Here is a 57,671-nt window from a genome sequence, read left to right on the forward strand (position 1 = left end):
CCCCAGCGACCTCGCCAGCTACGTCATGCACGCGACATCCCAGGCCGCCGAGCACGACACGCCCCACTAATTCATCGACAGGCCCATGTCGCCCTCTTAGTGGGCGGTTCGTGAGTCTTTGAGTGGTTCTGGTGTCGCCTGATGGTGTGGCGGCAGGGCGGAATCTGCCGGTCCACGGGTGCTGATCTGGTGATGTGACCGGGTGAGTGAACGCAAGCTGTACCCGAGTGACTTGTCGGACGGGCAGTGGTCGTTGATCGAGCCGGTGATCACCGCGTGGAAGGACCGGCATCGCTCGGTCAGCGGCCATCAGGGCGCCTACGACATGCGGGAGATCGTGAACGCGATCCTCTACCAGGGGCGGACCGGCTGCCAGTGGGCTTATCTCCCGCACGACCTGCCGCCCAAGAGCGCGACCTACTACTACTTCGCCGCATGGCGGGACGACGGCACTGATCATGTCATCCATGAACTCCTGCGCTGCCAGGTCCGGGAGCGCGCCCGCCGATTAGAGGACCCGACCCTGGTGGTGCTGGACACCCAGAGTGTCCACGTGGCCGCCGGGGTCCCTGCCGCCACGACCGGTCACGATCCGGCCAAGCGGGTGCCCGGCCGCAAGCGGGGTCTTGCCGTGGACGTCCTCGGCCTGGTCATCGCGGTCGTCGTCCTCGCTGCGAACACCCACGACAACGCCGCGGGCATCGCCTTGCTGGACCAGGTCGCCGAGCACGCCGGCGGAAGCGTCCGCAAAGCCCTGGTCGACCAGGGCTTCAAGAACCAGGTCGTCATGCACGGCGCCAGCCTGGGGATTGACGTCGAGATCGTCACACGCGACCCACAGGTCAAGGGGTTCGTGCCGCAGCCGAAGCGGTGGAGGGTCGAGCAGACCTACGGGATCCTGATACTGCACCGGCGCCTGGTCCGTGACTACGAGCACCGCCCTTCCTCCTCCGCCTCGCGCGTCTACTGGGCGATGACCCACGTCATGACCCGACGCCTCACCGGCGCGAACGCCCCCACCTGGCGCGAGGCACAGGCGGCGGCAGCGTGAACCTCCGACCCCTGCTCGATGCCCTGGACCTCCAGGAAGAAGCCGCCCGGGCCCTGGCCGACGACCTCCGCGCACAGATCCACGACCTGCAGACCCGGCTGCGGGAAGCCGAGACACACCTGGAGCACCTCGCGATCACCCGCACGACCGTCACCGGCCTCACCGACCGGCTCCCGGCCGGCCCGCCGGAGCTGCCCGAGCACCCGGACTACCCCCGTATCCTGGCCGCCTTCCACCAGACGACCGGACCGCTACGGGCCAAGGACGTCTGCGAAGCCCTCGGCCATGAACTGCTGCCGAAGAACGTCGAAGGCACCCGCGCCAAACTGAAACGCCTGGTCAAACTCGGGATCCTCACCGAGGCCGACACCGGCAACTTCGCGAGAAAGCCGTAGCCGACGCAACCCCCCACCAGCGACCTTGCTCCAACCTCAGCCGGAAACAGACATCACCTCACGAACCGCCCACTTAGAGGCCGGGTACCAGTTCCACCGAGCCTGCCGAGAAGTGAAAGCACAGATTGCCGAACACGGTTTCGGGGCGCGGCTCGGTTTCGCTGCCGTGGTGGTATTCGAGCACGGCGCTCGTCAGGTACTCGCGGGTCCGGTGCCAGTCCAGCAGCTCCTCCTTGGCCACCGACGTGGCCCACCCGGGGAGGTCCGGACCGGTCTGGACCGAGTAGAGCAGGACGTCTAGGGCGTCGTACCACTCGGCGAGCTGAGCACGATGATGCCGTACCAGCTTGTCGACGCCCCCGGCCCCATCCTTGGCCGCCACCGCGCGTAGATCCTCGCCTTGGAGGCAGGATTCGCGTGCCTTATACCTTCTGTTCACATATCTGGCGTACTGCAGCCGAGACTCCGGCGGAATCCGCGCACCCTCGCGACTTCCCCAACCGGCCTGGAAGTAGTCCGCGTGCCAGGTCGGCACGTCCGACCGCGGCATCAGCCGCACTTCGGCATCTCCGTCGGTCACCGTATGGACTGCGTTGCCGACCCGACACCACGAGGCGTCATCGGCGAAGCACTCACGCAGCGTTTCCCTCAGTTCATCCAAGTCACCGCCAAACCCGCGTACCAGCGCGACCGACGCACTGGCGACAGGCAGATCGGCGAATGAAACGCCCAGGGCGGTGATGTCGAGTCGGTCCTCGGGCACTTGGATCTCCACCATCGTCATGACCGGAGCGTCGCGCACCCCAGGATGGTCGGATCGGCGACACACTTACAGGTCACCCGTCCGCACCGGGTAGGGCTCGCTCACGTCTGCCGGGATCGAGGGAGGGCGGGCCTGTCGGCTATTCGGCGCCGACCTCGTAGGGGCCGAATGTCCGCCGACGCCCCGACCGGAATAGTCGGGAGCGCCGATGTCTTGTAACTGGTCGTCAGCGGCCCGCTGCGTCCTTGGCGTGGGCCTTGTCGAGGTGAAGGTCGACGAGGGCCGGAGAGTCGGAGATGACGTCCGGTTTCTCGACCGCTTCGTACGCTTCATGTCGGTGGCCTTTGGTTAGCTGATGCCCATGATCGGACACGCATTTCCCCTGCCGAGCACCGCCCCCCAGGCGGGTCAGCAGTCTTCGCTGTGCGAGGTGCTGATGTGGATAGCCGGCGACACCTTCCACTGGCTGCACAACGGCCATCACCGCTACCCCCCTGCGGCCGGTGAGGAGAGCTTCACCGACATGAACATCCGGCACTTGCGTCAGTTCGTCGGCGACCGGGTCAAGGTGTTTCAGTTCACCAAGGACCAGGAGCGTCAGAACGGTGCCGACTGGGAGATGTGGATCCATAACCGCACTCATGGGGTCGGTCTGCGGATCCAGGCCAAGAAGGCGTCGAAGCAGAGCCGGTACCCCTTCAGCTACACAGTCGGGAAACAGAACGTGTACCAGTGCGACCTGCTCGTCCAGCACGCGCTGGCCGTCGGGTGCGTGCCCGTCTACTTGCTGTACAACCACTGGGATTGGGGCGGCGGGGGCGAGGAGGAAGCGGCTCGGGCAGGGCTTCTATGCGGTCACGTCGCCGCTGACGGGTCACACCATGGATGCACGCTGCTGTCGGCGTATCGCGTGCAGAGCGAGGTCGGCAGGAAGACAGGCGGGCGCAATGTGCGTCACAAAGTTCTGTGGGCGGAATCGCTGCCTTGGAACAGGGTGCTGTGCGACCGTCGTGGTGCCGCCAACGCATCGCCCTCCCGTTCCGGCAGCGAGATCGTGAGTGACGTATTCGCCGCCGTCAAAGGGTTGACGCTCGTGGGCATGGACTGTTCACCGGCATACTCGGCGGGATCAACTCCCGGACACGGCGCCAGAGAGAACGTTGCCCACGCCCAAACCCCGGACGTGGATCGTGACGATGACGCTCCCGCCATCTTGCGTGGTGGTCCTCACCGGTTGCCGCCCCATGTGCTCCGGCTCCTCGAAGCCCATGAGGCGGAACCGCCGGCCCCGCCGGTGCCCACTGTGGCGACCGTGTTGGTGGACGTCAGCGACGACCGAGCGCAGACGCCCCCCAACTGGTTCGAGAGCTGTGTCCGCTACCGGTAGCGGTACTAAGAGCAGCACGAGCAGGCTCACGCAGCTGGATTACTCCGTCGGACCTTGCACTCGGGGGACAGGGTCGGAGGCACGACTTGGTGCAGATCAGTAGCCGTTGCGCCGACCGCGTCGCCAGGCCCAGATTCCGCCAACGGCCGCTATGCCAAGGGCCTGGAACGCAGTGCCCATGCCGCCAGGGGCGCCAGCGACCTTCGACGCAGCGAGGATTCCGGTGACTATGAGGGCGTACGGCAGGAGGAAGATGATGAGGCGGCCGTTACGTATGGGATTCATGCGTCAAGTATGCGCATTTGTCCGCTAGTTGGCCAGGACAATCCTCTGTGCCCGCCGATTGATGGCCTGAACTGCCGAGTCGCCGTTTGGGATGGCGATGTCCTGAAGGAGCTTGACGATATGCGGGACGGAGGCCTTCGCGTCCTCGGGCTGAAGCCGACACCAGCAGCTCAGTGCGTTGCCGACGGCGCGGACGGTGGAGCCATGCTGTGGCCCGACGTGGAGGTGCCACGAGCGAGCCATGAAGATCCAAATCTGCAGGCCGTATCGGTAGTCCTGGGCAAGCCAGGCGATGTCACCGCGTACGAGGCCGACTGCCAGGGTGTAAAGGTGGCTAGGGCCGTACTGGGTGGACAACTCGGCGAGTAGCTGATCGGCATCGTGGGCGGCTTCCCTGAAGCGGTCCTGGTTGGCGGTTGCGCATGCGGCAGCGAGCCGTCCGCGGTAGGGCTCAGGCAGTGGCTCATACGGCCGGTCCGCTGGTATGGGATCCGCGGTGTGCGGCGATGGGGGAGGTGTCGGCCTGACGGTCGGCTGAGGCAGGTTTGGGTTGTTGAGGGCCTGCGCCTCGCCGTTCAAGGGATGGCTCGTGCCGTCGGTGTTGACCTGGATCGATGTCGTGTACTGGGCCTGCTCGTCTTGGATCACTGCGCGGAGCGGCATTTCCAGCGCGGCAGCCTCCAACTGGAGGTGGGCTAGGACGGCTTCGTTGAGGGTGACGCCGGGGGGTGGGGTGAAGTACTCCTCGTCTATGAAACAGATCCCATCAGAGGTGATCCGAACCTGCACTGCATCGGGAGGTATTGCGTTCACTGCTGGCCCACCTTGTCCGAGAGAAGCGGGATGGTGCTGATTCCGCCGGCGCTCGGGAAGCTCGGCTCGGCCCATCCGCGGTACCGCAGCCGCCAAGCGCCGTTCGTGAGCTCTTTCCGCGGAACGATCGCGATCTTGCCTTGGCGCGGGTAGTCGTCCCCGACGTCGTTGCTGGCGACCTGATCGTTGCCCAGGTAAAGGGCGACGTGCCCCGCTGACTCGCCGGTGTCGTAGAAGAGCAAGGCTCCTGGGGGTGGTGACATGTTGCCGGGGTGAGCGAGCCCTGCGTCCACGAGCCGGTTCCAGTGAACGTTGGCGGTTGCGGATCCGGAGGAGCCCCAGCCGTAGGCCCGAGCCACGAAGTTGTCGCACATCCGGTACCAGCCTGTCTCGCCCGCCTCATTTCGGGCGCTGGCAATCGCCTGAGCAACTGTCCGCGGATTCTTGACCTTGAACTTGGCGTTGGGGTCCTTGCCGCCGGAGGCGGCAGGGTCCTCGCAGCCCGTGCTGATCGACGTCACGGCGTGGGTTCCCCAGGTCTTGGCCACGAGCGAGCCGGCTGCTGACTCCCATTTGGCGTACTCATTCCGGTACTTCTCTTCAGGCCGTTGGACGCTCGCGGCAACCTTGGGCAGGGGCTTCTTCTGCCAGTTGTCTATCTTGACGAGTTGGTCGTAGAACTTCCCGGCCGCGTACACGGGATCGGTGAGTTCATTGACGGTGCCCCAGCCCTGTGAGTGCCGCTGCTGGAAGAGTCCAACGCTGTCCAGGTGGCCGTGATGCAGGTTGTCGAGCGTGCTCTCCTGCATAGCAACCGCCACGGCGATGACCGCCGCCCGAGGCGAAAGGTGTCGCGTGCGGGCGACGTTGGTGATGGTGCCTGCGTTGCGTACCTGCCGAGCGCTCCACTTCGCGCTCTCCTGCGTGCCTTCTGGGTTTAGCGGCACGGTCACCTGGGTTTCGCTGGCTTCCTGCGTGCCGTCGAACTTGGGGGCTTCCCCTCCCGTGCCAGCTCCGCTCTCCCCGTCTCCAACTGGCTGGAGGCCTGTCTGGCAGGTGTTGGCGTTGGCTTCGGTCGTGGCACCACTGACCGCGAGAACACAGAGCGAGAGCACCGAGGCACCTGCCGCGGCGATGCCCACGGCCGTCTTCGCTAGCCCATTCATCCGACCCTCGGTAATAAACATGTGTTGACGGCAATGAGGTCAGTGAACAGCACTCGCGAAGTAAGAGCCACCCGCGTTGAGGTTCTGTGAGGTCACCTAGGGGCAAACGTGTCGCGGATGTCGCAACGCCGGGTCGCAGTCATCCGCTAGCCCTTGAGGGGTTTAAGGGGCCCCCCTCGAACGTGATCCCGTGCTGTGTGGAACATGCCGAAAGCTCAACTGGCCTGCAAGGTAACGGAATCTTTAGGGCTACTGGGGCGAGCCCGGGATGGATCCGTCGTCCGAACATGACGTCCGGTTCGGGGTGTCGCTCAGGGTGCACTCCTGGCGCTGGGCGGTCGTCTCTCAATCTGTAAACGCTTGTTGTCAACTTTGTGTGTATGTACCTTCCACGTCACGGCCCGGGTTCGGGCCTGCCTCCGAAACGAGGGTGGAAGGGAGTCGGGGGATGCCCGTTTCGCAACACCTGGTGGATCTTGCTGCGAGTGGTGACATCGGCACCCTCGTGAACGGGCTGTCCCCGGACTGGGGTCCATTCGGGCAGCTGGGGACAACTGGACGGACAGTGATCCAAGCCCTGATGGCCGGCGTCGTGCTCGTGCTGCTGGGCCGCGCGATCCTCGGCGCCGTGCATCTGAAGGTCGGCGAAGGTCAGCACGACGTGGCCCAGGTCAGTAAGGGCAAAAAGGAGATCGCCGGCAGCCTCGTCGGGGCCTTCGTTGTCGCCTCGATAGGGACAATCTTCACGATCGTGTATGGGATGGGCATCTGATGGCCCGCCAGAGCGCCCCCGGCAGGGGTACGCGAGTCCTGGTCGACGAGACCCCGACGGTCCCTAAGAGCGGCAAGCCCTGGTGGCGCGGGATGGCCGTCACCGGAGCGATCTTCCTCGCGCTGGTCATCCTCGCCGTGTTTATGAGGCTGTCCGGCGGAGGCAGCGGATCGACGTCCGACGGCTCGCCTGATAGCCAGAGCCAGACCGCACCAGCGGAGAGGGACACCACCGGCGGGGACACCAAGAGCACAGCGAAGAAGCTCGTCAACGGTGTCCCGGTCGGCTACACCCACAACCAGGCCGGCGCCGTTCAGGCAGCAGTGAACTACCAGGTCGCACGATCGTCTGCCGCCTACTTCACCGATGACAAGGCCCGGCACGCGACTCTCGCCGCGATGATGACCAGCCAGGCGCTGGACCGGCAGATCCGCAACGACGACACCGGGATGCAGCAGGTCCTCACATCCCTGGGCGTCACCAGCGGCAGCGAGGACGAACTGGTCGCACGCGGTGCGGCGATGGGCACCCGGGTCACCACGTACACCGATCAGGTGGCCACCGTCGAGGTGTGGATGACCGGCCTCATCGGCGTCACGGACAGCAACGCTCCGATGCCCGTCTCCGCGTCGTGGACCACGTACACGCTGACGCTGCAGTGGCAGTCCGGTGACTGGAAGCTGTCCGCGATCACGTCTGTCAACGGTCCGACCCCCTTGGACGCCGGAAGCGACAGCCCCACCAGCGTCGACGAGTTCCGCACGGCAGATCGGGAGTTCAATGCGCCCCCGTATGTCGGCTGAGGCCCAGCAGCGGGTGCGGACCCGGCTCGTCTGGATCACCGGATTGACCGCCACGCTGAGCATCATGCTCGCCCCGGGCCAGGCCCAGGCGAACGACTTCTCCGACTGGTCCTGCAAGAACATCCCGTTCGCGGACAAGGTCTGCAACGTCGTCGAGAAGACGAACCAGGCGATCGACTTCGCGAGCGACCCCATGGGGTACATCGCCCAGTTCTTCAACAACGCCGTGACCAGCATCTTCACCCAGATGATGAAGGCTTTGGGCTCGACCACGCGGATCGACTGGCAAGACCCCGGGTTCCTCAGGACCTACACCATGGCCTTCGCCGCCTCCACGGTGCTGACCGTGATCCTGTGGCTGGTCGCCGTGGCCAAGAGGGCGATTCAGGGGGTGCAGCCGCTCCAGGCGCTCGGGGAGTCGATCGGTTTCCTCCTCATGTCGGTGCTGGTCTCCGCCTTCGCGCCGCTGGCGGTCGCCTACACCGTGCGGGTCTTCGACGAGGCCGCGGAGACGATGCTCAAGCCGGTGGCGGGAGACGCCGCCGACATGGTCGTCACCGTCACGACGGCAATGCTCGCGCTGATGCAGATCCCCGGCGGCGCGATCATCGTGATCTTCTTCTCCCTCGCGCTGCTGTCGGCCGTGGCCGGCGTGTGGCTGGAGCTCATCGTCCGCAACGCGCTGATCCTGTCGGGATTGGTCTTCGGACCGACCGTGTTCAGCGGACTGGTCGACCGTGACCTGTGGGGGCACACCAAACGCTGGTGCGGCGTGATGGCCGCGATCATCGCCTCGAAGTACGTCACCTTCACCGTCCTCGCGCTCGCCACGGGCACGCTCGCCTCCGACTCCCCGAATCCCAGCCTGGCGCAGTCCTTCGCCACGGTCTTCACCGCGCTCGCGCTGCTGTTCCTCGCCCTCTACATGCCCTTCCAGCTCTCGAAGTTCTTGCCTGCTTTCGGGGACGAGGTGCGCGACATGTACGCGGCCCGCGACGACCTCAAGGGCCGGGCCAAGAACGTCGGCAGCCAGGTGGGCGACTCCTACGGAGAACTCAAGTCGCGCATGGGCGGTGGTGGTGGTGACGGCGGCGGATCCGGCGGTGACGGCGACGGCGGGGAGGCCGAGGCTGCGGACGGCGATGCCCTGAGCGGTGGAGGCGGCGAGGAGGCCGCCGAGGCGGGGGCGGCCGAGGGCGCAGCTGCTGCGACCGGTGTGGGTGCGGCGGCCGTTGCCGCGAAGGAGGGGGTCGACGAGACCAAGGACGAGGCCGAAGCCGCAGTGGAGCGCGGTGTCGACGGGGCAACCGCCGGTCTCGACTCCGATGGTTCCTCGGGTGCTTCGTCGGCGGGCGGCGACTCCGACAGCGGGGGCGGTCACACCTCCGGCGGGGCTCCCGGAAGCGCTCCCGATGCCGCAGCCCTGGACAGCGTGACGGCCGGTGGGGGGCCGGTGGATGAGGAAGGCCCGCAGTCCTGGCCGCCGGAGCCCCCGGACGAGCCGGAACCGCCGCCGCCGGACGAGGAGATGCGCTGATGCCCGTCCCGTCGCACGCCCAGGAGTAGTTGTGGCTCGTACCTTCACCTATCCGCGGCCGAGGCCGCGAGGCCTGCTCGGCCGCAAGCTCGAAGCCGATGAGCAGCTCGTCTTGGGAGCGGGCTTCGTCGGCGGACTCCTCGCTGCCGGGATCCTCGGCGGCATCCTGCTGAAGATCGTCGGCTTCGTGCTGATCGCGGGAACCTGTGCCTGGGCCACTCTGGCGCCGCACAAGGGGCGCACCTACGTCCGGTGGTTCGAGATCAACCGGACTTACAAGAAGCTGCTGCGCGACGGCTCGCTGTTGTACAGGTCCAGGGCGCCGTACGCCGGCCGGTACGCGGACGGCCGCCGCGTCCCCATCGACGTCCCGGTCGGCGTTCCCCGGAACATGCAGTGGATCACAGCCCGCACCGCGTTCGGCGAGATCGCGATCGTGCTGCAGCCGGACGAGCTGATGTTCACGGCCGCCGTCGAGGTCGAGGGCCAGCGCGACTTCGGCAGCCTCGACACCGCGGACAAGGAGGCCCTGATCCGGGCCTATGAGCACCTGCTGAAGACCACGGCCGACAGCGGCGGGCGGATCCGCCGCCTTCAGTGGATCAGCCGGGTCATTCCCACCGACCCCAACGCCCACGCCCGGGACGCCGCCGAGCGCCGGGACAAGAACAGCCCGACGGCGCTGCAGCAGTCCTACGACGAGCTGATCCGGCGCGTCGCCGTCACCGCGGAAGACCGCCGGCTGCTGCTCGTGGTGGGCATCCCCTACACCCCCGACCTGGTCGCCGAGGCCCGCCGCTACAACACCCTCCACGAGGGCTACGCGATCACGCTCGGGCAGGAGATCGAGAGCTTCATCCGGACGCTGGGACGCGGACAACTGCGCCACGTCCGCAACCTCGACGAAGCCGGTCTCGCCTCCTACCTGCACCACTCCTACGACCCCAGTCACTGGATCGACGACACCGCCGGGATGGACCGGGTCACCTGCTGGCCCGCCGTCCTCGATGCCCGCAACAAGAAGTACATGGCCTCCCGCAGTTGGGAGACCGCCGAGGACAACTGGTACTCGATGACCGCCTGGGTGAAGGAACTTCCCGTCCTCCCGGTCGGCATCAACTTCCTCGCACCCGTCCTGCTCTACGTCCAGGACATCATCCTGTCGGTGTCCGTGGTCATGGACCTCGTCAGCACGGACCAGGCGATCACCGAGGCGATGGCGGACGCCACGAACGAGCTGGGCCAGGCGGACAAGAAGGCCGGTCGCATCGAGGACCCGCGGGAGCAGAAGGCCCAGAGCGCCTCGATACGCACCATGCGGGATATCGCCGACGGCGCGGCGGGCACGCGGCTCACGGCCTGGATCACCGTCACCTCGCCCACCCTCGACGCCCTGCGCCGGGACGCCGACACGGTCCGCGCCGGCGCCACCCGCGCCGGACTGCGCATGGAGTGGTGCGACGCCGAGCACCACCGGGCCTTCGCCAACACCCTGCCCTTCACCGCCGGACTGCTGAAGGAAGGGCGGTAGCGATGCTGGAGATGCTGCGGCGCCAGACGCAGACCCGGCGACGGGCCGTCCGCTCGACCACCAGCCACGCCTGCGGTCTCTACCCGGCGGTCGGCGCAGCCAGCATGGACCCCCGCGGCGTGATCATCGGCCGGGAGGCCTACAGCGGCAAGGCCTACATCTACGACCCCTTCGTCCTCTACAACCCGCAGGCCCGTGTCCGGCTCGCCAGCGGACACGCACTGATCCTGGGAAAGAGCGGATACGGCAAGTCCGCGCTGGAGAAGACCTACGTCCTGCGCCAACTGCGCTTCAAGGACAGGAACTTCGCGATCCTGGACGCGCAGGGCGAGGACGGCGCGGGCGAATGGGACGGCATCGCACAGCAGTTGGGCATCACGCCGATCCGGCTCGTCTACGGCGCGGGGGACGGCGGCGAAGGGGTGCGGATCAACCCGCTCGATCCGCGGATCCCGGCCGAGCACCAGTTCAAGGTCCTCGTGTCCATGATGGAGATCCTCACCGGCACGCTCACCTCGCAGACCAAGTTCGCCCTGGCCGAGGCCCACAAAACGGCGACCGCCGCCGCCCGCAAGCAGCAGCGCGTGGCGATCCTCTCCGACGTCCTGGACGCACTCACCGCCCCGCAGCCGACCCTCCTCGGGCAACAGCCGGTCACACCCGAGGAGTTGACGGAGTGGGGCCAGCCGGCAGCCCTGGCCCTGGACTCGCTGTGCAACCCCAGCCGGGACCTGGCGGGCATGTTCGACGGCCCGACCACCGAAGGGATCGATCTCGACGCCCGGTTGATCATCTTCGATCTCACGAAGCTGCCCCGCGAGGGCGAGGCCATGCCCCTGCTGATGGCGGTCATCGGGCCCTGGCTGAGGTTCGGATGGATCAAGCCGGACGACCGGATCAAAAGGACTCTGATCGTCGAGGAGGCCTGGCACATCCTCTCCCACCGGCCGGTCGCGCGGCTCTTTGAGGAGCTGGTCCGCTACGGCCGACGCCTGGGACTGTCCTTCTGGGCGGTACTGCACCACCTCGGGGATCTGCTGCTGGAGCAGGCCCCGGAAGCGGCGGCCATCCTGAAATTGACGGCAACCCGGGTTCTGTACCACATGGACCGGGACGAGGCCGAGACCACCGCCGACTACCTGGGACTTCCCGACTGGGCGCGCAAAGCGCTGGCGGACGGGTCCAACGTGTGCGCGCCCGGACGGGCCATCTGGCAGGTGGGCTCGCGAATCAACCTTGTGGAACATATACGGACAAGGTTGGAGATTCGTCTCACGGACACCAACCGCCGGATGTCCGAGGGCCCGCGCGAGTCCGCAGACCGCCACGGCCACGCCTCGGCCCCGATTATCCCCCTCCACAAGGGGGCCGCGGCATGATGCCGAAAGCCGCCACCCCGAAGACCGCGGCACGCCTGCGCCTCGGGCGCGACACAGTGTGGATCATCCCGCTGATCGCGGCGTTTGTGCTCACCGCACTGCTGTGGCTGACCGCGCTGATGTCCGGAGCCCTGGCTCACGGACGGCCCGCGTCCATCACCTGGGACTCGGCGGGCAAGGCGGTCACCGCGGTCTTCCGGCACCCCGGTGACCCCTCGGCGGCCTGGCCGCGGGACGCAGGTGTGGCCGGTCCCTTCGTGTTCTGGCCCACCTTCCTCGTGCTGCTCGCCGCAGCCGTGTGGGGCACGTGGAAGACGTACTGGTGGTGGAAGCACCGGGGTGCCGACGGCGCCGATGGGATGGCCACCCGGGCCCAGTTGGAGAAGGCCATGGGCGAGCCGCAGGCCCTGTCCCGCGCCGGATCCCTGCGTCCCGCACTCGCCGAACAGAACCCCAAGGCCATCACCATCCGCGACGTCGCCGTCTACATCGGAAGCGCCGACCCCACGGACATCCCTCTGTGGATCACGATCGAGGAATCGATGATCCTGGTCGCCCCGCCGCGCGAGGGGAAGACCTCCCAGATCATCCTCCCGGAGATCCTCGAATTCCGTGGAACGGTCCTCGCCACCAGCAGCAAGACCGACGTCCTCTACAACACGGCACTTCTGCGGCAAGAACACGGTCCCGTCTGGGTTCTGGACCCCACGGGACTGTCCGGCTGGCCGAATCAGCTGCGCTGGCCCTTGACCGCAGGATGCGAGGAGTACCAGGTCGCGCGAAAGCGGGCCGAGACCCTCGCGGCAACCACCAAAAGTGAAGAAGGGACAAAGAATGGCGGTTATTTCGCGCTCAACGCGAAAACCCTTATTACCTGCTGGCTGCATGCCGCAGCCCTGCACAAGCGTCCGGTTCTCGACGTGCTGGCCTGGGCGACGGACCCGGACAACCGCGAGGCGGTCGACCTGCTGGCGGCGAAGGGCAAGCACCTCCTCGCCGCCGCGCTGGCCGGTCAGCACGCGGCGGCCGAGGAGGAACGTTCCGCCACCTGGAGGACCGCGGAGCAGAGTTTCATCGCGCTCTATGACGAGAAGGTCGCGGAGATCTTCGCTCCCCAGGGGGACGTGGAGGTCTTCGACATCGAGACCTACCTGCGGCGGTCCGGAACCCTGTTCCTGATCGGTGAGGACGAAGAGGGAAGCGCCTTGGCCCCGCTGAACGCGGCTTTCGCCAAAGCGATGTTCGACACTGCCAAGAGGGTTGCCGCCCGCAGTCCCAACGGCCGTCTGCCGATTCCGCTGGGCTGTTTCCTGGACGAGCTGGCCAACGTCGCGCCATTGCCGGAAATACCGAGCCTGATGAGCGTCAGCGGGTCGCAGAACATTTTCATCATGGCCGTGCTGCAGGGCTATGCCCAGGCCGAGGAGCGCTGGGGCGCCCTGGGGGTCCGGAAAATGTTCGCCAGCGGCACTGTGAAGGTTTTCCTGGGCGGTATCTCGGATCCCGAGGAGCTGAAGTCCTACAGCTCTCTCGCGGGTGAATTCGACGAGGACGTGGAGACCGTCTCCGACGACGGGGACCGGGTCTCGGTGTCCACGTCGGTCCGTCGTCGAGCGGTCGTTGAGCCGGCCACGATCCGGATGATCCCGGAACGCGGCGGGATGGTGTTCCACCGCCGCACCCCCGCCACCCTCGTGACGTTCGTCCGGGCCCACGAGGGGCCGCGGGCGGCGGAGATCAAGGATGCCACGCGCCGGGCGCACGAGATGGTCGAGGACCGCGTCCGCCTGGAGAAGGCGGGCGGCCATGGCTAGCGGCTTCGAGGACATCTTCGCCGAACTCACCAACATCAACGCAGAGCAGGTCCTGCTCAGCGAGCGCGTCAAGTTGCTGGAGGAGCAGCTGTCGGCCACCGGTACGTCCGGCGACGGGGACGCGGACGGCGAGCGGGAGCGCCCGGCCGGCGAGCCGGTGCGGTGGCACGAACTTGCCGCCGAGCAACATGCCGTGCTCTGGCCGCAGTTCGTGTCCTGGGTGATCTGGGCGGCCGACCGCTACGAGATGACCACCGATCAATTGCCGCGCCAGTGCTGGTGGAAACACGGCGCGGTCGTCGAGGAACTCACCGCCTTGTGGACGTCCCACGAGTCGGCGTACGCGAGCGGGGAGGACGGCGGCTCGGCGCCCTACCTGTGGCAGGACGCCCTCGCCCGTGCCCTGGAGCGCTTGGGCCGGTTCTGGCTCGGCTCCTGCCGCAACGGCCAGCACAAGGCCCGCCACCGCGATGCCGTCTGGAGCGGAGATGCCGAATACCTGGCCGTCCTCCTGGCCGCCGGAAACCGCGAGACCGACGGCAATCCCCTCGGGCCGAGCCACGTGGAGCCGCCGGAAGACGACGAGGACGGCAGTGCATGACGACACCACACGGGAGCCCATCATGATCATGAACAGGTACGGGCGCACGGCCTTCACCTACTGGCGAGAGCATCTGCCGCACCGGTACGGGACGCTGCCGGATCCCCTGGCCTACTTCACCCAACTCGGGATCGCGGTCGAGCGGCAGGCCGGGGAACTGCGCGACGCGATGGTCCTCGCCGGAACGCCCGCCGACGGCGAGACGGAAGAACAGCGGTCCCACCGGATCGCCTGTGTCGGGGACGAAGCCGACCGGGTCGTTCTCCACGAGTTGACACGCCCACCCGCCGCGTTCCCGGACGGCACCATCCCCGTCCGCGGCATCGCCGTGCCGTCGTCCCCCTCCTAGCCACCGGCCCGCCAGCCGCACGCGCCCCGCGGCTCTGGGCCCCCATCCACGCATCTGCCTTTCGCACCCTGGGAGCAGGCGTTGAGTACACCGCAGCCGCCCGCCGACGACCATCCGACCAACAACGCCGACGGCTTTCTGCCCGGCCTGGACTTCGACGCCCAGGCGCTTCGGGGGCCGGGCCGAGCCCCAGCACGCCCGGATGATCCGTTGGCGGGAGAGGATGAGACGGGGCGCCCCGCCCCGTCCACCAGGTCCAACAGTGCTGAGCAGGCAGGAGAGTTCGACCATGAACCGGTACGGCGAGCAGGCGATGACGCACTGGAAGGAGCACAAGCCCCAGGCGTTCGGGGAGCTGGAGAACCCGGAGGAGTTCTTCACAGCACTCGGGGAGGAGATCTCGACGGAGATCGAGACGCGAGCCCGGGAACTGGCGGGTCAGGAGCCGGACGGGGAGGGATACCTGCAGCGCCTGCAGCGCCTGAACACCTCCCGTTTGACGGCGGAGGGCGAAGTGCTGCGGGAGAGGGTGCTCCTGGACGTGGAGCCGGATCAGGAGTAGCACAGCCTGGGCCGCGTACGGAGCGGGAGCGGGTCGCGGCGAACATCGCGGCCGTGCACGTCGTTCTCCGCCTGCGGGCGGAGAACCGGCTGGCCAACGAGGCCGAGCGGCAGGTGCTCCAGCAGTGGACGGGCTGGGGCGCCACACCGTACCTGTTCGACGAACGGAAGAAGTTCGCCGCCACCTTCGCGGCCGAACGCGCCCATCTGCGGGACATCTTGTCGGAGGACGAATACGCCAAGGCCCGCTCCTCGACCCTGAACGCCCACTACACCGATCCGGCCTACGCCCGCGTCGTCTGGCAGGCCCTGCAGCAGTTGGGCGTACCGGCCGGAGGGCAACTGCGGGTGCTGGAACCCGGCGTGGGCGCCGGGCGCTTCCTTGCCGATGCCCCTGCCGACGCCGAGATCGTCGGCGTCGAGGTCGACCCCATCACCGCGGCCGTCGCACAGGCCCTCTATCCGAACGCGCAGATCCTCACCGAGTCCTTCGCCGACACCCGGCCGCCGGAAGAGGACTTCGATGTCGCGGTCGGCAACGTGCCGTTCGGCAAGTACAAGCTCCGCGACCCCAAGTACAACCCCGGCCGGCGCCACTCGATCCACAACCACTTCATCCTCAAGAGCCTTGAGTACACCCGGCCTGGCGGCATCGTCGTCCTGATCACCTCTCGCTACACCCTCGACGGCACTGACGAGGCGCGCGAAGCCCGCGAACAGATGGCCGCAGTCGCTGACCTCCTCGGCGCCGTCCGGCTACCCAGCAACTCCCACCAGGATGCTGCCGGCACAAACGTGGTGATGGATCTCCTCATCTTCCGGCGCCGCGGAGAAGGCGAGAGGTCCGCCGGAGCCGACTGGCTGACGGTTGAGCCGACGGTCCTGCCAGGAGCACGAAGAGGCGTCGCCCCGCAGCCCATCGAGATCAACAACTACTTCGTCCAGCACCCAGAGATGGTGCTCGGCACACCGAAGGCCGACATCGTCCGATACGGCCCCAAGCTTGTTGTTGAGGGTAATCCGCAAGCCGAAGCCGCACTCCGCACAGCCCTGGACCAAGTCGCGCAGCAGGCCCAAGACGCGGGCCGTACGTTCACCGAGCGCATGGTCTTCCACGGGACGCTGGAGAAATACGACGGGCTGCTGGAGCTCGGTCCCGAAGGTACCTTCACCGAGATCCGCAACGGCCGCCCCGTCCCGCACGTACCCGCCAAGACACAGGTCCGGGAACTGCGCGAGCTGATCGGCCTGCGCGACATCGCGGTGGCCCTGCTGGATGAGGAGTCGGAGAACCACCTCACCACCCCCCGCATGACGCAGCTGAGGGCCGAACTCAACCGCCGCTACGACGCGTACGTGACCCGGTTCGGTCCGATCAACCGCTTCAAGGTCAACAACCGCCCCTCCGCCGACGGGACACCCGCCGAGGAAGCGAGCGAGCGCCGGACCTACCCGCGCATGGGCGGGTTCCGCAATGATCCCTTCGCCCCGTACGTCTTCGCACTGGAGAACTTCGACGAGGACACGCAGACCGCGAAGAAGGCCGACCTGTTCGCCAAGCGGGTCGTCGCCCCGCCCGAGCCGCTGAAGCGCGCGGACAGCCCCGAGGACGCCGCGCTGATCTGCTGGGACCAGCACAACGAGATCCGCCTCGACACGGTGGCCGCCCTGCTCGGCCTGGACAGCGAACAGGCGGCACGCGAGGCGCTGGGCACCCTCGTGTACGACGATCCGGACGGCGGGCTGGTCCGCCGCATGGAGTACCTGTCGGGCAACGTCCGCCGCAAGCTCGCGGCAGCCGAGCAGGCCGCGGCCAAGGACCCCAAGTACGCCGTCAACGTCGAAGCGTTGAGCGAGGTCATCCCCAGGGACCTGCAGCCCGCCGAGATCGAAAGCCGGCTCGGCGCCGCCTGGGTCTCCGCCAAGTACGTGCAGCAGTTCCTGCGCGAGATCCTCGAAGACGACGACGTCAAGGTCAGCAATCTCGGCGCCCGCTGGAGCGTCAAGGGCGGCGACACCGCCAGTCTGCTGGCCCGCACCGTCTGGGGCACCCAGGCCCGCTCGGCTCAGGCCCTGGCCAGCAACCTGCTCAACAACCAGGAAATCCTGGTCACCAAGAAGCTGCCCCCCGACGGTCCGACGGTGACCGATACGAAGGCGACGGCGTTCGCCCTGGCCAAGTCCAGGCAGCTGGACGACCGCTTCCGGATGTGGCTCTGGGAGGACCCGGACCGGGCCGAAACCCTGCTGCGCTACTACAACCACCGCTACAACGCGATCGTCCCCCCGAACTACACCGGCGTGCAGATCACCGCCCCCGGCCTGTCCAAGGCCTACACCCTGCATCCCCACCAGAAGGCCGCCGTCGCCCGGATCCGCGCCACCAAGACCGGCGTCGGGCTCTACCACGGCACCGGCGCGGGCAAGACCCTCGAAATGATCGTCGGCGGGATGGAGCTGACCCGCCTCGGCCTGGCCAAGAAGCCGGTCTACGCCGTCCCTAAGGGTGTCCTGGGCCAGTTCCAGCGCGAGTTCCTCCAGGCCTACCCCCGGGCCCGGATCCTGGTCGCGGACTCCTCCGACCTGACCGGGGAGCGCCGTCACCAGTTCGTCGCCCGCTGGTCGACCGGCAACTGGGACGCGGTCATCATCAGCCACACTGCGTTTAAAAAGATCCCGATGTCCAAAGCGGCCCGCCTGGACTACATCAGCCAGGAGGTCAAGCGCCTGGAGGCGCACCTCGACAACGCGGACGGCGGCGACAAGTTCACCGTCAAGGACATCGAGAACCAGATCGCCACCTTGAAGGGGCGCATCGAGGACGAGATCAAGACGCCGGGCGACTCCGGGGTGGAGTTCGAGCGGACCGGCTCCACCTACATCTTCTACGACGAAGCCCACACCCTGAAGAACCTGAGGGTGATCTCCTCCATCCGCGAACTGGCCCTCGAAGGCAACCAGATCACCGCGGACATGGACATGAAGCTGTCCTACCTGCGCAAGAACTACGGCGGCCGGGTCGTGACCCAGGCTACCGCCACGCCGGTGGACAACTCCCCGATGGAGATCCTGACCGCCATCAAGTACCTCGCCCCCGACCTGCTGCGCGACGAGTGGGGCATCGAGGAGGACGACCAGTTCGTCTCCACGTTCATCCAGCCTGTCAACCGGGTCGAGATGAGCCCGGACGGCAACTCCTTCTCCACCCGCGCCCGCTACGCCCGGTACGTCAACCAGACCGAACTCAAGCGCGTGCTGTTCAGCATCGCCGACGTCAAACTCAAGAAAGATCTTCAGCTCGGCGAACCGGCCATCATCGGCGGGGAGATGCGGATCCTGGAAGCCGAGGCCTCCCCGGAACTGCGCACGGTTATGCAGTCGCTCGGCACCCGCATGATGGGCATCCGCCTCGGCCAGCCCGACATGAAGTTCAACCGCAAGGGCAAGCTGGTCGAGGACAACACCCTGTGGATCTCCACCGACGGGCGTCTGGCCTCGCTCGACGTGCGCCTGGTCAACAGGAGCACCACCGAAGCCCAGAAGGTCGACGTCGCCGCCGACGAGCTGTTCCGGCTGTGGCAACTGCACAAGGACGACGTCTTCTACGACGAGGACGGCAACGAGGAACCCAACCGCGGCAGCCTGCAACTCGCCTTCTGCGACCTCGGCGTGCCCGGCCCCGACAAGGAGTTCGTCTTCTACGAGGCGCTGCGGGAGGCGCTGACCGCCCGCGGCATGCCGGGCAGCCTCATCCGCTTCGACCAGGAGGCGAAGAACCCGCAGCAGAAGGCCCGACTCGACAAGGACGCCCGTGAAGGACGGGTCGCGGTGCTGGTCGGCAGCCGGTCCGGCCTGGGCACGGGCCGTAACCTGCAAAAGCGCGTCATCCACGTGATGCAGATCGACCCGACGTGGAAGGCCACCCCGATCATCCAGAGCCTGGGGCGGGGCAAGCGTCAGGGCAACCAGCACAAGGCGATCCACCACACGGCGATCGTCACCAAGAAGTCCTACGACCCGTTCCTGTGGCAGAAGGTCGCCACCAAGCAGGCTTTCGCCGAGGCCATCCTCGACGTCAACGACACCTCGCGCATCCTGGAGGCCTCCGAGGACGGCGACGACGGCCGTATCCCCGCCGGCGTCATGTTCGCCGTCGCCGCGGACAAGCCCGAACTCGAACAGCTGGAGCGCGTCGAGGGCCGCCTGGCCAAGCTGCGCCTGGACCAGCAGATGTGGCACGACGAGCAGTTCGCCTACCAGGTCACCGGCGAGCAGGGGCGCCGACGCGTCCAGGACCTGAAGGCCCGCGTGCAGGAGGCCGCCGCCGCCATGGAGCGGCGCACCGACACCCGCGGCGATGCCTTCACCATGACAGTCGAGGGCCGCACCTTCGACGAGCGCCGCGAGGCCGGCGAGGCCCTGGCCCAGCGGCTGGAACGCCTCGCCCGCGCCTCGGTCGCCACCGGCATGCAGAAGGACGCCGTCGTCGGCGAGCTGGGCGGGTTCCCGGTCGTCGCCGTCACCCAGCGCGCCTTCGACGGCATGTACGTGCAGCTGTACTTCCGGGATGCCCCCGTCGACGATGTCCGGCTGACCGCGAGCGGGCTGGCCAACCAGGACCGCGTCGGGCTGATCCGCCGCCTGGAGAACACGCTGGACAGCCTGGAATCCGTCCGCACCAAGGCACAGGAGCACATCGCCCGCATCGAGACGAACATCGAGCGGGCCAAAGAACTGGTCGGCAAGCCCTTCCCGCAGCAGGCCGAACTCGACAAGGTCACGGCCGAGCACCGCAAGCTGACCAAGGCACTCGGCGTGCACGGGGCTGTGGAGGCGAACGAACCAGAAGCCCACGACACCGAGGTCACCGAGCCCGGCGCCGACCTCGTCGACGCAGCGGTCCACGACGCCATGGTCCTGGCGGGCGGCACGACCGACGGCTGGGTGGAGGTCGATCCGGCCACCATCACCACCGCCGACCTGAGCGATACCACCCGCGGACTCCTGGACGCACTGGCCGACGGAGCGGGCACCGGGAACGGCCCCGCTGCCGTGCCCGCCAGCTCCGGTACCGGAATGCCCGACGGCCCCTCCTCCAGGAAAGTCCGAGGACCTGACCTCGTTGCCTCGGGGGCGCCGTACGCCGACGAAGCCGCTGCTGTGACGGGCGAGGAGGCTGTCCTGGCGGCTTTCGCCGCCTGGCAGGACATCAACGTCGTCGACGGGATGAGCGGCCGTGGCCAGCAGTTGGCCCGCCAGATGGAGGAAGCGGGGCTCGCGCTGGCCGAGGTCCTGGAGCAGGAGCGCGCGAGCGCCCCTGAGGGGTCTGCAACCGGGGACGACCCGTGGGCCCTGGGCCTGTGCCGTGATCTTGCGCGCACCAGTGAGGAGTTCCTCTCCTTCCTTGACTCGCCCAGCTTCAAGCCCAACGAAGCCGGGCGCGCGATGCGGGACCACGCCGAGCAAGTGGCGAGGACCGCCATCGAGCACACCCGTCGGGCCGCGCCACTGGCAGACCGGCGGCGCCCCGCACCGCCGACACCGGCACGTCCCTCCTCTGCACGCCTGTCGGCGCCCGCCGCACCGGCGCACGGTGCGAGCGGACCGTTCGACCCGGACCGCTGGTACCAGCACACGATGCTCGGCGGGACGCTCAGCGACTCACGCGGCACGTTCCTCAACGACATCGTGGAGCAGCTCGGCCACGACGGGTCGGACGTCACCATCGAACCGGACCCCACGGGCACGGTGGTGATCACTGGCCCCATCGGGTCAGTGACGGTCACACCGCTCACCGAGGCGGTCCCTGCCAGCGTCGCCCACGCGTACAAGGACGCCATCGAGCAACTTCTTCACGAGGCCCAGCGTGCTCTGCGCACCAGCGGTCACCAGGCCGGTGACCTGTTCGACGACTGGCTGAGCGCCCAACTCGACGGTCCGGCCCAGACCTTGAGGGCCGCCCTGACAGACGATGATGAAACTGCCTTCCGGCAGGCGATGCGGGTGCGCTTCTATGAGACCTCCCCGTGGGCTCACCCGGACACGGCCGACGGCCCTCAGCCTGGCTCCCGATCACAGCACGAAGCTGCGGCCGACGGGGCCGATGCCCCACAGCACCCCCGCGAACGCGCACCGGAACAGACTTCCGGTGGCGCAGTATCCGCGCCCGCGGCCGAGCCGGCCCAGGAGTCACCTGCCGGAGGAGACGACCTTCCAACCAGCGTGCATCCGGCAGACGCCACCCGCCGAGCACAGGAAACTCCCGACTCGGAGCAGGTCCCGGCGGCGACACCCCATGCCACCACCGAGCAACCCTTGCGCGTTCCGAACACGCCCTACACCGACCGGTCCGAGTACTGGAGCGCCGAGCATGCGGCACTGGCCGCCTACCGCCGCTGGGCGGCGGACCATGCCCGGCGCCTGGCCACGGGAGAGCGGGAGGACTCCCTGACCACGGCGGCCGAAACCGCGATCGCCGCCAGCCGGACGGGCCGGATGGCCCGCCTGCTCGGTATGGACTCCGCACCCGAGTGGACGCACCTCCAGCACTTCGCCAACCAATGCCGTGCCGTGGTCGAACAGTGGGAGCGCGAAGACGGCCGGAGCACGGAAGGGAACTGGGAGGTCTTCACCGGCCTGCGCGATCACGCATCGCGGTATCGCAGCACCGTGGAGGGCCCCAGCGGCGACGCCTACCGACGATGGGCGGGCTCTCCGGAACCCCTCACGCTCGACGAAGACGCCGTGGATTTCATCCCCGGCATCCTCCCGTGGGACCAGTACACCGTCACCGGGCCCCAAGGCCTGCTCGCCGGTCCGGTCAGCGGCCGTGACCTCGCGGCAGGCCTGGCTCAACTTACCGCCGAAGGCAGCGGAGTTGAAGAGACCCAGGACGGGCTCGTGGTCTCCGGCCCCGACGGAGTCCAGTTCTCCGTTCGGCTGGCCGCGGCACAGCCGAGCACTCCCGTGCCGCCGTCCACCGCTACAACCACACCGGAACCGCACTCAGCGACGGGTGCGGCCCCCTCACCGGAGCCGGGTCCGGCCACCGATCCCGAGGTGGAGGTGACCGGATCCGCAGTCTCCACCCCGCTGGTGACCTCGGCGGGCGCGACGGGCGATGGCTTCGGCTCGGCACTGCCTCAGGTGGCGAACCTCGCGATCGTCCTCGGCGGCTATGCGGACGCGGCGGAACTGGTGGCTGGACGCCACTACGTGTCCTTGGCCACCGAGCAGCTCCGGCAGATCCTCGCACGGCACGACAGCACAGACCCGACACCAGCACACCAGGAGGCCGCCGCGGCTGCCTCGGCGGTCATCGAGGGCGAACCGCACACGCCCGCAGACGTGTTCAGCCTCTACGACCACCTTGCCGAGACAGCGGTACAGCTCGCCGACGACACCCGCCACGATGTGCGCACGGCCGCCCAGAAGGCCAACCAGTACGCGGAACGCCACCTGGCCCGCATGCACGCACGCCGAGCCGACCTCGCCGACCTGCTCATGGACGCAGCCGACCTCGACGACGACCACACCGCCGTCCTCGACCACGATGACCCACTCTGGCTGACAGCTCCCTGGTACCAGGACCGCGCCGAGGTCAGCCGCGCACTGACCTTCATCTTCGACGACTTCCCGAAGTGGCCGCACGCCTATGACGACCAGGGCGGCGAGCACTCGGACCAGCTGCGCGGCGCCATGCTCATGCTGCACCGTGGACACGACACGGTCGCCTCAGCCCTGACCGACTGGATGCAGGTCACCTCCTACGCCCTGGGTGCCGCGCAGGAGGCCGAGGCCGCCGGGGACGGGGTCAGCCGGTACGCGCTGCGTGACCTGGCCCGCCGGACCTTCCAGCACCACCAGCGCCTCGCAGCCCACGAGTTGGGCATGGAGGAGACCCCGTACGAGGGCGCCGACGACTTCGTCGACGGCGCCAACAAGGCGGAATCCGCGTGGAACTGGTGGATGGCGAGCGAAACCGCCAAGACGCTCCTCGACAGCACGACGGCCGAACTGCGCGAGGCGCAACTCTCCGCCGCGCGCGAGGCCCTGAACGCGGCCCAAGACGCACGGTATGCCGCCGACTTCGCCACGGCCGACGACGAGACTCTGGACGAAGTCAACCGGCACGTGACGGCGATGGCGCACGCCGCGTACGACCTGGTGCTGAGCCTGGACACCAGCGACTACCGCCACCCCGACGACGCCAAGCGGCTGGACGACGTCGTCCGCTACTCGTACGAACACGCGGTCGCCTGCCGGGCTTCCACCGCCCGCCCGGATACCGTCACTGCCGTGCAGACCGGCGTGGCCCAGCGCCGACAGCGGCTCGAAGCCGAACACGGCCCCGCCCCCGAACCGCAGCAGACCGCTCCCGCCACCGGGGCCGCCCTGGACATCGAGCACCACTACCGGGGCACCGTGGTCCGCGGCACCACCAACGAGGACGCCGACGCGCCCGTACGTGCTGCTCTGGACCGGCACAAGTTCAAGTGGAGCCCCAACAAGAAGTTCTGGTACCTGCGGCGGAACATGAGCCGGCCCACCCGGGACCTCCACGTACGGAATCTGACCGCCGAGCTGACCCGCATGGGCCGCCCCTACCGGATGGTCGAGGAGCCCCGGCAGGAGACGGCTGCCGAGATCCTGATCCCCGTTGGCGAACCGTACGCGTCGAAGGCGGAAGCCCAGCAGGACTTCTGGGAGATGTACGGCGCACTGTCGGGGCTGAAGGACACCCCGGCGGGCCGACGCCTGATCGGACGGGGACTCACCGACCAGGGCGTGCCGACCCGACCGGACGGCCAGGCGGTCTGGCTGGCCATGGAGGAACTGTGCGACGGACCAGTTGGCCGGGTGCGCGATCCGTTCACCCACCCGGCCGCCACTGTGGTCGAGCGCTGCACCACACTCGCCCGCGCCGTCCTGCTCCTCGCCCAGAACTTGAAGGAGGAGCGCTACCGGGCGCCCGTGGTGATGGCCCACTTCCGCACGATGACGCAGTACGCCGTGCAGCTGGCCTCGCGTATCACCGCAACCGCCCAGCAGGGGGTCGACTGGCAGGAGGTCTTCGGGACTCCCGCCCTCCCAGCGGCACAGACCGCAGACGAACTCCCGGAACCGGTAGGACCGGAGCCTGCCCCGGAAGCCGGCGGCCCCCGTCATCGCGACGCGCTTGAGGACGGGCAAAACCTCCCGCCGACCGGCGAGGAAGGCGCCGCCACGGACTCCGGAGACGCGGTCGCGCAGCGGAAGGAGGAGGTGCCACAGCGGCGTTTCGAGATCACCGTGGCGGCCAGGAGCGCCGCGGGACACCTGCTGGTCAACGTCGCCCTCCCCGCAGACCGCACCGGAGCTGCCCAAGAGGTTCCCGACCTGCGCAGCGCCGACATACCCGGGCTGGCCCTGCCCGCCCACACCGCGCTGCCCCTCCTGGTCCGGCCAGCGAAGCTCTCCGACTCACTCGTGTCCGACGAGGAAGTCGAGGCCTGGCTCGACGAGCATTTGCCCGACAGCCCGGTAGCACCGGCATGGAACTCTCCCGCCGTACGAGCGGTGATCCAGCGGACGGTCCGCGACGTGCTGCGCGACTCCATGGCCCCCGCCGCCGAGGACGTCGCGGCCTGGCTGGTGAACACCGCGTGCGAGAACCCGGGGCTGATCCAGGCCGCCCACGCCAACGAACAGGCCGACTTCCTGGCGGTCTTCGCGACCGCCGCCGACGAACTGATCACGGACGGCGGCTCGGAACACCTGCTGTGGACCTACCTCAAGGAAGACGGACGCCGTGAGGTCCTCAACCTGGCAGGCCCCCGTGCCCACCGGGAGCTGCGCCAGCAGGCCGTGGAACCGACGCCGTCGGCGCCCGGCCCCTCCGTCCCCGATGAGCAGCCGACAGCTTCGCCCGCTGCCAAAGAAAGCGAACGTGAGCGGAAGCGCGCCGAGTTCCAGGCCGACAGTTCCCGCTGGGCCACTGAGATGCGCGACGACGCCCGGGAACGAGCGGTACGAGCGGCCCTCGCGGACGATCAGCTGCGGGCGCTGCTTTCAGACGGGCGATCGCGCGAAGAAGCCCGTGAGTTGTTCATGGACTGGCTCAGCCACGCCGATCTTTCGACCACGGGCACAGGAGGTGACCGGTTCCGGGACTGGTTTAGCCACACCCGCCAGGGTGTCGAGGAACAGTACGCGAAAGTCACTTTCAATCAGGTGTACGAGGCCGTGTCCGCAGCGCCGGCGGCCGAGTCTGCTCCAGAAGGCTCCGCTCGCCAAGCCGGCCTCGCTCCGCCCGGATCCGCGACACCGTCCGCCCCGGGCGACGGCGCGGAAGACGGTTCACCACGGCCTCCTGCATCCCCACGCACCAAGGCCGGCTCGGCGGAGTCTCCCGGGCAGACGGCGCGCGGCAATCCGAGTGACATGCTCACCGGGCCGTATCTGACCGAAGAACACCTGAACGCTCTGCCGCGCGGAACTCAGGGGCGACCGGTTGGCGACGCTCGCCTTGCCGTTCTGGTGACGATGCCGTTCCGCGACGGCCAGGTTCACGACGCTCTTCTGTTGCTGCAACGCGTCGAGGTGGACGAGGAGTTCGGCGACGACCCTCTCGTCCACGGCGCGCAGATCGTACCCGCCAACGATCAGATAGCCAGCAGCGTGGATGGCCGCTGGACCCCCGAACAGTTGCTATCCCTGCCGGACTCCCGGGTACTGCCGCTCGACTTTCCGATCACCTGGCCAGCGGTCGAGGCTCTGGCGGCGTTGCCGCATGAGGAGGCCCTGGAGCAACTGCGTTCGATGCAACAGCTGCTCCCGGTCCAGAGGATCGAGAAGGGCGCTCGCCCGGCACAGCGGCCGGAAGCCTCTCCCCGGGCTGAGGTAGCCCCCGGTGCGGATGCCGAAGGGGAACACGGCGGGCCCGGCCTCTCGCTGCCGGTGGTGGAGGACGAGTTCTCGATTCTCTCTGCCGCTGACAGGGATTTGCTGCGGACTCGGGAGACCCCCGACGGGCAACGGGACCCCTCTGTCATCCACCTCGGCCAGACCAACGAACAAGGCGGTGTTCTCGCGGACACCTCCACCGTGCATCGGCTGATCGACGAAGGCGTTCTGAAGTTCGACCCGGGGATGGCCGTCGTTCCCACGGCGGCGGGGCGGCGACGGCTGAAGAACGTGAGGCTGGCGGACCGTCCACTGACCGCTGTTGGTGACCGTGTCCTGAATACCTCCACCGGCAGCGTGGGCATTGTCTGCGGCTACGTCACCAGTTTGGGTATCCAGTACGCGGCCATCGTGGCCGACCGAGAGGGCTGGCCGCAGGGCTGGTCCACCACCGCCTACCCGCAGTACCTGACAGTGCTGGAGCCGGGCGCTATGGCCCCGGAGGACGCCGCGGAGCTGTACCGCACCGTGTCGTGGGGGCAACAGCCCAACCAGAATCCGAGTGCCACCACGGTGCCTGAAGGGGCCGCATCGGCCGAGCCCGAAATGGGCGACACACAGCACCTGTTGAGCGCGCAAACCGAGCCACTGACCCGTGAACACCTTCGGGACCTGCCGCGCTATGCGACCCGCCCCCCGATCGACGCGGAGATCCAGTTCGGAGTCGTGGTCACGCTCTCATTCGCCAAAGGCGAGATACCCGACGCCGTTCTCTTGCTGCAGGCCGCGGAAGAGGACCCGCAGTACGGCGACCTCCTGCACGGCGTTCTGATCGCGCCCGACAGCGAACTCGACCTCTCGTCCAAGACCGGGTACACGATCTTCCCGCGCGACCTGCTTCATCGAACGGACGCCCGCCTTCTGCCACTTGAGGAGGGACTGACCTGGGGCCAGGTCGAGGAACTCGTCCGGCTGCCCTACGCCCAGGCCCTGGGCCGGCTGCCGCTGGCCGCCCCGACCGAGCCCCCCGCAGACTCAACCGCTCGGGACACACACGAGCCAACCGGCTCATCCGAGCCGCTGAAGGACCTGATCGGTGCCCTCGGCGACCGCGTCGCCATCGGTCACATCGGCCAGAACAACCGTCGGCAAGAAGAGGAAACTCCTTCGGCTTCGGCGCAGGACTCTGCACCCGCGTCGCCGTCTTCGGCCGCAGCTGACGAGGAGCAACAGGAGGACACCGTGACGGCGACCGAGCCGGAGACGACGGCCCCCGGACCCTGGACGAGCCGGATCAAGATCGTCAGCGATGCGACCGGCACCTACGTCACGGGCACGACCGGCGCCCCGCACGAAGACGGTCTTCGCGAGTTGTTGAAGCGGGACAAGAACTTCAAGTACGAGAAGGGCCGTTGGCGCTACAACGGCATGCGCGGGCAGAAAGAGCAGGTCCTGGAAGACGTCCGGGCCTTTCTCACGGCCCGGGATGCTCAGGAGGGCGCAGTCACGGAGGTGGCCAGCGGGAAGTACCCGCCGACAGCCCAGCAACAGGCGATCATCACCGCAGCCGTCGAGGGCAAGGACGTTGCCGTGCAGGCTCTCGCGGGTACTGGCAAAACCTCCACGCTGGTGATGATCGCTGCCCAGATGCTGGAGCGGCGCATCGGCTACATCGCCTTCAACCGCGCTATCGCAGACGAAGCGGGCCAGAAGTTCGGGCGCAACGTCACGGCCCGCACCAGCCACTCCTTCGCACTGCAGGATCTGCGCAACACCCCCTACCGGCAGAAAGTGTCCATCGCCGGGTCGCGCAACAGCGGCGCCCGGCGTCCCAAGGACGTCGCGGCTGCGCTCGGCATCACTGCTGAGATACGGGTCGGCGACCGCGACGGCAACCTCCAGCACGTCGGGCCCGAGGAGATCGCCAAGATCGTGATGGGGGCGATCCGCCGCTACCGGCAGAGCGCCGATGCCGAACTCGGACGCCAGCACCTCGGGGAGAAGTGGGCGCACGTACCCGCCGCGCGCACGCTGCTCGAATACGCCCGCCGGGCCTGGGCGGACATCGCGGATCCGAACAGCAACAAGATCTTCTTCGACCACGACGACTATCTCAAGATCTGGGCCCTGTCAGACCCGCGCCTGAACTTCGACACGATCTTCTTCGACGAAGCCCAGGACATCAATCCCGTCCTGAAGAAGGTGATCCAGGACCAGGACGCCCAGATCATCGTCGTCGGCGACAGCAATCAGGCCATCTACGAATTCCGCGGTGCGATCGACGCTCTCAAGGACTGGCCGGCCGACGTGGTCCTGCCCTTGACACAGAGCTGGAGGTTCGGCCCCGCCGTCGCCGAGGTGGGCAACGCATACCTCGCCCTCCTCGAAGCCGACCTCCGGTTGGAAGGCGCACCCACGCTCGACACCGTCCTGGGCACCGTCGAAGAGCCCGATGCGATCCTGACCCACACCAACGTCGGTGCCATCTCCGCCGTCTTCGCGGGATTCGAGGCCGGCAAGCGTGTTGCGCTCGTCGGCGGCGGCCGGGACATCGAAGACATCGCCTGGGCCGCCCGGGATCTCCAACAGGGCCGGCGCACCAAGCACCCTGAGCTGTCGGCCTTCGAGAACTGGAGCGAGGTCAAGGAGTACGCCGAGTCCGACGAGGACGCGAATACCCTGCAGATGTTCGTACGGCTCGTCGACCGCTACACGCCCCAGGGCCTGATCAACATGATCAGGGACCTGGTCCCGGAGGAAGCGCGCGACGAGGAGACCCGCCCCGAGTTGGTCGTCTCCACCGCCCACAAGTCCAAGGGCCGCGAATGGGATGAGGTCCAGATCTGGGGCGACTTCCCCCAGCCCAAGGAGGACACCAAGACCGGCGAACTCGTGCTGCCCGCGCAGGACAAGCTGCGCCTGGCCTATGTGACGGTGACCCGGGCCAGGAAACGCCTCGACATCGGCTCCCTCGGCTGGATCCAGTCCATCGGCCTGATCGCGGACACCCCGCAAGCCGAGATCACGGCCGCCCCGACGCCCAAGCAGGCAGCGCCAACCCCCGCCGCCGTGGCACCAGCCGTCCCCGAGCCAGTCCTGCACGCAACGCCCCCTGCGGCCACAGAAACCGCGCCGCCGAGCACCGTCGACGAGCCGCAGCCGGAGCCTACGGTCGCGGAGACGGCGGCCGAGGAGACCGAAGCCCCGGTTCCCCAGTCGGCACCCGCCTCCGCGGAGCCGTCCGCCCCCGCACCGGACGACGGCACCGAGAACACGGCGGAGCCAGACACCGCCCCGGCCGCCCAAACGGAGCCTCGCCCGCAGGAGCAGCCCGCGACGAGCGCCCCGACCCTGCACGATCCGGGCCACCCACTCAACGGAGCCGACCAGCCTTCACTCTTCACCGGCACGGCGGACAACACGCCCGCCGACGAGCAGGCAACGGCTCCCGCCGCGTCACAGGAGGCCGACGCAGGCATCGCGCCCCTGCCCTGGGACGACCAGAAGATCAAAAAGCGTGGTACCGCGGGAATCCGCCGGGGACAGAAGACCGAGATCCCGAACCTCGCCCGCGAGATGCGCGAGGCCCTCGGTGACAACCAGGTACGCGATGTCTGGGAACAGGACAACCCCTGGGCCCAGTTCGAGGAGAACCTCCGCCACACCCAGAACCTTCTCCCGGAATCCGACTCCGCCCTGCTCGCCCTGGTGATGGAGGCCGCCGAGGAACTGCGCACGCAGATCACCCAGCTCGCGACCGAGGCCGCAAGCGCGTTCGACACCCTGATCCAGGCCCGCGCTGACGATCCCGATCAGCTGGCCGAACTCGACGCCCAGCTCGGCGGGGAGCACCGCCTGCCGGAACTCACCGACCCGCGCATCCGCCAAGCCCTGGTCCTGTGCCTGGAAGCCGTGGACGCAATCGAGCGCACGGCGCGCAGCCGCAGGCTCAGGCCCGCCGCCGCGCGGGACGCCCTGGAACAGGTCATGGGGCTGGCCGGCACGTCCTACAGCCCCGACGGCCAGCAGATGTGGCCGAACGTCGACGCGGCCTTGGCTCCGGTCAAGGTGGAAGTGGACCGGGCTCGCGAACGCATCGCCGGGCTGTCCAACTCGACGGTCACCGAGCAGTACGCCCGGCTCCGCGCGCTCATCGCCGCCCACGAGGCCCAGCCCACGCCGGAGCCCCCGGCCCTGGACACCCCGGCACCAGCCCCCGAGGCCCGCGAGGAAACCAGCGAGCCTCCGGCACCTGCCGAGCAGGAGGAACACACCCCCGACCCGCTGACCGACCGGGACATCGGCGCGGCACTGGCGACGATCACCCCGTGGGACCTCGGACAGCTGATCTTCGAAATGGACCAGAAGAAGAGGAAGACTCCGCAACCTCTGGAGGGCATCCGCCTGCCCTCGGAGCCCGGCTACAACGAGGAGGACAAGGAGTTCGCCACCGCCCGTGCACGAAGCGGCGCTATCGAGATCGAGGTGAGGACCTCCGACGACGTCATGACGCCGGTCCGCGCCGGCCGGCTCACCCTGGCCAAGGTCATCGCGTGGCTCCGTCCGGCCCTCCCGCCGGCACGGCGGCAACTGGTGGCAGCGGCCTGGCGCACCGGGAACGCAATGTCCCGCTCCGAGGAGGGCTTCAAGGTCATCGGTGAGTCCCGCCGCTGGCAGGCAGCCAACGACGAAGTACGGAACATCCTCAAAGGCGCCCACGCCCGGCTGATGACGGAAGCCCGCGAGGCCCATCTCACCGGGACAGCAGATGAACGGCTCGCCCAGGTCCGCGCTGCTGAGAACTGGGCCCAGGAAGAACAGCAGCTGCAGCTGATCGACTTGGGCGAGATGGAGGAAGCCTCCGTCGACGTTGCCGCGTTCGAGCGGGTGACCGCGCTCAGGGCGGTCCTGCCCGACCGGCACAGCAGCATCTGCCGCCTCAGCGAGGTCAAGCCGGGCGACTGCATCACCGACGTGTCCGAGGAACGGCTGCCGTTCATCGTGCGAGAGCGCCCCGTGGTGAGCGCGGATACCGAGGTCTCTCTCATCGGCGACCTCGTGGCCGGACCGGGCGACCTGCGTCCCTACACGTGGGAGAGTGGCGGCTACCCGGACGACTACGTCGAGCCTCTTCTCCTGCCCCAGTCGCTGGCCGGGCTCGTCGACCTGCCCGCCGACGCACCCGCAACGGCCGCCGTTGCCACGCAGGCCGTTGCCGCCCCGGTCGCCGTTCCCACGGCATTGGACACCGCGCCGGAGCCTGCGCCTTCCGCCGCTCGTCCGGCAACCACCGAGCTGGACGCCGCATCTGGGCCCGAGGAAGTCTCCGACGCCCCCGGGCAGCAGGCCGAGGCGCCGGAGGCGGCAGAGGCGACCGATCCGGCCCCCGTCTCCGGGGCTGGGCACCTTCCGTACGAGAGGCAGCAGGACTTCCTGGACGATCTCTATGCCACGGAAAGCCGCTACGAGGCCTGGGCCAACTCGGCCACGGGCCGGTTGCTCCTGTCGGAAGCCCGGGAACTTCAGGAAGAAACCGGGCTCACGGACGCCAATGAGGCGGCCCGTGTCCAGACGGCGTTCCGTGGTGCGATCCGGTCAGCCGACAGCGCCCACTCCACCGCCGACGAAGTGCTCGTCGCCTGCCGGGACCTGCACATGGCCGTCGCCGAAGCCGGGCGTTCCCTGGCCACACGTACGGCGTTCGTGTCCGCGGACGATCGGCTTCTGCTCCTCGCGGTGTACTCGCAGGCGCAGGAGCAGCTGGCGCGTCTGGAGGCCACCGAGAACGTGCAGACGCTGCTCGACAACGAGCACGACGGGGCCAGGCTGTTCTCCCGCTTCAAGGCGGCTCGTGCAGCAGTGAGCCCTTCGGCTGCCAAAACTCCCGAGCCCGCACCAGCGCAGGAACCGCGTGCGGCTGAGCCGCAGACGGCCCCTCCCGTATCGCTCCCGCCGGCCGACACCGCTGACGAGAGCGCCGAACCGGCGCCTGAATCGCTCGAATCAGACGTACGGGGCGTAGAGGTCGTCGAATTGCCGGAAGTGCTAGAGGAGGGCACTCCGGAGCCCGCTCTCGCTGCTGGGGCCGCCGAACAGGCGGTAGCCGGGCTTGCGCCGAGCGAGCCAACCGCAGAGGAGGACTTCGACTTCTGGAGGGACGTCATCGGCGACGACCTCGTCGTGAACGGGGTCGTTTACAGCAGCAGCGAATGGGAGCCGGACCCGGAGGACGGCGTTCGTCGCCGCACCGAAGAGGACGACGAACCTGTATCCGCCCAGGAACTGGCGGCGATGGAACTGGACCAGGAGTACGAGGCCCTGATCGAGGAGGAACACATGGCTGCGACCGAGGCAGTCCAGGGACAGCCGGAGGTTGCGCAGCCTGAAGTTCCCGGGCAAGACGATTTCGACCGGCACTTCGAAGACATCGTCGCCCTGCTCCGGGGCACCGAACCTCCGGCTGAGGAACAGGCGCCCATACCGCGGCCCCGATTCAGCGCTGAGGACGAACACCACCTCCGTGAGCAGTACGCGGCCACACGGCAAGCGCTGTCCGGGATCCTCACCAGCATCGACGCAGACCCAATCCTGCCGGCGGCTGAAGACGCCGAGGTCGAGGCCGGTGACGCCGCCGCCCTCGAAGCGGCGATGGGCAACGCCCAGGCCGAGGCGGGCTACTACTGGGGCACCCCCGAATGGACGATGATCCGCTCGATCAGCCAGGCAGGACAGCAGCTGAGCGGATCGGTCCGGGAGGCGTTGCTGACCTACGCGGAGACCACGCTCGGCGACATCCGCGCGCACGGCATCAACCGCACGATCGAAGCCCGCACGGCACGAGCGATCTCCCACGGGGCGATGCTCCTGGCGCGTCGCCTGGAGCGGTCCGGCCAGCGTGACTCGCGCGGCTGGCGGGCCGTGTGGGGTCTTCACCGGGCCGCCGCTACCCGCGCGGACCGCCTGACCGGGCTGCTGCCCGCCAGCCAGCGGACCGACCTCGCCGACCAACTCAGCCGCGCCTGGCAGTGGTTCAGCGAATGGCTCTCCGCCCGCTCCCAGGACACGGGGAACAGCACGGGCGGCGACGACCAGGGACGCATCCGTACGATGCTGTCGAACAGTGTCGAGTCGATCGGCCGCCTCTACGGTGCGGTCTCGGAGCGGCTCGGGAACCTGGCGCAGCATCCTGTTTGGCGGCGGATCGCCTCGGTGTGGTCCGCGGTACGAGAAGCCGTCCACCGCGGCTGGCTCGGCGTGGGCCGCTTCCTGGCGGACCGTCAAACCCTGGGCACAGGGCGGGCGTTGTGGGTACGGACGCTGGAGATCATTTCTTCCGGGGCGCAGGCGTTGATCAACCGGCTGGCCGCGAACGGTGGCCAGAACGGTCTGCGGTGGAACCTGCTGCGGGTCTTGCGCCACGCTGCCGAAGACCACGTCGCCCACCTTCATGGCCACCTGCCCGAGGACGTGAGCACCCCGCTGGGTACCTACGAATCCGTCGTCGACGAGGCGGCCGAGCAGGCACCCGCGGAGGCCGAGGGGACGGCACCGCAGGCGCCCTCGCCGGAGGGACCCTCTGCAGAAGGGGCCGAGTCGGCGCCCGGTGATGAGAACCCGGTGGAGAATCCGGATCTGTTCCGCGCGGTCGTGCTGCAGGTGGCGGCGAAGGAGTACACCCTGGCCCTGGACCTGAGCTACGACTACGGCGTCTCGGCGGCCGAGGCCGAGACACTGCTGGCCCGCATGGAAGAACTCGGCGTCGTCGGGCCTCAAGGCGACGGCGGCGTCCGGGAGGTCTTGGTCGCGCCCGGCGAAGCGGAGAGCCTCCTGGACGCGACCCCGGCGTCCCACCGTCCCGCGCCGCGATGGCAGCCGGTCAGCGAACCGCTGACCCCTGCCTGGTTCGACGAGGTGAGGACGGCCATTCGAAGCGACGTCCAGCCCGATCGCGGGCTGTCCCGCCGGGACTTGATGAGCCTGCTCAACCACGAGAACACACGGCCGGGCAACCGGGCGGACGCCGGCCGACGCGCGAACGAGTGCGTGGACCTTTTCCTTCAGGGACGGGGCGCAGAGATCCCGCAGCACCTGGCGGGCGAGGGCTTCGCCTACGTACGGGGCACGTTCCACAGGGACTGGGCTCTCCACGAGGACGCGTCCCCCACAGCCTCGCCGGCGGCTGCGAGCGGACAGGCGGAGGCGGCGGGAGAGCAGGAAGCTGCCGCCGGGCCGGGACTGCCTCGTCGGCGTCGGCCGACGCCGACGGACGGTCCGTCGAGGATCGAGCGGGCGGCTGCGGGACCGCGGCGGCAGCCCGCCCCGACGGCCGGGCAGAATCCGGCGGTCACTGCGGACGCCGTCGCGGTTCAGGCTCAACGGATACAGGACCGCGCCGACTTCGCACGGGCTGCCGCGTCCAGCCCGGCCGAGGAGCGAGCAGCCGGCGTCCTGCAGACCATTGCCGCGCACTCCCGGGCCACCGCTGACCGCGTCGCCGGAGCGGCACCTGCCGGGGGGCCGTCGGCTTCTCCGCAGCCCGCGCTGACCGCGGAGGCCTTCCTCGCAGCGCTCAGGACCACGGCCCAGGCGCGGGGGGCGCAGATCCCCGACGACCTGCTGGCAAGCGCCATGGAGGCGGCCCAGGAGGCGGTCGCCGCGGCGCCGCAGAGTTCCGCAGGATCCGCCGCAGCAGCGCCCCGCCCGACGCGCCGGGGACAGGCGGCGCGAGAGCAAGCCGAGCACCGGCTTCCCGGGCAGCACAACGCCCCGAGCGGCGTCGGCCGCAGGTAGAGCGCGACGATGCTCGGGGCTCAGGGCGGTGGGCGCTCAGGAAGCGGGGTAGACCGCGACCACGTTGCGGGTGCGGAAGACACCGTGCCCGTCCGCCGCCGCATACAGGGGGACCTCGGCGGCTGCGGGCAGGGCCTTGGCCGTCCCGGTCCGTACGCTGACGCGGGCCGAGTCGCGCTCGGGTGTGTCCGTGCCGTCCTGGGCGATCGGCAGCCGCCCGTACAGGGAGGTGCCTTCCGTCTGGTCGACGGCGTGCACAATGCCGTACGCCGTGCCGTCGTCGGCCACGGTCGTCAGGTCGATGCCCTTGGTGCTGGCGGTGCTGGTGAAGCAGTGCCCACGTCCGGTAGCAAGGTCGAACCCGGCCTGGCCGGAGATGAGGAAGTCACCGTTCGGCGAGAGGCGGGTGGAGGACTGTGCGGATCCGGGCTGAAGGGTGAGAGCGTCGGCGGAGGTGCAGTTGACCTTCGCCTTGATCTTCCCCGTGGCGAGATCGTGCACCACCAGCGTGGTCTTGTCGGTGTCGGAGAGAGCCGGCGGATCGGTCTGCGTGTCGCTGGTGTGCCAGGCGGCCACCAGGTACTGACCGGTGACCGCGAGCGGGATGCCGACGTGCATGCCGCTGGGGGCAACGCTGGTGCTGGTCCAGGCGTCGCCGACCTGGAATCCGTACGTGCACGGGGCGGCGCTCTCGGTCCACTGGTCACAGCCGTCCTGCTGCTGGAAGACGGATACAACACCCTCGGCGGTGGCGAAGGCCGGAGAGGCCTGGACGGTGCACGGCCCCGAGCCGCAGCCGGATACCTTGACCGGCTTCGTCTGCACGGTGCGCTGGGCGCCGGTGGCTGCGTCGATCGCGATGGCCTTCTCGTGTACGCCGTCGGTTGTGGGGCCGACCAGGAAACCCGAATCGGTGGCGGTGAAGGAGGAGGCGGTGTCGTCAGGTGCCGCCAGGTCGAGGTGATGTTCGGCGGTTGCCTTGCTGTCGGAATCCGCCGAGATGACGTCGATCGTGGTGGTGGGGCGCGACGTGGTCAGGCCGCTCCCGCTGGTCTTGCCCAGACGGGCCAGCACCACGGTCTCACCCGCCTTGCCCTCTTGGACGAAGACACCCGTACGGGCACTCGTGAGTGGCTTGGGGGTGAAGGTCCACACGGTCTTGCCGCTGGTGAGGGAGAAGGCGCGGACCCGGGAGCCGTCGGCGGCTGCCTGAATCACCAGAGCGCTCTGGGGTGCGACGGCGACGAGCGGGAAACCGCTGGAACCGGGCTCGGTGTCGGTGGCCTCGGGGCTCGCCGACGTGCTCCAGCCGGCCTCGGTGTCGAATCCGTCCGGAACCGGGAGGCGGACGGGGGCCGCAGCCTTGTGCGTTGCGCCGGTCGTCGGGTCGGCCTTGCCCCCCGAGGCGTCGCTGCATCCGGCCAGCACGCAGAGGACGAGTGCCGCCATCCCCGCAGCGGCCACCCGGTGCGGTGCACGGCGCGATCTTGCCGCCGAGAACGCACTACGTGCGCCGGTCGGCGGGGATATGGAGCGGTCAGTCATCAAGTCCTCCGTTCGGGAAGCTGCATCACAGCCGGTCGACGCCACACTCTCACACTTTTCTATACCCCCTGGGGGTATTTTGTGGTGAGGTTGGCGCGGCAGTTGGATGACTTCTCCACATGGGGAAGCCGCCGTTCGGCGACGTTAGAGGTGAACGGCGCGGACAACGGGCGACATCGCCGCAACTAGTCAATCAATGCGTGTACTTGACGCATCACCGAAGGAGAACGGACCACATGGCCAGCACCCCCCGGCCCGATTTCGCGCGAGTGGCACGCCTGCGGGGCGCCGAGCAGGGAGTGATCGACGAAGCGGCCCGTCAGGGTCTGATACCCGAGGACATCGCCCACGCGCTCACCGCGCCCGGTGTCAGTGACCTTCTCCTGTTCCAGGGGTTTGCCGTGGTAGCGGACCTCGACGCCCTCGCGGGCCCCTCATCGGGTTTCGTGGACGTTCCGCGCCATTTGGCTGACGGCGAGGTGCCCGCGCGCGTGGACGTGGGGGACGCGGCGCAGTGTGCCGCGCTGTATCGCAGACTCCTCGTAGGTGGGACCGCGACGGAACAGGCAGCGCTGATCAACCGTGACGTTCTGTGCCGCCTGTGGCCGCAACGGCTCGCCCCGCAAGCCGTCGTGGAGGTGTGGGAGCGGCGGTTCCCGGAGCTGACCGCGTCGTGAACACCGAAGGAATGCTCGCGGTCGCCCGTATCGTGCTGGCCGCATGCGGCCAGCACGGCTACCACCTGTCCGGCTCGCTGGCGCTCCATGTCCTCGGCGTCGCCGGGGCCCGGCCCGCAGACGACATCGACGTGTTCACGGACCAGGTCCAAGACTCCCCGGCGGTACGGGCAGCTGTCGCCGGAGCGCTGGCCGCCCATGGGTACCGAGTTGAGGAGGTCCGGACCTGGGCCTTCCACCCCGTCGCGCGATGCGACCAGAACAGCGACCTGCTGGTCACTCACGCCGAGTATGGAACAGTCACCGTTCAAATCGCCCGCATGACAGGCTACTTCGACTCCCACACCGTTGAGACCATGCCGGTCGCAGCCGTGGGCGACCTCCTCTACGGCAAACTGGAGGCTCCTGAACACCGCCTGGCGGCCAAGGACTTCGTGGACCTGGCCGTGCTGAGCCGACACTTGGGGCAAGGCGCCGTCGACTCCTATCTGGCCGACTACGTCACCGGTATCGCGGGGCTCCGACAGCTCCCCGAGACGCGGGTGCGTGAAGATCTGTACGTCCGGCTGGCCCAGGTCGCCGACATCCCGGACTCGGCCTTCGCCGGTTACGGGCTGGACCCGCGGAGTGTGATGCTGCTGCGCGCCGAACTGCTCGCCTGGGCAGAGCGGATCGCACAAGCCGAGATCAACCAGAGCCGCCTGGACCCCGGCGTGGCCGCCGGACTGGAGAGCCTGGGACAGGAGGACGTGCTGGCCACCCTGACCCGGCTGGCACGCGCGGATTCCCTGGCCTTGCTGAGCCCGCCCGAGCTGAGCAGCCGACGCGGCCAGATCATGGACAGGGCGCTGACCGCCTCCTACGGACTGCGGCAGTTGGCCGAGCAACTCCCCGAAGGCGCACCGGTTCCCCCGGACGCAGCCGAGGCGATGCAACACGTTCAGGAACTCATCGACGAGGTACAGCGCATCACCTTGGAAATCCAACGCCGCTCCCGGCTCACCGCGCGCCAACGGGCGGAAGAGACCGCCGTACGGCGCGCACTGGCCGAGCAGCTCGATACCGACGAGACCCCGGACCCGCACCACGCGGCAGCCCAGCTCATGCTGCAGGTGGGCCGGCGACGGCGGCACACCGAGGCAGAGGAAGAACTCCAGCACCACCGGCCGGTGACCGGTCCCGGTTACGGAGGCGTACGGGCATGACCGCCTCGGAAGCCGGCGCACCACGAGATGAGCCCGGTCGCCCCCGGCCAGCCGATCCCGACAGCCTCCGGGGTGACGGTACCGCCCGCAGCGACCGAGCCGACCGCGTACAGCTCGCGGACAGGGCACTGCCCCTGTACGTGCTGCGTGAGCACGCTACCGACTACGCCGCACTCTTCGCCCGGGCCAGAGCCGAGGTGGGCCACGGCCAATGCCTCTGCCAGACACCCGCCCTCCGGCTGGTCATCCGGTGCAGCCGGGCCGGCCGCTATCACCTGGCCGGATGGCCCGGCGAGGGCGAACTCCACGATCCCAGCTGCAGTTTCCACAAACTCGCCTCCGAGCTGACCGGCCGGGACGCGTACAGCACGGAGGCCATCCGTGAAGACGATGAGGGCGTGGCGATCCGCTTCAGCACCGCCCTCGCCCGAAAACTCAGCGACTCGGAACCGGCGAAGGCATCCACCGAACCACGCGAGGGCCGCTCACGTCGGACCGTCGGACTCCTTGGCCTTCTCCACTGGTTGTGGGAGTCGGGCCAGCTCACCGCGTGGCATCCGCGCTGGCGCCGACGCAGCTGGTGGATCTGCCACGCGCGACTGCGCGAGCAGATAGCCGGATGCTCGATCAACCACGAGAATCTGACCGACGCCATGTACGTCGTGCCGCCCTTCCGCAAGGAGTACGCCCGCCGCAACACCGCCGCCTTCGAGACCTTCCTCATCGCCCGGTTGAAGCGACGCGCCGATACCCAGCGCCGCGGGCTCGTCCTGGGCGAGATCAGGGATGTCAGCCCCACCCTGCACGGCGTTCGGTACACGCTGGCTCACCACCGCGGCGCCCTGTTCGCGACCGCTGCTCTCGACGAGCGGCTCCGCCGCTCGTACCGCGCGGTCTTTTCCAACTCGGCCGCCGAACACGGAGCTCGCCGCATTGGCCTGTTCCTGGTCGAACTCAGTCCCAAGGGCAACGTCAGGGTGGTCGACATGGCGGCCATGCTGGTCTCCGGGCTGTACATACCCGCCGACTCCAGTCATGAAGTGGTGATGGCGAACGCCCTTGCCGAGGGCGGCCGTGCCTACGTCAAGCCGGTGCGGTACGACGGAAGCGATTTGGTGTTCCCGGACTTCGTCCTCACCGACACCCACCCCCACTCCTATGTAGAGGTCTACGGCATCCACGGCAGGGAGTCCTACGACCAACGCAAGCGTGTGAAACAGGCCCACTACCAGAGCCAGGGTGCCGGGTTGATCGAGTGGGACGTCGCAGAGCCGGTCCCCGACGTTCGGCGCCGCTAGCCACATTCACCCCGCGGCGCCGCCGGCCCCGTCGAACCTGCCCGCGAGGTGAGAGTCGACCGCGCCAGGACGCGGCTCGTCGGGACGCTGGTGGCGCATGGGGACACTGCCGGCCCTCGGCCGATGCACGGACAATCGACGTCAGGGGGCTCACCAGATGACGGAAGTCGTTGCTGGGCGGCGCATCTCTGCAGGAGGATGACCTCATGGCAGCAACGAGTCGGATCGAAGCCCTCTTTGGAGCGACCGCTATCTCGGAGTGCGGCAGATCACAGATCGCGGACGAGCGTGCTGCTGCATTGGTGCGCGCCACGGTAGCTGGGCCGGTGGGAGGCTACTGGGAAGGTTACGCGCGCCTTGTTCTGAGGTGCTACTTGCTGGCAGCAGCGCTCTCTGACGCTGACGCGGCTCAGGTCATCGCCTGGGCGCGACATCACGAGGACACCGGTGTGGCGCAGGTTCTGAAAGACCATGCTTCGGACGTTCCGTACGGTTGGATCGGGACGTTGGAGGGGGGCCTGCCGTCCGCTGGCGGGGAACGATCCATGATTTTCTCCACCGTCCTCCACGCGTTGGACCTGGGTATTCAGCCGCAGCCAGCCCTGTAGCTCGGGCGGATATGAAGTAAGCCGGGACTGTGGGGCAACTGCTGGGGTGTGCACTCTCTGGCAGTGGCGGCGGTCGTCAGCCCGGATCGCTCATTTGATTGACGATGTCGTCCACAAACCGGGATCGGCCTCGGGTACGGACGCCGTGGTAGGGATCGGTGAAGTGGTCTCCGGTGATGAGCACGACTTCGTCCTGGGCTCGGGTGACCGCAACGTAGAAGTTGTGGCGCTGTTCTTTGAGGTCTCCGTTCGACAGTCCACGGGTGGCGAAATAGAAGGGCATGAGGCCATCGACCAGACCCGGGAGGATGACGACGGAGAACTCGCGGCCCTTGGCGCTGTGGTAGGTGGTGAGCACAATGCGGCCTGGGGCCCGGTCGCCGGCGAGTTCGGCCATAGTCAGGCCCTGTTGCACGGTGGCCTGGAGTGTGCTGGGGGCTTGCTGAATTCGGAGGTCAGGGCTGAGCTGGGCCACCTGGTCGATGTCGAGGTGGCTGAGCAGGCGGTTGAGGAAGTCTCCGGCATCGTCCTCTGGCGTCTCGCGTTCAGGCGCGTCAAGCACTTCCAGGAGTTGGCGGGCGAGGGCGCGCGGGGTCTCATCCTCCAGAGTGATGCCCGCTGCCTGTCGGTGACGGTGCCACGTTGTGGCCAGGTCCCTGATCGTTCGCGCAGGTTGAGCTGAGGAGGACCGGCGCTGCAACGGCTCCTGTGGAAGACGTGGCGCGTCCTCATCCAGATCCTGGCGCTCGGGTGCCGGGCCCCCTCCGCCGGGTACGGGGCCGGCAAGGCGGCGAGCAGTACACGCGGAGACGAAGTCGGCCAGCGGGCCGCCAGGGATCTTGCGGGTCCGTTCCATGTCGCACGGTAGGTCGGCAGCTTGGAGCGCGTTGATCAAACGAGCGAGGAGGTTCTTGTTGCCCGGGTAGAGCACCGCGATGTCTTCCGGCGGGATGCCTGCCGCGATGCGCTGGTGGACGACGTCGACGGTGCGTTGTGCATGGTCGTCGAGATCGCCAGAGACCTCTTCGAGGGTTACGGTGCCGGGCGCTTCCTGATTTGGGTCTGCTCGGTAGCCGCGGTCCACACCGAGCACACCGCGTCCGGCGGCCACCAGGGTGCTGCCACTGCGGAAGTTCACCGTTAGTTGGACGGTGGTGAAGTCGTCCCGCTCGTGGAGCTCCTTGAGGTAGCGGATGTCGGCGCCCTGGAATGCGTACATGGTCTGATCGGGGTCGCCGACAGCGGTCACCTGCACGCCGGAGGCGAGCAGTTCGACGACCACGGCGTGCAGAACTGGGTTGAGATCTTGGTACTCGTCGACGACCAGATGGGGGAATCGTGCGCTGAGCATGTCGCGAGCGGGCTGGCTGGTCCGCAGAACAGCCAGGGCCCGGCCCGGCATGGCGTCGAAGTCCCAACAGTCGCTGTCAATCAAGGCCTGTTCGTAATGGCGGACAGCTGAAACGAACTGATGCTGGTACCCCTCCGTGCCCTCCCCGGAGGCCATGAGACGGCGGATCTTGGTCAGTAGTGCATCCGGCTTGTCCCTCACGGGGAGGCCAACCGCGAACGCGGCCTCTGCCCAAAGCTGGTTGCTTTGAGCCTCATCCAGGATGGTGAGGTTGTCCGCGTACGGGATGTCGGTGAACCGCGCATAAGGCCGGAGGATGTGATGCAGACAGAAGGCGTGCACGGTACGGCTCGCGAGCCTTCGACCAGGGCGAATGCCCAGCGCTCGCAGGCGGGTGGTGACCTCTGCTGCCGCCGTATCGGTGTAGGTGATCGCTGCAACCCCACGGTGGGGGCTGGTCGTCGCCAGGAGCTGTCCGACCCGGGCCACGAGGGTCCTCGTCTTGCCCGCACCAGGGCCGGCTACGAGAACGAGGTTTCCCTGGTGGCGTACGGCCTGGCGCTGTTGGGGATGAAGATCGACGATCTCCTGTGCCAGGGCCGGCGGCAGGCGTAGATGTGCTGGACCGGATTCCGCCGCGTAGGCCTGAGATGGGCTCATGCGCCGGGCTCCGGGGAGGCAGCCTGCGGTGGATCGGCTTCCTCCGCGGTGGGAGCGAGCGGCAGATTCTCGTACCGTCGCCGGAGGCCATCCAGGAGGGCCAGCAGCGGGCCGCACCCGGGCAGCGCGAGCAAGTCACTCGTAGACACGGGCTGGTCTTCGGGGTGTCCCAGGAGCTGTCGGACCCGGGCGGGCACGTCACAACCCTCGACGTGGGCCGCGAGGCGCTGGGCAAAGCGACCCTTGCTGACAGGATCGCGCTCAATGCGCGAGATCAGCGCATCACGCTGGCTGGGTGTGGAACGGCCCAAGGCAACGGTCTGCAGGGCCTGGCCGAAGGTCCGGCGTCGTCGCGGGCTGAGGACGAGGTCGTTGAAAGCCGCTTGCATCTCCGCGTTCAGCAATGGAGCGATGTCGGTCTCCAGCGTGTTGGGGCCGACGAAGACTCCGAAGCCGGCAGCGGTGACCACGAGTTCCTGACGCCCCTGCCGCGCTCCTCCATCGGCCGGAAGCTCCTGCTGCAGCAAAGCGTCCAATGCGTCGTCGAAGGTCTCGGCCACCGTCGGGTTGGCCAGGAGTTCCAGAGGGTCGACGGCGCGGGTCAGGCCCGGTTCGCGTCGGTACTTTTCGTCCTCCTCGGTGTCGACGGCGTCGCCGTCGGTCAACATGCTGAAGACGCGGTTGAAGCCGGAGGGACCGAGCAGTTTCGCGTACGGGGTGAAGTTGCTGCTGTCGATGCTGGCGACCACAATGCCGTGGGCGTCCAGGTCAAATCCCGCTGCCCGGGCCAGCGCGGGCAGCAAGTAGGTCTCGGCGACGCCTTCGACGAGAACGACTCCTTGGGCGAAAAGGATCTCTGCCCGGTTGACGTTAACGTAACGCTCCAAGTCGGCACGTTCGCGCGACGTGAGCAGGTCAGGGGCCATGACACGGGCCTCGGTCCCCGTGCCTGCGTCAAGCAGCAGCACCATGCTGGGCAGAGGGGTAACGGCGGCAATGTGCGGGCTGTGCGTGGTCAGCAGCAGACGGTTGGGCTCGCTGAGCAGGTGCGCAAACAGGTGCCGCTGCAGAGTGGGGTGGAGATGAGCTTCCGGCTCCTCGACCGCCAGCAGCGTATCGGCACCATCGACAGCACCGCGGCGCAGTCTCAACCACTCCAGGAGCAGAGCGAGATAGAGAACGTTGGCCGTGCCCGTGGAGGTCCGGTCGACGCCCCGTGCAGCGGAGGCATCGATGAACAGCCGGATACTGCGCAACAGATCCTCGTCCCGCCCGACGAAGGCGAGCGACGGATCCAGATTCAGACGGGGCCCAGCCATCGTCACGACCCGCTTGCGGATCAGGTCGGCGATTTGCTGGACATTGGCGTCGCGACCGAGTTCTTCCCGGGCGCTGCGCATGGCCTCCAGCGTCTTGTCGATGCTCGCCTGCGATGGGGGAAGCTCGCGGAGCAGGCTCGTCAGCGGGCTGCGGTCTGGGCGGGCGAAGTCGCTTTCGGCATCCCGCAGCGCTGGCAGCACCGACAAGGCGGCATACCGCTTGGCGCCGAGCATGGTGTTACTCGGATCAGTGCCTCCGAAGATGGTCCACTCGTAGTCGTTCGGTGTCAGTGGCTCGGGCTCTTCCTCACCCAGCAGCAGCGCAGGTGACTGTTTGGGCCTGAATAGATAGGTAAGTCGGGCAACGAGCGGGTCCACACTGACGATGGCCCCGTCCAGTTCGCTTCGTGCGTCGGGATCGTCGTCGAAGTCGGCAAGTTCGACTTCAACAACGACCTGAGCTCCTTCGGCCAGGGTGGGAGAGCCATCGTGGACGTCCTCCGCCTGCAAGTGGCGCCGCCGGTCCGGCAGGTCCGGGTCGAGCACCAGGCGTAGAGCGTGTAGAAGATTGCTCTTGCCCACGCCGTTTTCGCCGACGATCACTGCCGGGGTAGGGAACGGATCAATAACCAGGTCCCGGAAGTTGCGGAAGTTCCGGATGCGAAGGCGACGAAGCTGCATCGTTCTCCTGGTCCATCGACGCGATGCTCCCGGGGCCGCGATGCCAGGGGGCTAAGCCTTCGCATCCTCCCAGAGAGGGGCCACCATGGTAGGCCCCACATACTCCGTCATCATGGCCATGGTCAGCGACGGTGTGCCGGAGGACTTTGCGCGCGCCGTGGGCGTCCGCTGGGTTTCGAACCCTCCGGGGCTGATAACGACTTGTTGTGTAGCTTCCCTGCCTACACTCCTAAGCTGGTTTCCAACCCTCTTGGGGTGGTGGAGACGCCGTACGGCACACGTCCCCGCTCCATCCGGTCCACGTTTCGACCACTCCTGGGCTGATGAAGACGGCTGATGGCCGCAACCAACATCACACACCACGTGGCGTTGCGACCCCTCCTGGGTTGATGACGACCGACATCGGGGTGGAGACCATCCCGGGCGGCATGGTGTTTCGAACCCTCCAGGGCTGATGGCGACGGACCGAGCCCCCCGCCGGGCGCCCTCATGTACTGGTTTCGAGCCCTCCTGGGCTGATGACGACGTGGGGACTGGCCGGGCTCCTGCGGTACGCGCGCATGTTCCGAACCCTCCCGGGCTGATGGCGACACGACGTTGAGATGCTCGGCGCGACCCGCCCGTTCGTGTTTCGACCCCTCCTGGGTTGATGACGACTTCGAACGTGCCCGCAGACGGCGGCTTCCTGATCCCGTTTGGAACCCTCTCGGGCTGGTACTGGCCTCGCTGCTTAGTGGCCCGCCGATGATCTCTACAATGTTGCGAACCTTCCTGGGCTGATGACGACGGCAGATCTCCGCCGTCTGCAACGGCCGCCTCCGCCTGTTTCGAACCCTCCTGGGCCGATGACGACACGAGATGCGGTGCTGGTTCGCGCTGACGCGGGGGTTTCGAACCCTCCGGAGCTGATGACGACAACAGGCCAGCCCCCGTACCGTCCGCATCTGCCAGTTCCGAACCCTCCTGGGCTGATGACGACCGCCGGCTGCGGCACGAGCTGACGCTCCACTACCTGTTGCGAACCCCCTGGGCTGATGACGACCGCAGACCAGGGCGGCCAGGGCGGTCTCGCCCGGGTGGCGCGACCCCTCTGAGCTGATGACGACAGGCAAGCCTCTATCGCCACCTTGGCTCGCTGCTAGTTGCGAACCCTCCTGGGCTGATGACCACGACCCGCGAACCTCAGCAGGTCTTCCTCGATGAACTGTTCCGAACCCTTCTGGGCTGATGACGACCGACCCGATCGGCCAGCGGCCGGGCCGCGGTGCGGTGTTGCGAACCCTCCTGGGCTGATGACGCCAACAAACCAGCGCCCGCCTGACCGTCCAGGCAACGTTGTGAACCCTCCTGGGAGATGACGACGTCGCAGGTGTGCCGGACCACCAGCCCGCCGTCGAGGTTTCGAACCCTCTTGGGCTGATGACGACGCGGTCAGCCTCCAGCGCGGCATTTCCACCCACAGGTTGCGAACCTTCCTGGGCTGATGACGACGAGTCCGAGGCGTTCACTCGGCTGCTGCTCATCATGTTGCAAACCCTCCTGGGCTGATAACGACGCGTCGGTGGCTCCGGCGCCCGCGCGACGCTGTACGGGTTGCGAACCCTCTTGGGCTGATGACGACTGCCGCCGCAGCGCTGCGTGAGGGCATCCCCGTGCAGTTGCGAACCCTCCTGGGCTGATGACGACGCCGGAAGAGGCCCTCCTCCGTGCGCTGGACGCGACATTTCCAACCCTCTTGGGCTGATGACGACCACTCCGCCCAACCTGAGACCGTGGAGCCTTCACGGCGGGTGCTCGCCGACCGTGAGGGTGTGTCGTGCCGATCAGGCAAGCTCTTCCTTCCGGTACATAGCACCCGGGTCTCGTACGGCGGTGAGCCCGTGCTCGCTGCTGTAGGCCCCGTCGATGACGTACACCTTCAGTTCCGTGTCGTAGCGCGCTCGGGGAACGGCGCTGGCGGGCAGCGGGATGAGGTAGTCATCGGCCAGTAGCCGGCCGGCGCGGCCTCGGGCTCGGTCGAGCGCGGCGGCGTAGTTGTTGCGGTCTGCGGTGAGGATGGCTTCGGTGCCGTCGAAGAGTTCGTCGAACCGCTCTGCGAGGTCGTCGCGGCTGTCGAAGGGATAGGTGAAGTCCAGGAAGGTGGCGGCGAATCGGTCTCGGTGGAAGAGCACGTCCTTTCGCCATGCTGTGCCCCAGTCGGTGGCGTAGATCTGGTTGAGCCATCCGGTGATGTCGTTTTCGTCGACGCGCTGTCCGTCGTGTGCGGTGATGATGCGCCAGGCTGCCAGGGTGGGGGCCTGCGGGTAGATCCCGTCGGCGAACCATTCGCCCGGTGAATTCTGGCGCGGGGTGTAGCGGGCGGCGTGCACGATGACGTCGGCCGGGGGACGGGCGGCGATCCGGTTGGCTCGGCCGAATCTCTGGGCGAGGGCTTCGAGGTCTGCGGCGGCGGTGAACAGGACGTCGAAGTCGACGTCCATGGAGACTTCGAGGACCTGTGTGGAGACGACCAGTCCGGGCAGCCGCTCACCCCTCCGGGTGCGGTCGACGCTGTGGCGTTCGGTGATGTGCTGTTCCAGGCGGCTTCGGTCGCGGCGCTTGAAACGGGAGTGCAGCAGGGCCGCGGCCTCTGGGCCGAACAACTGGCGTGCGATGGGGCCGAGCTCGTCGTAGAGCTGTTGGGCCTGACGGATGTTGTTGGCGACGACGAGGACGGATTCACCGTTGTGCAGGCGCTCGGCGATCTCGGCGATCGCGGCCGGGTCGGTGAGCTGGTGGGGGCGGGTACGGATGCGGTGCCGGGCTGGTTGGTGGCTGTCGGCATCGTCGGTGCGGGTCACGGTCCCGGCGAGGGTGTCTTCGATGAGTTCGGCGAGGGCATCGGGCAGGGTGGCGGACAGGACGGCGAAGCGTCCGCCGAGCCGTTCCAGCAGGCTCATCATGGCCAGGATGTAGCCGAGCCGTTCGGTGTCGTAGGCGTGCAACTCGTCCATGATGAACACCGAGTTCGCCGCGTCCACCAGCAGGGAGGAGTGGGCCGCTCCCACTAGTGCGGCGCGCAGCAGCTGGTAGGGGGTGGTGATCCTCACCGTCTCCTTGAACAGCCGGGTGGTTGCCTGCCGAGCTACTGCTTTGCGCGCGGCGGTCACCCGTTCCGCGTCCCCGTCCTCCGGACACACCGCGTTGGCCAGGTGGTAGGCGGCTGCTCGCCCATGCGCCACACCGACCTGGTCTGCCGAGCCCAGTTCCCGAGTGGTGCGGTCCGCGTTGGCGTTGATCGACGCGAGGTAGGGCAGCGTGTAGAAGACGCGGGGCACCCCCTGTCCCGCGGCGTGCATGGTGGCGGTCTGGCGGCAGGCCCACAGCCAGGCGGCCTCGGTCTTGCCGCTGCCGGTCCTGGACCTGAGTAGCAGGTGGTTTTCGACCGCCGCTGCGCGCCGCTGGTGCGGTCGCAGGCTGTAGCCCTTGGCTGTGATTGCCGCCTCCAGCCGGGCAGCGAAGGCCGGGCCCATGGGCTGGGTGAAGTGCAGCCTGCCGTGGGCGGACGAGAGGTGATCGGCCATGGTCACCGCGCCTTGGAGCACGACCGCGACCAACCCCTCCTCCGGGTCGACCCCGTACTCCCAGCGGTCCAGCAGCCCATTCAGCTCCCTGTGGGCCTGGGCGACCCAGTCCGCGCCGACGGACAGCGGCTTGACCGGCAGTCCCGCTGCGGACGCGGTCTCGTAGAGCCATTCGGCCAACTCGTCCGCGGCGGCCTGACCGACGGGAGCAAACCGTGCCCGCCACTCGCCGACCGGTGCTGCCCCGTACAGCGCGGCAAGCGATCTGGGGGAGTTCGTCAACGGCCGGTGGTGGGTAGCGACGGCTGCCGCCACCCATGCCCGCAGCTCGTCGTCCGCGACCAGCTCGACGAATCCCAAGGAGAGCACCTCGTGGCGCTCGCCCCAGACTGGCCCCCCGGCGAGCATGAGCTGGCAGCCGTCGGGGATCTTCCCCGCATCGTGCAGCAGATCGGCCAGGGCAACCGTGTCCCAGAAGCCGGGCAGGATCCTTGCGACGAATGTGATCTGGCCGGTGCGCCGGGCCACGAGCCGGGCCGCGTCCAGGGCCGCGCTCAGGTGCACCGTCAACGGTTCAGCCTGCCAGTCGCCCCTGGTGCTCTTGGCCAGCACCTGGGACAACACGGGGGGCCTGTCAAGTCCTCGTGATTCTGGTGGGGTTGATGACGGCACGAGCATCTATGCCTCTGCGGTTACGGGGTGGGCGGGTGGAAGCAGGGTGACGGCCTGCCCGGTGGGGGTGCTGTAACTGTCGGGAACGGTGGCGGTGGTGGTGCCGGTGGCGTCGAAGCGGTAGGTGCCCCACACGGTGCGGGCCCTGTCCATGCGGATCGCCGTGGGCAGACGCAATGCTGTTCCGGCGGTGCCGGGTCGGTCCTCGACCAGGGCGCCGCGCTGCTCGCCCGGGGTTCGCGTCAGATCGACGGTGTTGAGGAGGAGACCGACGAGGTCTTGGCTGCGGCCGAGACGCAGCGGCCAGACCGGGCGGCGCAGGACGCTGCGCCAACGTTCGGGCTGGTCGGTGATCCAGACCGTCAGAGTGGTGAAGGCCAGGAATTCGCGGTCCTTGGGCCCGGGGTTGGTAGGCCGGCCCTTGGCGTCCAGGGGGTGGTAGGTCTCCAGGTCGACGCCCTTGCCCCGGGCGTGGAAGGCCATGGCGAACTGGAAGGTCTCGGAGATGTGCTGCCAGCCGCCGGCCGCAGCGGCGAGCATGCCGCCGACGGTGGACGGCGGCGGGCAGGGCAGACCGACCTGAACCCCGGAGTACAAGGGGTTGCGGAAGCTGGCCACCGGGGCGGTGAACGTGGCCTCCAGCGCCGTGACGGGTGTTGTGGTCATGCCTTGACGTCCTCGAACCAGGCGTCGTGGGTGCCGTTCTCGATCTCCTGGGCCAGGCTGTTGAGGATGGTGCGCGGGTGGTCGATCACCACGGTGCCCGCGGTGATGAGGTCGGCGAGGTCGCGGCGGGCGCGGTCGCGCTGGTCGCCGAGGAATCCGGGCGCCCACCCGATCCGTACCGGGCCGTCGAGCTCGTCATGCCAGGCGGCGATCTCTTCGGCGAGGGTGTCAGCGGCGAAGGCGGGCTTGGCGTCCTTGTTGGCCAGCACGCGGGTGAAGGGATTGACGCCGCCCTTCATCGGAGCGAGGAGGATGAGGGCCGGAGTGCGGTCGCCGTAGTGGGCGGCGGGCTTGGCTCCTCCGCGCAGGGCAGCGAGGGTACGCAGTACGAGGGCGACACGGCGGCGGCGCTCGGCGATGTCGAGGACGAGGGCCGACACACCGCGGAACGTGGCCTCGGTGGCGCCCGCTGCTACCGCTTCCTCCGCAGCCTGCGGCGGCAGGGCGATGCGGATGCCCTGCCCGTCGGTCTCGAAGGTGCCGACACGGGGCAGGTCGAGGTTGATGTCACCGGCACACACGGCGGTGTAGAACTCGTGCTCGTGGATGACCGGGTTGTCGTCGGCGCCGAAGCCGCGGGTCATGGTGCCGAAGTCGGAGGCGATCCGCTGGGGGGTGACGCTGACGAAGGTGCCGGTGGCGAGGACGGTGTCGCGCTGACAGGAGCTGTCCGAGCCGCTGATGGCGACCATGTAGCCGAACAGATCATCGTCGAGGAACTGGTCCGGCCGGCCCTTGGTGTATGCCTGCTGCTTCTTTCCCTTGCCCTCGCGGATGACGGGCGAGACGGGCTCGTCGGCGGGAAGGCTGTCGCGCCACCAGCGGCGCACGGCCTGGGGGGCGATGTAGGGGTAGGTGTCGCGGCCGACGTGCATCTTCTTGACCGTGCCGACGTTGTCCTGGCCGCGGCCGTTGTTCGGGGCGCCAGCCTGGATGTCGAGGGCAAGCTTTCCGGCGAGGTGCGTCACTGAGTGATTCCTTCCTCAAGGGCTTCGGCGTCGGTGGGGTCGATGGCGTCGGCGTCGAAGTCCTCGACGACGGTCTTGGCGTCCTTGGGCTGCCAGCCGCGGCGGTGCAGCTCGGCGAGGACGGAGGTCAGCAGGTACTGGCGGAAGAACCAGGCGTTGCCGTCCTGGCTGGGAGAGAACAGCAGCTCGAACCCGTTCTCGGTGATCAGCGGTGCGCCGTCGTCAGGCCGGGTCAGGACCCATTCCACGGAGTGACGCTGCAGCCAGTTACGCAGGTCGGTGCCGCGACCGGCACGGAACAGCGCGTGGAAGCCGGTGAGCTTGCCCCCGGTGTCATCGGGCTTGAACAGCGCGGCAACGCGCTGCGCGGTCCGGCGGATCTCGGCCAGATCCTTTTCGTCCATGTGCATCACCTCGTGCAGGTAGGAGCCGATCAGTTCGGCAGCGGCCAGGGACTCGGGCACCGGCATGCCGCGGGCCTCGGTGCGGGCGGCCAGGTAGGAAGCGAGAACGGCGGGGATACTCTCGGGCCGGTTGAACACCCTCCAGGCGAGGTTCTGAGCGCCGCTGCCCTTGGCGGTGCGGCAGGCGCGCAGCAGGCATGCGAGGCCTGTGCGCCGTTCGGGGAGCCGGGTGGTGGTGCGGAGCCATTCGGCGAGCGGCTGATCCACCGCGTGGGTGGACAGGGCCTGCTCCTGGTTGTTATTGGTGAAAACCAGGAGTTCCACCCCGGCCGTGACGCGGTGCTCGTAACCGCGAAGCGCGGCCAGCGCCATCACCTCTGGCTTCGGGCTGGCCGGTTTCGCCCCGGCGGTGATCAGTAGCCCGTTGCGATGCACCTGTCTGCGGGCGGTGTGAGCGGCGAGGCGTTCGTCCCAGGTGTGCACGATCGTGCTCGGGCCGCCGGAGAGGTGGCTGCCGAAGGGGAGCGCATGGAAGGAGCAGACGCATGGCCAGCACAGGGCCAGGCCGGCGTGCCCGCGTGGGGTGGTGTTGCGGTAGGCGATCGACTCGGCGAGGACGATGTCGCTCTTGCCGAAGAACCCGACCGCCGCCGCATCGCACAGTGCGCAACCGGCCTCCGGCCAGCTCTCAGGCGCGGGGACGGTGCGCCAGGCCCGAACAGCCTCGGTGACCTCGACGTCGGAAAGCTTCTTGTTCCGCGGGTGGTTCATCTTGCTGTTCGGCCACAAGCTGTAGGAACACTTCAGCAGGAACCCGGCCTCGGCTTTGGTGTCCCTCACGAGGGCAGCCTGCACGGCAGCCGCGGTCAGCTTGGCGGTGGCATCGCCGAACATCGTGCCGACCACCTCGTCCGGGACCCGTACGCCGGCCAGCGCGGTAAGGGCGAAGGCCCCGGCGCGCTGCAGGGGATGTGGCGAGAGCCGTAACGCGCTCTGCTCGGCGGACAGTTCGCTCACGCGACCACCCACCCGAGCCCGGCCCCGGTCTGTTGCCCCATGCCCGCGGACCACAGCGCGGCCAGCGCGCGGGCACCGCCGCTGATCTCGACTTCCACACGGGCACCGGTCCGCTGCCCTGAATGGCCTTGGCCCGTCACCCGGAACGAGCGGCGCGGCCCCACCCACGTGATCGCCTCAACGCCAATATCGGGCGCATGCCCGAAGGACTCCGCACGGCGATTGAGATTGCGTTCCAGCGCCACCGGATACCCGGGATCCTCAGGAAGCAACGCCCGCACAGGTGTGTGCTCGCCGCCGGGCCCTGGGCGATCGTACTCGGAGAGGTGGAGCGGGTTTGCGGTACGCAGCCGGGCCCGGCCACTGGTGAACGTCGGCGGCTGCTGGACGGTGACGCTGGCGACTTGGAGGGCGATCCCACCCCAATCGAGCAATGTGCGCTCGGGGTTCATGAAGTCCAGAGCCAGGGCCTGCACCAGCTCGGGCAGCGGGCTGCCGAACTCCAGGTAGCCGGTGCCGCGCACCGGGTACTTTCCGCGGACGCGGGGTGCGTTCGGGAATGTGGGCGCGCTGTGCCCGAACGGGGCGATGCCGTAGGGCCCCCAGCCGTTCTCATGGATCTTCTCGGCCAGCTCGGGAGCGGTCCGGTACAGGGCGTCGTAGATGATGCCGCGGCCCGGGGCGAGGACATCTCCCCACGGGATCTCCCGGGCCCGGGTGTTGATCTGTAAGCGAAGTCGCACTCTCTCCCTCGTACTTCTCCCCAGCGGGGTGGATGACGGCACGTCAGGACACGTCAAAGCACCGCCCTTACAAGGACGTTGACGTAGATGGGAACGTACAGGGAGCCACTGACAACGCTGATCGAGCGCGAACTTCCAGGCGTATTGTGGTAGTCCTGATCCGCGTCGGAGAGCATGTAGTGATCAGCCCAAGGCGGTTCGCGACATCGACAGGCCGGCGTAGTGTGCGAAGACCGTGTCGGTCGTCATCAGCCCTGGAGGGTTTGCAACAGCTTTTCCCATACTTTGCGCCAGCCCGTGTGCGCCGTGGTCATCAGCCCGAGAGGGTTCGGAACCACAGCGGCTCGAACGGCTCCAGGTCGCCATCGCGTTGTCATCGACCCAGAAGGGTTCGCAACAGCCATAGCTCGCGCTGTTCTTCCTCCCCGACCACGCCGTTATCAGCCCGCGAGGGTTCGAGACAGGCCTTGTCTGCGGGCAGCAGCCGCATCGTCACCGTCGTCATCTGGAAATTGGTGTTCGAGCTGTGGGTCGAGGACCACTGCGGTCGTGATCAGCCCAAGGGGGTTTGCAACATACGATCCATTGGGGACCGCTCCCTTCTGGCATAGCTTGATCAGCCCTGTAGGGTTCGACACAGACCGTCCCTGGATAGTCTGCGGCCGTGCCTCGTCTTCATCAGCCCAAGAAGGTTCGCAACGGCCAGCCTCGCTCCATCAGAATGGGGGTGCGGATCGTCATCAGCCCCGGAGGGTTCGGAACAGCGCGGCGATGGTGATGACGGTTTTGCCGGTGCCCGCCTTCATCTGCCCAGGAGGGTTGGAAGCAAGCATGGCCGCGCGGCTCGGATCGCCAGGCACCGGAAGCCTTCACCATTCGTAGGGTGGTCCGAAATGCGATCGAGTTGACCACGGAGAATCCAGCCGCTGGCCGACCGCGGACGATCACGTCTAGGTGCCACGCGTTGGTCAGGGCTATTGCCCTCCGTGAGCTACCAGTTCGCCGGCCCAGAATGCCCGTATGGCCTCTTCGAGGATGGCCGTGTAGCGCTTGAGTTCGTGGTTCTCCTGAGCCAGTGGGTTGTCTCGGTCGGGGCTGGCCGCGAAGGCGGCATCCATCTCCTTCAGTCGGGTCTCCAGTGCCGACAGCTCCGGTGTGCGACCTGATGCCACGGCGAGTCGTGCGGCTCGCCGGGTGGCGAACTGTGTGAGGAGTTCCTGCTGTTCGGCAGTGAGCCCTTCGCCGGTGGTGTTCTGGTTCTGCTCGTCCATGTCGTCTCCTTCTTGGTCAGGTTCCCGGCCCACGGCGCGGTCCCGCGTTGGGGCCGTGGCGTCGGTGGTGGTTCTGTTCGTCCTGGGTGCTGTCGGCCCGGCGTCCGCGTGCGAGATCGTCCGAGGGCAGGGCCGGTGCCACAGGGGCCAGGCCGCGCCGCGCTCGTTCGGCGTCGCGGTGCGCTCGGACTTCTCCCAGGCGCTGCTGGATGCGGGATCGCTGGAAGAGCGTCATCGCCTCGTGCAACTCGGCCCACCGCTGACGCTCGTCGGCCTCATCAGGAGTCTCCCCCAAAGGCTCGACAGAGTCGATCTCGTTCAGCAGCCGATAGGCGGCGAGGGCTGCGACGAGTTCTTCCCACTGGTCCTGCTGAGTGCCGTCCTCCGCAGCCGGAGCAGGGATCTGCTCGACCCAATCCTCAACAGGTTCTTCACCTTCCAAGACCCGCCGCAGGGCGAGTTCGGCGAAGGCCGCGGCGGCGGCCGATACCGCTTCCCGGTCGTCCGGCTCGGACACCTGGGCGTCGAGCAGCCGGTAGTGAAGGTTCTCGGCCGTACGGGCTGCGATCCGCATCCCGCCGAGCGGTTCGTCCGGCCGATGCCGAGCGGCGGCGGACGCACGCGCACGGCGGCCGACCTCGGCGATCCGCTGCTGGAAGATCTCCCAGGCATGTGCGTCACGGGGATCGGACGGCGCTTCACCGATGCCGGGGACGTCGTCGGCCAGAGCATGGCGGATACGCCACACCTCGGCCACCGCCGCCGTGCGCTCCCACTGCGCGCGTAGTTCTGTTCCCGCAAGGGGTACCGGGCCGAGGCTCCGCGCCCATGACGGCGGGGACTGAGCCAGGGCCAGTCCCATCTGTTCCAGCCGCTCGGAGAGCACGAAGCGGCGCTCGACGAGGTGCTGACGCCAGCCCTCTGGGGTGTCCATGTCCCGTACGGCGGCCGACGGAGCGATCCAGTCGGGCAGGTGACCGCTGTGGTCCGGGGCCGGTACCGGGCGGTGCGGGAGTTCATCGCGCAGCCGCTGTTCGGCTCGGATCTTGGCGGCGATGAGCTGGGCGCGCTTGAGTCGCTCGAGGGCTGCGTCTTGCCGGTGAAGGTTGGCGGTGCGCTCGGCACGGGTGGCTTCGAGGGGCTGCGTCGCTGTGTGGCTGGCGCCGGGCCGGGGTTCACGCTGCCAGTCCTCGCGCATGCGTTCGCGTGCGGGCATGGTCCTGCGTAGGCGCTGTTCGCGCCGCAGGAGGGCGTGCCGTGTGGCGGCGGCGCGCTCGGTGTCGTGGTCGCCTTCGTCCTGCGCGCGGCGGATCTGGGCGCGGGTCTGGGCGATGGCCGCGGCGAGTTGGGCGCGGGTGAGATGTCCGTGTGTCCGGTCGGGCCAGGCGGGATGGGGAAGGCCGTCCACGATGACGGGCCGGGGCTGGCTGTCGACGGATGCGTCCGCGCGGAGGAGTTCTTCCAGAGCGGCACGGCGGTGGTGCTCGGCGAGGTCCAGAAGGCGTTGCAGCTGTTCGGCGGTGAGCGTCTTCAGCGGGCGGCTGCCGCCAGGTGCGGCTTCCTTTCGGGCGGCGCGTTCGGCGGCTTGCCGTCCGGCTTCGACGCGGTAGTCGATGCGCCAGGCCAGCACGGCGGCCGGGTCCTCGGCGTCTACGAAGTCCCGCTCGTCGAAGGCCATTTGGATGAGTCGGCCGAGGTCCCAGCCTTCGTCCTCGGCGGCGCGCAGGGACCGCTCGGCGACCTCCCAGGCGTCCGCGCTGATGAACATCTCGGCTGCTAGGCCGAGCACACGGCGCAGGAGGTTGTGCAGCCGCTGACTGGTGGCACGGGCGTAGACGTCGGTGTATTCGGAGATGAGCTGGCCGATGCCGTAGGCGCGTTCCTGCTCGACCTCGATCATCTCCCGGGCCGAGATGGACGCCTGGCTGTTGTGGGCCACGGTGTCCAGCACGTCGCGCATGTTCTGGGCGTCATCGGTGACGACGTAGAGGTGGTTGGACTGACGGCCGCGGCTCGCCTCGACGTACGCGGCTTCCCGCGAGGTACGGGCCGTGATCAGGCCGTGGGCGGCCTGAACGGTGATGCCCTGGGCGCGGTGCGTGGTGTAGGCGTAGCCCAGTTCCGCGTGCCGGCGTAGGTAGCGCGGCGGCAGGACGACCCGGCCGCCGTGGCCGGTGTGGCGGGCGCGGACATTGCCGCGTCGGTCGATCTGCTCGACTATCCACTGATCGCCGTTCTTCACCCAGTCGTGGCCCCCCAGCAGCGAGAGTTTGCGCTGGTTCCTGCGCGTCACGATGACGTCGCCGACCGCGGCCTGGAGCTCGTCGCGCAGCCGGGCCGTCCGGTTCGTGTCGAGTCGGCCCGAGGCCAGCTGGAAGGCCTGGGCGCGGAGGTTGAGTTCGCGGACCATCTCGCCGTCGTCGGTCATCATCAGGGCCTGCACACCGGACTCGACGTCGTGCTGCCACCCGGCGAAGACGGCGTCCAACATCTCCTCACGGGCGCCGCCCACGACCCGGCCCTGGTCCAGGTACCAGCTCCAGGCATCGGTCGGATCACCGTCACGCAAGGCCATGGTGGCGTCCGCCTCGCCCTCGGTCTGGAAGCGGTGGATCTCCTCCAGCTCCACCACGCCGACCTCGCGGGTGAGGAGGCGCAGCACGCCTCCCGACTCGACCGCACCGAGCTGTGCGGGGTCACCGATGAGCCGGACCAGGGCGCCGGCGCACTCGGCCTCGGCCACGACGCGGGCGAGGTTCTTCGTGCCCGCCATGCCCGCCTCGTCCACCACGATCACGTCGCCCGGCCGCAGCGCATACTCCTGCGCGGAGGCCGCGCGGCGCTTCTTGCTGCCCCGCCGAAGGACACGGTGGACGATGCTGCCCTCGGTCAGGCGGTCGCGCTGGGCGAGCCAGCCTTGGAGCGTGTACGCCGTGGTGCCGAGATCGCCCTCCATGACTTTCGCCGCGCGTGCGGAGGGGGCGAGGGGTATGAGCCGTCCGCCGCCGGCGGCCACCGCGTCGCGGACGAGTTCTAGGGCGGTGGTCTTGCCCGCGCCGGCTGGGCCGATGCCGCCGACGACGAGCCGGTCCGCGCAGGCGAAATCCTTGGCGAGTTGTAGTTGCCCGGCGTCCAGTCTGCGCCCCATGAATCGGTTGGCGACTGCCGCGAACCGGTCGCCGTGGAGGGCGGGATTCACTATGGTGCGGGCTGCGTTGAGGACTCGGTCCTCGGCGGCCAGGATCTCGCGGGAGGTGTACAGGACCGACTCGCGACGCCGGTAGATACTGCTGCCGTCCGACCGCAGCAGCGGGGCGAAGGGCCGGTGCAGGTCGGGCGGGGTGATGCTCAGCGAACCCTGCGACAGCACACGCTCGGTGATCCGCTCGGCGAGCCCGCCGGCTGCGGTGCTGCGGCCCCGGGTGAGGCGTACGACGTGGCGTCGTGCCTCGGCCAGCACGTGCCGCTCACCCCACACGGCCCGCTGGTCGGAGACCACCGCCAGGATCTCTTCCGCGGCCTGTGCGACGTCGCTCTCGGTGAGATCGACGGTGCCGTTACGGGGTATGGAGGCGCTGGCCTGTGCTGTCCTCAGCAGGGCATCGACACGTTTCTGCCCGACCGCGGCGATCGATGCCTTGCGCCATCCCGACCGTAGTTGGGCCAGGGAGCGCCCCTTCTTCTTGACTGGCCTGGTCTCCAGCGTCGCCTGCTGGATGAGGGCCATCCGGGCTGCCGTTCCCGGCTCTTTGCCGTGTGCCTGGCGGTAGGCGCGGAGCAGTTTCTCCAGCCGCTTGCCGATGTCCTTCGTGCGCTTCGCATGGGGCTTGAGCACTCCGGCGTCGAAGCCCTTGATGCCCATGACCGGGCGCTTGCCCGGGGTGACTTCACGCTCCTCGGCTTCCAGACCGAGCCGGGCGCAGACCTTCTCGATCACGAGCTGGTTGTAGTACTCGGAAGCGGCAACTCCCATCGCATACAGCAGCTTGCCGTCGATCGAGCGCCACTTGCCGTCGACCCCGCGGACCTTGTTCGCCACGACCAGGTGATGGTGGAGCAGGGGCTCGCCAAGCCGGTTGTCG

31 protein-coding genes (1 of these 31 running past the window's edge) are annotated in these 57,671 nt (G+C 68.3%); 16 read left to right on the top strand and 15 right to left on the bottom strand.

What is annotated here, in order from left to right; translation table 11 throughout:
* The first annotated feature begins 202 nt into the window (after positions 1-202).
* Together H8R17_RS26475 and H8R17_RS26480 are read left to right on the top strand one after the other, a co-directional pair.
* Positions 203-1,051 (top strand): IS5 family transposase, encoded by an 849-nt coding sequence (locus H8R17_RS26475; protein ID WP_187825718.1) that lies wholly within the window; start codon positions 203-205, stop codon positions 1,049-1,051.
* Positions 1,048-1,446 carry a hypothetical protein gene (locus H8R17_RS26480; RefSeq protein WP_187825719.1) on the top strand — a complete coding sequence of 133 codons (399 nt, stop codon included), beginning with the start codon at positions 1,048-1,050 and terminating at the stop codon, positions 1,444-1,446. Before H8R17_RS26475 ends, H8R17_RS26480 begins: the two co-directional genes overlap by 4 nt.
* Positions 1,447-1,519: 73 nt before the next feature.
* On the opposite strand, the gene H8R17_RS26485 is transcribed toward H8R17_RS26480, so the two are convergent.
* Positions 1,520-2,230 (bottom strand): hypothetical protein, encoded by a 711-nt coding sequence (locus H8R17_RS26485; RefSeq protein WP_187825720.1) that lies wholly within the window; start codon positions 2,228-2,230, stop codon positions 1,520-1,522.
* Between the two features lie 334 nt (positions 2,231-2,564).
* Between H8R17_RS26485 and H8R17_RS26490 the strand changes: the two genes are divergently transcribed.
* Positions 2,565-3,596: a DUF6615 family protein gene (locus H8R17_RS26490; protein WP_187825721.1), complete on the top strand. Its 1,032-nt coding sequence runs from the start codon at positions 2,565-2,567 to the stop codon at positions 3,594-3,596.
* 96 nt (positions 3,597-3,692) lie between these two features.
* Here H8R17_RS26490 and H8R17_RS26495 read toward each other — a convergent pair whose 3' ends face one another.
* The 3 genes from H8R17_RS26495 to H8R17_RS47405 are packed head-to-tail and all read right to left on the bottom strand — an operon-like array spanning position 3,693 to position 5,881.
* Positions 3,693-3,881 (bottom strand): hypothetical protein, encoded by a 189-nt coding sequence (locus H8R17_RS26495; RefSeq protein WP_187825722.1) that lies wholly within the window; start codon positions 3,879-3,881, stop codon positions 3,693-3,695.
* A 24-nt stretch (positions 3,882-3,905) separates the two neighbouring features.
* Complete coding sequence (locus tag H8R17_RS26500) at positions 3,906-4,694, bottom strand: hypothetical protein (RefSeq protein ID WP_187825723.1); 789 nt, start codon at positions 4,692-4,694, stop codon at positions 3,906-3,908.
* On the bottom strand, positions 4,691-5,881 hold the full coding sequence (locus H8R17_RS47405; RefSeq protein ID WP_262505521.1) for a C40 family peptidase: 1,191 nt from the start codon (positions 5,879-5,881) through the stop codon (positions 4,691-4,693). The genes H8R17_RS26500 and H8R17_RS47405 overlap by 4 nt, the downstream gene beginning before the upstream one ends.
* Before the next feature lie 427 nt (positions 5,882-6,308).
* Between H8R17_RS47405 and H8R17_RS47410 the strand changes: the two genes are divergently transcribed.
* From H8R17_RS47410 to H8R17_RS26555, 10 genes are all read left to right on the top strand, one after another.
* The gene (locus H8R17_RS47410) at positions 6,309-6,632 is read left to right on the top strand and encodes a hypothetical protein (protein WP_262505522.1); all 324 of its coding nucleotides are present in this window, start codon (positions 6,309-6,311) and stop codon (positions 6,630-6,632) included.
* Entirely contained in the window at positions 6,632-7,435 is an 804-nt protein-coding gene (locus H8R17_RS45820) for a hypothetical protein (protein WP_223125488.1), read from the top strand. Before H8R17_RS47410 ends, H8R17_RS45820 begins: the two co-directional genes overlap by 1 nt.
* The gene (locus H8R17_RS26520) at positions 7,425-8,972 is read left to right on the top strand and encodes a hypothetical protein (RefSeq protein ID WP_187825724.1); all 1,548 of its coding nucleotides are present in this window, start codon (positions 7,425-7,427) and stop codon (positions 8,970-8,972) included. Before H8R17_RS45820 ends, H8R17_RS26520 begins: the two co-directional genes overlap by 11 nt.
* Positions 8,973-9,003: 31 nt before the next feature.
* The gene (locus H8R17_RS26525) at positions 9,004-10,503 is read left to right on the top strand and encodes an SCO6880 family protein (protein ID WP_316959540.1); all 1,500 of its coding nucleotides are present in this window, start codon (positions 9,004-9,006) and stop codon (positions 10,501-10,503) included.
* A gap of 2 nt (positions 10,504-10,505) precedes the next feature.
* Complete coding sequence (locus tag H8R17_RS26530; RefSeq protein ID WP_262505523.1) at positions 10,506-11,882, top strand: ATP/GTP-binding protein; 1,377 nt, start codon at positions 10,506-10,508, stop codon at positions 11,880-11,882.
* Positions 11,879-13,696: a type IV secretory system conjugative DNA transfer family protein gene (locus H8R17_RS26535; RefSeq protein WP_187825725.1), complete on the top strand. Its 1,818-nt coding sequence runs from the start codon at positions 11,879-11,881 to the stop codon at positions 13,694-13,696. Before H8R17_RS26530 ends, H8R17_RS26535 begins: the two co-directional genes overlap by 4 nt.
* Positions 13,689-14,297: a hypothetical protein gene (locus H8R17_RS26540; RefSeq protein ID WP_187825726.1), complete on the top strand. Its 609-nt coding sequence runs from the start codon at positions 13,689-13,691 to the stop codon at positions 14,295-14,297. Before H8R17_RS26535 ends, H8R17_RS26540 begins: the two co-directional genes overlap by 8 nt.
* A 22-nt stretch (positions 14,298-14,319) precedes the next feature.
* Positions 14,320-14,646 (top strand): hypothetical protein, encoded by a 327-nt coding sequence (locus tag H8R17_RS26545; protein ID WP_187825727.1) that lies wholly within the window; start codon positions 14,320-14,322, stop codon positions 14,644-14,646.
* A gap of 289 nt (positions 14,647-14,935) precedes the next feature.
* Positions 14,936-15,208: a hypothetical protein gene (locus H8R17_RS26550; protein ID WP_187825728.1), complete on the top strand. Its 273-nt coding sequence runs from the start codon at positions 14,936-14,938 to the stop codon at positions 15,206-15,208.
* Between the two features lie 53 nt (positions 15,209-15,261).
* Positions 15,262-34,881, top strand: a complete 19,620-nt coding sequence (locus H8R17_RS26555) for a UvrD-helicase domain-containing protein (protein WP_187825729.1) — start codon at positions 15,262-15,264, stop codon at positions 34,879-34,881.
* A gap of 36 nt (positions 34,882-34,917) precedes the next feature.
* Here the strand turns inward: H8R17_RS26555 and H8R17_RS26560 are convergent, their stop codons facing one another.
* Positions 34,918-36,330, bottom strand: a complete 1,413-nt coding sequence (locus H8R17_RS26560; RefSeq protein WP_187825730.1) for a PQQ-binding-like beta-propeller repeat protein — start codon at positions 36,328-36,330, stop codon at positions 34,918-34,920.
* A 332-nt stretch (positions 36,331-36,662) separates the two neighbouring features.
* On the opposite strand from H8R17_RS26560, the gene H8R17_RS26565 reads away from it, so the two are divergent.
* From H8R17_RS26565 to H8R17_RS26575, 3 genes are read left to right on the top strand one after another with little or no spacing between them, the layout of a single operon-like run.
* Positions 36,663-37,103 carry a hypothetical protein gene (locus H8R17_RS26565; RefSeq protein WP_187825731.1) on the top strand — a complete coding sequence of 147 codons (441 nt, stop codon included), beginning with the start codon at positions 36,663-36,665 and terminating at the stop codon, positions 37,101-37,103.
* The gene (locus H8R17_RS26570; RefSeq protein ID WP_187825732.1) at positions 37,100-38,308 is read left to right on the top strand and encodes a hypothetical protein; all 1,209 of its coding nucleotides are present in this window, start codon (positions 37,100-37,102) and stop codon (positions 38,306-38,308) included. Before H8R17_RS26565 ends, H8R17_RS26570 begins: the two co-directional genes overlap by 4 nt.
* Complete coding sequence (locus tag H8R17_RS26575) at positions 38,305-39,606, top strand: DUF1173 family protein (RefSeq protein WP_187825733.1); 1,302 nt, start codon at positions 38,305-38,307, stop codon at positions 39,604-39,606. The genes H8R17_RS26570 and H8R17_RS26575 overlap by 4 nt, the downstream gene beginning before the upstream one ends.
* Before the next feature lie 684 nt (positions 39,607-40,290).
* Here H8R17_RS26575 and H8R17_RS26580 read toward each other — a convergent pair.
* The 10 genes from H8R17_RS26580 to mobF form a co-directional block, all read right to left on the bottom strand.
* On the bottom strand, positions 40,291-42,225 hold the full coding sequence (locus H8R17_RS26580; protein ID WP_187825734.1) for an ATP-dependent helicase: 1,935 nt from the start codon (positions 42,223-42,225) through the stop codon (positions 40,291-40,293).
* Positions 42,222-44,225, bottom strand: coding sequence for an ATP-dependent endonuclease (locus tag H8R17_RS26585; RefSeq protein ID WP_187825735.1), 2,004 nt, complete (start codon positions 44,223-44,225; stop codon positions 42,222-42,224). The genes H8R17_RS26580 and H8R17_RS26585 overlap by 4 nt, the downstream gene beginning before the upstream one ends.
* Positions 44,226-46,048: 1,823 nt before the next feature.
* Positions 46,049-48,352, bottom strand: a complete 2,304-nt coding sequence (gene cas3, locus H8R17_RS26590) for a CRISPR-associated helicase Cas3' (RefSeq protein WP_316959541.1) — start codon at positions 48,350-48,352, stop codon at positions 46,049-46,051.
* Positions 48,353-48,466: 114 nt separating this feature from the next.
* Positions 48,467-49,126: a CRISPR-associated protein Cas5 gene (cas5, locus tag H8R17_RS26595; protein ID WP_187825737.1), complete on the bottom strand. Its 660-nt coding sequence runs from the start codon at positions 49,124-49,126 to the stop codon at positions 48,467-48,469.
* Positions 49,123-50,154, bottom strand: a complete 1,032-nt coding sequence (cas7i, locus tag H8R17_RS26600) for a type I-B CRISPR-associated protein Cas7/Cst2/DevR (RefSeq protein WP_187825738.1) — start codon at positions 50,152-50,154, stop codon at positions 49,123-49,125. The genes cas5 and cas7i overlap by 4 nt, the downstream gene beginning before the upstream one ends.
* Positions 50,151-51,575, bottom strand: coding sequence for a hypothetical protein (locus H8R17_RS26605; protein ID WP_187825739.1), 1,425 nt, complete (start codon positions 51,573-51,575; stop codon positions 50,151-50,153). The genes cas7i and H8R17_RS26605 overlap by 4 nt, the downstream gene beginning before the upstream one ends.
* Positions 51,572-52,318: a CRISPR-associated endoribonuclease Cas6 gene (locus H8R17_RS48835; RefSeq protein WP_187825740.1), complete on the bottom strand. Its 747-nt coding sequence runs from the start codon at positions 52,316-52,318 to the stop codon at positions 51,572-51,574. The genes H8R17_RS26605 and H8R17_RS48835 overlap by 4 nt, the downstream gene beginning before the upstream one ends.
* Before the next feature lie 373 nt (positions 52,319-52,691).
* Entirely contained in the window at positions 52,692-52,823 is a 132-nt protein-coding gene (locus tag H8R17_RS47420) for a hypothetical protein (protein ID WP_262505524.1), read from the bottom strand.
* Positions 52,824-53,292: 469 nt separating this feature from the next.
* Entirely contained in the window at positions 53,293-53,589 is a 297-nt protein-coding gene (locus H8R17_RS26615; RefSeq protein WP_187825741.1) for a hypothetical protein, read from the bottom strand.
* Between the two features lie 16 nt (positions 53,590-53,605).
* On the bottom strand, positions 53,606-57,671 hold the 3' portion of the coding sequence (mobF, locus tag H8R17_RS26620) for a MobF family relaxase (protein WP_187825742.1). Its footprint extends 764 nt past the window's final position; 4,066 of the gene's 4,830 nt are visible here — the last part of the coding sequence; its start codon lies off the right edge, out of view; its stop codon occupies positions 53,606-53,608.

Source organism: Streptomyces sp. TRM68367 (assembly GCF_014495685.1).
Lineage (GTDB): Bacteria > Actinomycetota > Actinomycetes > Streptomycetales > Streptomycetaceae > Streptomyces.

Coding starts and splice junctions, on each gene's coding strand:
- H8R17_RS26520 (WP_187825724.1), top strand. CDS start 7,425: ATGTCGGCTGAGGCCCAGCAGCGGGTGCGGACCCGGCTCGTCTGGATC.
- H8R17_RS26540 (WP_187825726.1), top strand. CDS start 13,689: ATGGCTAGCGGCTTCGAGGACATCTTCGCCGAACTCACCAACATCAAC.
- H8R17_RS26530 (WP_262505523.1), top strand. CDS start 10,506: ATGCTGGAGATGCTGCGGCGCCAGACGCAGACCCGGCGACGGGCCGTC.
- H8R17_RS26490 (WP_187825721.1), top strand. CDS start 2,565: ATGCCCATGATCGGACACGCATTTCCCCTGCCGAGCACCGCCCCCCAG.
- H8R17_RS26580 (WP_187825734.1), bottom strand. CDS start 42,225: ATGAGCCCATCTCAGGCCTACGCGGCGGAATCCGGTCCAGCACATCTA.
- H8R17_RS45820 (WP_223125488.1), top strand. CDS start 6,632: ATGGCCCGCCAGAGCGCCCCCGGCAGGGGTACGCGAGTCCTGGTCGAC.
- H8R17_RS26585 (WP_187825735.1), bottom strand. CDS start 44,225: ATGCAGCTTCGTCGCCTTCGCATCCGGAACTTCCGCAACTTCCGGGAC.
- H8R17_RS26575 (WP_187825733.1), top strand. CDS start 38,305: ATGACCGCCTCGGAAGCCGGCGCACCACGAGATGAGCCCGGTCGCCCC.
- H8R17_RS26565 (WP_187825731.1), top strand. CDS start 36,663: ATGGCCAGCACCCCCCGGCCCGATTTCGCGCGAGTGGCACGCCTGCGG.
- cas5 (WP_187825737.1), bottom strand. CDS start 49,126: ATGACCACAACACCCGTCACGGCGCTGGAGGCCACGTTCACCGCCCCG.
- H8R17_RS26485 (WP_187825720.1), bottom strand. CDS start 2,230: ATGACGATGGTGGAGATCCAAGTGCCCGAGGACCGACTCGACATCACC.
- H8R17_RS47420 (WP_262505524.1), bottom strand. CDS start 52,823: ATGACGACGGTGACGATGCGGCTGCTGCCCGCAGACAAGGCCTGTCTC.
- H8R17_RS26545 (WP_187825727.1), top strand. CDS start 14,320: ATGATCATGAACAGGTACGGGCGCACGGCCTTCACCTACTGGCGAGAG.
- H8R17_RS26560 (WP_187825730.1), bottom strand. CDS start 36,330: ATGGCGGCACTCGTCCTCTGCGTGCTGGCCGGATGCAGCGACGCCTCG.
- H8R17_RS26535 (WP_187825725.1), top strand. CDS start 11,879: ATGATGCCGAAAGCCGCCACCCCGAAGACCGCGGCACGCCTGCGCCTC.
- H8R17_RS47405 (WP_262505521.1), bottom strand. CDS start 5,881: ATGTTTATTACCGAGGGTCGGATGAATGGGCTAGCGAAGACGGCCGTG.
- H8R17_RS26495 (WP_187825722.1), bottom strand. CDS start 3,881: ATGAATCCCATACGTAACGGCCGCCTCATCATCTTCCTCCTGCCGTAC.
- H8R17_RS26615 (WP_187825741.1), bottom strand. CDS start 53,589: ATGGACGAGCAGAACCAGAACACCACCGGCGAAGGGCTCACTGCCGAA.
- H8R17_RS26550 (WP_187825728.1), top strand. CDS start 14,936: ATGAACCGGTACGGCGAGCAGGCGATGACGCACTGGAAGGAGCACAAG.
- H8R17_RS47410 (WP_262505522.1), top strand. CDS start 6,309: ATGCCCGTTTCGCAACACCTGGTGGATCTTGCTGCGAGTGGTGACATC.